This window comes from Methanoregula sp., from assembly GCF_035543475.1.
In the GTDB taxonomy this organism is placed as follows: domain Archaea; phylum Halobacteriota; class Methanomicrobia; order Methanomicrobiales; family Methanospirillaceae; genus Methanoregula.
Genome location: NZ_DATKKA010000019.1, coordinates 1 through 57,671 on the forward strand (window position 1 = coordinate 1; position 57,671 = coordinate 57,671).

Consider the following 57,671-nt stretch of genomic DNA (forward strand, 5'->3'; position numbering starts at 1 on the left):
GATGAAGATGTGGCCGAGGCAAAAGGACTGCCCACCCTCTTGCTCGGCGTAATTTTCATGCTTTTAGTCGCGGTAGCGACATCGATTTCCGTCCAGGTTGTCGGAGTCCTTCTTATTTTCGCATTAATGGTGACACCGGCAGCGATCGCTCAACGATTATCCAAACAACCCATCCACGGGATAATAATCTCTGTGTTCATTGCTCTCATGGCGACGTGGATCGGGCTTTTTGTCTCGTTTTATGAACCATACCCGGTGAGTTTCTTCATCACAAGTATAGTATTCGGCATTTACCTGCTCACCCTGGTTTTTCAGAGGATCAATACATCTCTCGTTTCTGAAAGGTTATTCCATCCTGAAAACAAGGAATAAAAAATGCTGAAGGGTCCTGATAATTTAATTCACCCCCCCATCCCCGTAATCACCCCCACGACCTGCTGAGCCGTCACCGGGTCCAGAACCCGGGCAAGCACGAGGCCGGTCATCGATGCGAACATCGACCAGAACACTTTTTTCGTGTGCTCGTTCTTCCCGAACGCTTCGATCGCTGCGTCCACATCCGCTTTCATCGCTTTCCGGACCAGCTTGGGCAGGAACACGAAGAGCGGCAGGAACACGACGCTTGCGCCGATGAACGCCAGGGTCGTCTCCGCCCGGCCCGCAAGAAAGATCCCAAGCGGGACTGCAAAGATCCCGGCAAGCACCGAGGCCATTGCAACTTCGCCAAACCAGAAGTAGTGCCGTTTCTCAGCATAGTTCGACCGCTCTGCATCCGTCAGCCCGGACAGGTCGAAGATGCCGAGCGTGGAAAGCATCCCGTACCAGACCGCGTGGGTCTCCTCCGGGTCGGCTACAAGGCCGAGGAAGAGCACTCCGACCGGCACAACCAGAAGGATGACCGGGAAATGTGCCAGAAGAAAGATGACACCGAGGAGGACCCCGGTGCCGCAGATGGTGCACCGGGTCACTTTCTCGTTCTCAAACATCGTCTTCACCGGCGATCAGGATCTCAAAGACCGGGCTCGTGGAGCCGCCATTTTCCGGCGAGAAATCCCGCGCCCGTCCTATCTGCGCAAACTTCCGGCAGGCGGTCCGGATCTGCACGGTGTGGATGCCCGGCGCACGCGGGTACACCCGGCGGCCGTCAATGTCGTGCATCTCGTCGTACGGCGGGATACAAAACCAGTCCGGCCAGAACCGGATACCCCGGGGAAGGTCGGTCCCGCGGTACAGGTCCGGCAGCCGCATTGGCGAGAGGTTGTCGTAGACGAGGTCGATGATCAGGTTCTCGTCCGCGTAGTCATGGTTCAGGTCGAGCTCGTAGAAGACCGGGTTCCGGCGCACCTGGTCCTGCGTAAGCGGGGTCTTTGTCGTGAGCGGTACAAGGCCGGCAAACGTGCCCCGGTACAGGCCGGTCACGGTGGCGACCGGCGGTTTTACTGTTCTGTCCTCTGTGTCAGTTATCGGTTCCATGGTATTTCTCCCGGAAATTCCGGTGCTCGTCCCGGAGTTTCTTGAACTCCTCGACGATCTCATCGTACCTGCCGATCTTCTGGTGGATGGCAAAGAGCAGGGGATAGAGCGGGAGGACGAGCCCGACAATAATTCCCAAAAATTCGTTATCCATCATGGCCCTTTCGCAAAAAAACGGCGGGGGAGAGGGTTGTCCGGGAACTTCGTATCCCGTGGCCTTCCCGCCGTTTTGCGGCGTTCCTTCAGGCCAGCTCCGGCACGGAATCGGCCCAGGCCTCGACCTTGGTGCGGATGGACTCATCCTCATAGGACGAGAGCGTCACCTTGTCGCGGGCAAGCAGGAGGTTGTAGATCTCGCCGTTTGCGTCGCTGCACTTGATGGTCGCTGAGAACGTGTCGCTGTCCATCTCGTGGGCGGGGATGCCGCCGTGCGCACTGTTCAGGGCCGTGTCCGCAAGGAGTGCGGCTGCACCGTTGGTATAGCCGGCAAGGCTTGCAAACTTGTGCGTTCCTGTCCCGGCCACGTTGGCCTCATTGTCCTGGTAGATGATCCGGACCGTGTAGGCCTCTTTGGTCTTTTCCATACCGGGATGGGACATCCCGGCGCTCATATACGGTACACACCCAAGAGGGTTGTTTGCGATCAGGGAAGCGACGATGGAATCAAACGTCGCAATGTCCTCGATCGGGGCCGTCAATGTCCTGACGGACCGTTTAATCTCGTTGGTCTGAACAAAGTCAGTCATGGTTTTTCCTTCACCCTCGGGCGCCGTTGGGTGAGGAATGGTTGGGAGCGGGGGTACTTAGCCGTGACTGAACCAACAGAAGGAGGGAAGGGGAAACGTGCTCTGGGGGAACTTTTCCCGGTATAGGAAAAAGTTTGGATCCATAAGACAGTGTTAAAAAGGATGACCAAACAGCAGACGGATAGTACTAACTCCTGTGCCTAATTTCAAAAAAAAAAAAAAATGCGAATGTCCAACGCTCACCCGGCGTCAAATAAGGTGCTTTGTGCTGTGCGAGATTCAATAACGTGCTTTTTGAAATCCCGAACTCTTTCTGTAACTTGGTTCGTTTCAATCAATTCTTTTGTATTTAAATAATCCGCAACGGTGGAGTTTTCTTTTAATACGGATCTGATTTTAATTAACTCCCCATATTGACGCCGTATATTCTCAGTATTCGCCACAGGTTGGGTTAGCGCGGGAATACGCATGTATCCATATGTTTCTGGATCAAAAACGCGAGGGCCACGATAAGGACCAGTTTTTATTTTTTTCCATGCTGTGGCATCAAGGCGAGGCCCAAGATGCATATTTCCTAAAATGTCTACACCCAAACCAAGCCCGACAAAATCTTTTGCCAATACTACATCGGCATTTTTAAGGAATTTTCCGCGTTCTGAATTAATGTCGTAAATAAATCCTTCATCGATAATATTCAGCTTGCGTAATGCCCGCTGGATACTCTGAATCCATGAGAGATTGCTATACAAGGAAGACCTGTCACTGTCAATAATAAAGGAAGTGATGTCCCGATCATGATAATAGTCCAGGAGTGTCGGAATCCACGTTCTCGGCATCTGATGCGGAATTAAACCTATAACGGTTTTTTTATTCAGCGTTTCAACGGTTTGTAAATACGAACCCACATACTCAATAAAAGTGTCCCAAAACGCACATCCCACGCTATCGTCATTTTTAAAAAGTCCCGGGCAGGAGGGGATAATAGCTGCGTCACTGTACACATATTGTAGATCAACCAATGTTTCCATGTCATCGGGTTTTGGGACGATTTCTCCCGTGTATCTTAAAAGAACAAAATTTATTGAATTACTGACAAGGCCCTTCTGAATTTTCTGATTAAATATCCGTTCTTCGGTGCTATTTCCCTTAATCTCTTCAAGATTTTTGGGAGTTACTTCATGAAATATTTCGTTCAAGCCGTCAAGCGACGTTGCTTTATTTATTGCCTTAATGGGACTTTTTAATGATTTTCCGGGAAACTGGATATCAAGAACTCGTGTCAGGATCTGTTCGTCCACTTCTTCGACTTTCACTCGGAGTTTCATTTCTTTCCACTTCTTAAATAGGATAAAAGATCTTCTGTTACATAAAATGTGCTTCTTTTTAGATCCGCTATAATTGCTTCAATATCTGAATCTGAAAGTTCTCCATTATCGGCAATGTGTCTCATTAAGCCAATAATTCCAGTTACGTTAATGTGAGGGGATTTATTGTATGTACCACCTTTTGATGCCATAAATGTGAGAAGATCGGGGATCCTTCTGCGAAGTGTCCAATCATCTGTCACGAGATAATGGGGTTTCCCATTCGTAGCATAATCCAGGTAGGCAACAAGGAAGGAGGAAATATCACCTTTATGAAGGTAGGGATATCTGTCTGATAAATCTGCTATGAGTTCCCCATACATTTCCTGAGGGTTTTTATCGATGACCTGAATTTTTGAAAAACACGAATCAATTGTTTTTTGATCGGATCCCGTTACTGCCTCAAAATACACTTCGATGCTGCTCACTAACGCATATTGTTTCGAGCAGATGACCAATACCTGTACTGAGGGTATATCGTTGATAAATGCGGATATAGCCGAATTATCAAGGATTTTGGTTACGCAAGCGCTCTCCACGGCATACCCCGATCTTTTAAGAGTTTGTCAAAATCGACAGCATTCATACCGGCGATTTCCGCTGCTTTTGAAAAACTGATTTTGCTTTTATTTAACAAAGAGAGGGCAATTGAAACCCGTTTTGGTTTTAATTCGTCCCATTTCACAGATTCACTGATGAATTGAGGATATGAAACATAAACAAAAACCAGTATCTCTTCATCAGTGAGGTCATTAAGGAAAGATTTGAAATCGTTAATAACAGCCAGAAGTTCCGGTTTTGGCCTTAATGAATTAACAAGGGTCTCTCCTTCATCAGTGAGACGATAGAAGCTTCCCTCTCGTTTTACCAGACCAAGCTTGATCAAAGATTCAAGAACATAATCGAGAGTTTCGCTATATGGCCCAAAAAGATGGGGTTCATAATCCAATAAATCCTGAAAACCTTTGAATACGTTCGACACGAGAAACAGGATTTTCTGAATTTTAATTTTACTTCGTATCGGGGCGTAATCTAAAGAGCCTATGGCAAAAAGGACCAATTTCTCCTCGTCATTAAGAGAGGATGATGCTTCTGGTATCTTATAAGCGTTATTTGGACTCTTCATTTTTCCCTATCCCCCCGTATTCTACGATACTTCTTCGTACCGCCTCTTTTACGAATTCCTGCATTGATACGAACCCAAGCCTTTTATCAGATTCTATTATCCTCTGAATTTCTTCTGACATTTCCTTCGGTAAACCGACGTAATTATATTTGCTATTTGATTTTCCCTCGAAAGTTTTCCCCATACTGTATCTATACCGTATGTATACAGAATTACTAAATGAGAAAGCTTTCGGTTAAGCATCCCGAAAAAGACATAATAAAAGTCAGACCGTGGGGAGGGTGAAAGTGATATTAAGAAGAGAGTGATCTCTCTTTCATAATCTGCATCGCACCTAATCTCCCTCAGTCTCACCTTTCCTCCTCTCCCTCCCATAACACCTCCCGCACAGCATCACCCCGCTCTCCTCCTCGATCCACTCCACCTTTGCGACCCCGCAGACCGGGCACTTCCCGGGATCCTTTGTCACCTGCATCATCTTCGAGAGATCGAACGTCCCCGGCAGGGACACGCACGCCTCCTGCTCCGCCTTCCCCTCCAGGACCCGGCGGGAATGCTCGAAGAATGTCTCGACCCGGACGCGGTACTGGTGGTGGAGCCTTCGTTCCACGAAGATCGAGAAGACCGAGGTGCCCTTTTTCTTGATCTGCTCCTGGATCACCTTGGGAATCAAAAAGAGCGGGACAGACGGGATCCTTTTCTGCACCCATGCTGCAGTCCAGGTAGGGCACCAGCATATTTTTAATCCACCCCGATATGGTTGATCATGCTTGCTAGGTAACCGGCCCCAAAGCCATTGTCGATATTTACCACGCTCACTCCGCTTGCGCAGGAGTTTAACATGGAAAAGAGAGCGGTAAGTCCTCCAAAGGAGGTGCCGTACCCGATACTTGTTGGTACGGCAATGACCGGGCAGTCCGCAAGGCCGCCAATCACGCTGGGCAGCGCCCCTTCCATCCCGGCAACGGCAATAATAACCCGTGCGCTCATGATATCGTCAACATGGGCAAGCAGGCGGTGCAGGCCGGCTACGCCAACGTCATAAACCCGGGTGATCTCGTTTCCCAGCGCAAGAGCGGTGAGCGCTGCTTCCTCGGCGACCGGGATATCGCAGGTCCCTGCCGTGGCTATAACAATCGTTCCTTTCCCGTCAGGTTCGGGCAGTTCGCCAGCAATGCCTATCCTGCCGGTCCTGTGGTATCTCAGGGGAACGCTCGTGCCGACAACTTCTGCTGCCTCCGGGTCCATCCGTGTGATCAGCACCGTTTTCTGACCGTGCGCAAGCATCGCTGACGAGATCTCTGCAATCTGCTGCGGGGTCTTCCCGTCACCGTAGATCACTTCTGCCGTACCCTTCCGCAGGCTCCGGTGGTGGTCTACTTTTGCAAATCCCAAGTCTTTGAAAGGTTCGATCCGGAACTGCAGTATTGCCTCGTCCACCGAGAGGGACCCCTCGGATACTTGGCAGAGTAATTTTTTGATCTTCGGTTTATCCATGGGGTTCCCCCCGGGAAAGGCCGAAAAAACCCCGCGGGAAACCAGGTCCGGAATGCCTTTGTACCATTTCTGCAGGGGCGGTAACCGGAGAGGCAGGCCTTTTTCGGCGGGAAAACCGGGCCGGCGTGCCCATGTTTTTCTCTCCTGCCCGGGCAGGCATCCTTTCGCACGGGGACGCCCTGTCGTACCTCATAGAGGAATAAAGAACCCTATGGAATCTAAAATATTCTTATAACTGAAATTTTTTCTGCGGTTATAGCAGGCTATTTCACCGATTCTGCCCGAATTTTAGCAATGGTGCTGGTGTACTGGCAGGCTTTGCGGCACAATTCATGTGTGCCTGTACGGCCCCGGGCAGTACCCCCTCAAAAGAAAGAGTGCGAGAATAAAAGAACTCCCCGGTAACAACAGGCCGCCTATGCCCGCCGTCAGCATAAAAGAACTGGTAAAAACCTACGGGACTCTCCCCGCTGTCGATAATGTCAGCCTTGAGATAGAAGAAGGAGAGGTCTTTGGGCTTCTTGGCCCCAATGGTGCGGGAAAGACCACGCTCCTGATGATGCTTGTTACGCTTGTCTGCCCCACTGCCGGTTCTGCACTCGTAAGCGGTTTTGATATTGTTGCCGAACCGGGCAGGGTCAGGAGATCGATCGGCATTGTCTTCCAGGACCCCAGTTCCGATGAGACGCTTACGGGTTACGAGAACCTCAAACTGCATGGCATGCTGTATGATATGACCGGCCCGCTCTGCGAGCAGAGGATCGCCCAGGTTCTCCGGCTGGTAGATCTCACGCACAGAAGAGATGATCTGGTAAAGCATTATTCCGGGGGAATGCGGAGGAGGCTTGAGCTCGCACGCGGCCTTATGCACCGGCCGCCGATCTTATTTCTCGATGAACCAACACTTGGGCTCGATCCCCAGGCCCGGGAGTATATCTGGAAGTACATCAAAAACCTGGCGGAAAAAGAAAAAGTCACCATTGTTCTTACGACCCATTACATGGAGGAGGCGGACTGGCTCTGCAACCGGCTTGCGATCATTGACCGGGGAAAGATCGTAGCGCTGGGCAGCCCGGCCCGGCTCAAGCAGGAGCTGGGAGGAGACAAGGTCATCCTGCGGGGGGCAAAAGGAACGGGAGAATCATTTCAGGGCCTTTCCAGTGTCAGGGAAACCGAACCGGTTCCTGGCGGCATCTGCCTTACTGTGCAGGATGCCGGCAGTCACCTGCAGGAGATCCTTGCCCGGTCGGGCCCGGTGGAATCTGTCGAGATCCTGCCGGTAACGCTCGCGGACGTATTTTTGCATTACACGGGCAGGGGGATGCGGGAGGGATCCGCAGAAGGCGGCTGGGCGGAGAAGATCATGGCCGCAGGGAGGATGCGATGAGCGTACTTTTTGGGATCTACGCACTGTGGTACCGGGAGATCCGGGTCTTTTTCCGTGAACCGTCGAGGATTGCCGCAGCCGTAATCAGCCCGGTCCTCTGGCTCCTGATCATCGGGGGCGGTTTTGGGTCCCTTGTCTCCTTTGGTAATGTCAGTTTCCTTGCTTTCCTCTACCCGGGGATCCTTGTCCAGCTCGCGCTCTCTACCGCGGTCTTTTTCGGGCTTTATATTGTCTGGGACAAGAAGATCGATTTTTTAAAAGAGGTCCTGGTCTCCCCTCTCCCTCGGGCCGCGGTGTTCTTTGGCAAAGTCATTGGAGGGTCCACGGATACCATGTTCCAGCTTGCCATCCTTCTTCTCCTTGGCTGCCTGCTTTCATCCCTGGGATTCATGGCGGTGCTTCCCCTTTCAGCGCCTGCAATTGCCCTCCTCTTTGCATTCCTTTTGGTGGCTACCGCTGGTTTTACCGGCATCGGGCTTGTGCTTGGCTCCCGGATGGACAGCCCCGAAGGGTTCCAGCTCATCGCGGGCTTCCTTGTTACCCCTCTCTTTTTTTTGTCCGGGGCACTCTTCCCCATCGATAACCTCCCAGGCTGGCTTATCCCGTTTGTGCTTGCGAACCCTGCCACCTACGCGGTGGACGGGCTGCGGGGGGTCCTCATCGGGATGCACCAATTCCCTGCAGGGCTTGATTTCTGTGTTATCTGCCTCTTCTCCACGGTCATGATCCTTGTCGGGACATACGCGTTTGAAAAGATGCGGCTGTAAACCGGAGAAAACCGGTTCTGATAAGTTGGCGGTTGATTGCGGTCTTTCTTTCTCGTAAATAATTCTTCATCAATTGTCAACTTATCAGAACCAACAGAAGGATTTATCATGGCTGTCCTGCCTCTACTCGCGTAATGAGCCGGAAGACGGACACGGCGATGGTGTGCGGCCTGATGCATGATTTTGCCCCGGATGCTCCGGAGCGGGTGCTTCTTTGCTGCAGTTCGCACAGGGGTAGGAAAACCCGGCCGGCAGGGGCCGGCCAAAACAGATTTTTTCCCGCACGGGCCCGGGTTTAAGAGTGAAAGAACATCTTCACTCATCGCAATCCCTTTTTATGCCGGGCCCGAAAATCCATGTCAGGTGAATATCCTATGAGATCGTTCTTCCGGAAAGTCCCGTGGATCGCAGTCGCATTCCTGGTCCTTCTCTCTTGTGTCTCCCCGGCCCTTGCCTTCGGACCGGCCACGGGCTCCGCGACCGGCACCGCCAGTCTCATCGCGAGCCTGCACCCGACCGTATTTTTGCCGGAGAAATCCTCCTGCACCCGGGAAGGCATGGACCACTGCGAGTACTCGTGTATGATGCCCGGCGGGATCCTTGACCTGAACTGCTACGAGGACTGCATCTATTTAATCTGCTGACCAGGGGCTGACCCGGGCCTGTATTCCCGTCCCAAAAACCGCCGGCCATACCGGCTGCAGGCTCCCGTACGTCACCGGGCCGTCCCCTGAAGGCCCCGGCCTTTTCTTTTCCCGGTGCAGCTTCCCCGGCCATAACACCTCCCGCACAGCATCACCCCGCTCTCCTCATCGATCCATTCTACCTTTGCCACCCCGCACACCGGGCACTTCCCGAGGTCCGTTGTCACCTGCTTCATCTTCGAAAGATCGAACGTCCCCGGCAGCGACACGCTCGCCTCCTGCTCCGCCTTCACCGCTGCCGCATAACAGGACCGGCACAGCCTCCTTGCATCCTGCTCATCCTTCTTTCTTGCCCGGCGATCCCTGGTGAGTTTCTCCACGAACCATGCACCCATCTTCCCGCAGACAAAGCACGGGGCTGCGGGCTCCGGGACATCGAGCTTCTTGTAGTCTTTTGCCCGGATGCTCCGGAGCGGGTGCTGTTTTCCTGCAGTTTGCTGCAGGGTTGCGGAATCTGCTTCCATTAAACCGGGCACGGAGCATTTCTTTTTTACTGAACCGGGGCTACCGGTTGTTTTTTGATTTTTGTTTCCAGCATTTCCAGCAAAATACAGGGATTGACCGTTTTCCGGATCTGCAACAATTCCACCACCATCATTCCGGTTTTGCAGCAAACAATCGTTTCTAAGAAGATCATTATCATCATTACAAGCCCGGTTGCAGGAACCGGGCGAAGGCTGGTCACCTTCATTGGTTCCTGCATTTGCTGGAAAACTGCAGGAAACCTGCTTCAATGCTGGAAACGAACCTCCCGTACCATCGTCATCGCTCTCGGGGCCGGGAAGGAGCCAGCAGGCACCGCCACTGTTCCATTGCCGGTACAGATCCCGGTCCCAGAGGTACACCTCGGCTCTCCTCCGGACGGTATTCCCGTCTTCGTTTGTCGAGGTTACTGTCCGGTCACAAAAGGAGATCGCCGGGCATTTCTCCAGAAGGCCCGAGTAGATCTTTCCCCGGCTGTCATACCCTTTGAGGATTTTGTACAGCCCCGAGTAGGACCGGCCGGTGAGCCGTTGCATGTCCTGGATGGAATATTCAAGCTGGTCGGCAATTTTTATCGCTTCGAGCAGACCGGCCTCACTCCGGGTGAGCTTTGTCTCCTGCCCGCCAGCCGTACTATTCAGGAGCGTGAATACCTCGTTTGCTGCGGCAAAATCCGCTTCCTCCGCATAGATGCACAGCATCCCGTCCCCGCTCTTCTTCTGCCGGCGCTGGAGGAAAAAGAGGGCCGCATGGCTCTTGATAAGGTCGTAGAGCATGTCGGGGTTGCGCCGGTTTGCGATCGCGTGGAACCGGATCCGCTGCGACCAGGGGATGATCACCCAGACCAGTTCGCGGTGCAGCACCTCCCAGATGGCCCGGGAGGTCCGGACCTCTTCGGACTCTTCGATTACCGCATCCGGGTCCAGCCGTTCCCGGGCCTGCTTTGCGGCGAGCACCCGTTCGTCCTGCTCGGGGGACTCGTCGATCCAGCAGGTGAGCATCCGGTTCTGTACCTGGTCGTCGCCGGTGCCTTCCTTTTTTGCAATCCACCAGACGCACCGCTCGGGGATCGTGCAGACCCGGGAGGCGAAGTCCTTTGTGACCGTCGTATGCGTGATGGGCTCGTGGAAGTTGCTCGTGGCGGACTTGAGGATCTCCTGGATGCCGTCCGAGAGCTCGGTATCGTCGCTCATCAGGACGGTGCGGGCCACGAGGTCCTTCATGTAATAGAGCGCCTTGTTGCTCACCGTGCCCTTGACCTTGTAGGCGTCCGGCACCTGGCGCATCATCTTGCGGAAGGCGTGGGTCTTTCCCTTGCCGGACTCGCCGGTGACCGAGACGTGGAGGCCGTCGGAGTTCCTGACGGCCTGCGATGCCATCGAGAGGATGAGGCAGCGGGCAAGGATCTCATCGCCAACATGCTCCTGTGCGAACGCGGCAAGCATGTATGCCACCGGGTCGCCGTGCGCAAGGATGTCGAGGGCACGGTTGCGGTAATCCGGGTCCTCCGGCGGTTCCGGTCCGGGGGGCGGCACCGGGGGTTCCGGGGAGGGTGACGGCGGAGGCTGATCTGTTGAACCGTCGCGTTCTGCTTTTGCCTGTGCCCGTTCCCTGCTCCACGTTTTCTGCTTCTGTGCATAGGATTCCCGGCGGGCAGCCCGGTCCGGTTCGAACCGTTCCCGGAGCTCCTGCCACCGCTGGGTCCCTCCTCCGCAGGAGGTGTGCTTGCAGCCGGCAAAGACCGCACCGCTTGCAAACCGGATCGCAAATGCACCGTCCTTGTGGGCCGAAGAGAACGGGCACTGTTTCAGCACGTACAATCTCCCGTTTTTAAAGGGCTTTTCCGATTTTACTGCGATACCATGTTCGTTGAGCCAATCCGGCAAATTCGCAATACTTTTATACCCCTTTGTTTCCACTGGAACGGCCGCCTGTGCATGGACCTCATCCGGCAGCCGTTCTGCAAGTGCCCGGAGCAGGTCCGGGTCTACAATCTCCGGCTCTTTTGGGGCCGAGAGTACCCGGCTCCTCCGGTGGGGCCGGTCCGGGGTATCGTCGCCTTTTTTTGAGACCGTGCCGTAGAGTTTCCAGATCCGGCCGGCATTGAAGTTTGCCGTGTCCACGGCCACGCGGTCGTCCGAGAAGAGGGCATCGAGGGTGGCAAGGCAGCCTTTCACGAGGGCTGTCGCCGCCTCGTCGTTTGCGAGATCGATCCGGTAGAGCAGGTGGGCGCCGTTCCCGGAGTCCCCCTGTACCGGCTCGGGAAACCCAAGGCCGGAGAGCCACCCGGCGATCTCTTCTGCTTTTGCACGGGCGAGGGTATGTTCCTCATCGGTGCTTGAGACCCCGCTCGGGCGTTTTGGGTCGATATCGACCGGGAGCCAGCGCCGGCGTATGATGTCTGCGTCGGCCGTGGTCGCATCATGCCGGGACAACCGCAGCTTGATCCGGTTTGCCCGCCGGGAAAGGAGCGCCGGGTTCACCGGGTTGAGCGTGATGTAGATCCCCATGACCGAGCGGTCGGCATCGAGCGGCCCGGTGGCCCGGACAAGGGCAGCGGGATCGGAAAAGTACCCGGAATGGGTGTGCTGGTCGGAAAGGGCCCGGACCTCGGCTACCTGCCCGGGAGCGACCAGCAGGGAGACCGCGTCAGCAAGCAGGCCGTCCACACGCCATCACCCAAAAGAGGACAAGCGGTTCATCGCAGTGTTCAGACATCCAGCACGTCCTGCACGGTGGGTTCCGGCTTTTCTGCCTTCCCCTCCCGGACCCGGCGGGAATGCTCGAAGAACGTCTCTACCCGGACGCGGTACTGGTGGTGGAGCCTTCGTTCCACGAAGATCGAGAAGACCGAGGTGCCCTTTTTCTTGATCTGCTCCTGGATCACCTTGGGGATCAAAAAGAGCGGGACAGACGGGATCCGTTTCTGCACCCGTGGCTGTTCAGGGCGGGCAGGCATGCCTTACCTCCCGGACATTGTCGCCATCGATCTCAAAGAACTGCCACCGGCCTCCGGAGACCGCGATCCAGAGTTCGAGGTGCACGGGTTTGTGGACGCAGTACGATTTCATGAGGGAGATGTCCGGCCCGAAGAGTTTTCCGGCCTGCACGGGAGTCAGGGCTGGCCGGTACACCCGCCGGAGCTTGACGCCGATCATCATCCCGCCGTTGAGCATCCCGACAATATCGCAAAAGGACCGCGGGAGGTTCATCACCCGCCCGGGGAGCACATGGGTGGCAAAGGACTTGAGGACCAGGAGCGCCTGGAATTCGAGCAGGCCGGCGCTTGTCCCGATCATCCGGCACCCCCCGGGGAATTGCCTGCCCTGCCGGCCCGGGTCCTCCCGCCTCCCGGCCATTGAATATTATCGTTCTCCTGCCAATTCCGGAAAAGCCGGGCACTCCCGGCAGCAAACCACCTGTCAGTACGGGTGACGATGAAAGGTTTTCTCATGAGGGATTCCTCGTTGCGAACTTTATTGGATCATTCAAAGGACGTGCAGGACCGGGCGAAAATGCCGGACGCGGAAAGGTACCGGCATTTTCGCCCGGAAAAGAAGAGACCGGAGGCCGGACCTGGCGGCAGCATGCCGGGGAAACCGTACCACGAACGGCACTCATCCGTGACCGTGGGGGGATGGTTTCCGAAAGGGCAGCCTGCCGGTGCATTACGTTGTGAGAGGTGTCCGGGACCCGGCAGCGTCAGCGTATTTCTGAAAAGAACGGCGAGAGTTCGAAGCGGGGCGGGATAACCTGCCCGGCATAGCCGAGCACACCCTCGTTATCGTAGTAATAGTCGTGGATGGCCGGCTGGGGTTCTTTCTGGATGCACCAGTTTGCCATAAGGGTGGAGAGCAGGTATTCGAAGAGCTGGCACCGGAACCTGATCATCGCAATGGTGTGCCGGAATGGTTCGTACGCCTTGATACTTGCTTCGATCTCTGCCTGCTCCATAATTCAACTATTTTTTGAAGATCGGAATAAGATTTAAAGATTTCTGAACGATCCGGGGATTGTCGATAAAAATTTACAAATTGTTGGAGATTATTGTCAGAAAATGTGTCCGGGTCTTCCGGAAAGTTCCTCGCGATCATTTTATCGTCTCAATTTTCCGATTCCAAAAATCTACGAAAAAAATATATGACGCATGTTTGCACGCATATTCTACTCCACCCAGGCATTGATCAGATACTGCCTCCGGGCCGATAAAGATAGGAGACTTACTTCTTTCCTTCCCCAGATCATCAGCAATCTCGTAAAACTCACATGAACTTTTTTGAAAAGCGCACGATGGGAAAAGAGGTATTTCCCTTTCTTTCGAACTCCATATTTTCATTGCATCAGTAAGAACGGATAATGCAAAATTCCGGTCGTTATGAAAAATCGGGAGATATAAATCCTGAATACCGCTATTTATGAATAAAAGGCCCATATCCATAGATACTCAATTTAAGTTATTTTTCACGAGGACTAATAGTCTTCTGAATACTTCTTCAAAGTATGACGCTTTCCCACCGATGTCATCGAGACTTGGATCCATTCTGGGCGAAGGAAGAACAAATTAATTTAAAAAATTATACAATTAAGGAGCGATCTCATGACGAAAATCATATCATGGAACGTAAACGGACTCAAACATGTAATGGATAATGGATTTTTAAAATTTATCAACGAAGAAAACCCTGATATCATCTGCCTGCAGGAAACAAAATTGAAGGAACCTGCTGTAGCAAAAATCTTCGAGCCATTGACCCGCAGTTACTCTCTCAACTGCACATCATCTGTCAGGGAAGACAAATTTCCCTATAGTGGCGTTGCAACCCTCTCCAAAAAGAAACCGTCCTGGATAAGCAAGACGTTTGGGAGCAACCAGTTCGATATGGAGGGCCGGATCCTTATCAGTGAATATCCGGATTTTGTCCTTTACAACTGTTATTTCCCGACAGGGGCATCAAAGCCGAAATACCAGGATATGAAACGGGCATTTTATTCTGAGTGTTATTCGGCTCTCAATAAATCAATTGACGAAGGCAAATCAGTCATTATCTGTGGGGATTTCAATACGGCTCGCGATGTATTGGATGTTGCAAACGCCTCGCAGAAAAAGAAAACAAGCGGATTTTTGCCCGAAGACCGGGACGACCTCGAAAAACTCTTCTCTCTGGGATTGGTTGATGCGTTCAGGAAAATAAATGCGGATCGCGTGGAGTATACCTGGTGGCATAATTATCCGGGAGTAAAGGAAAAAAATCTGGGATGGAGGATCGATTATTTCCTTGTATCTCCGGATCTTGAAAACTCTATCAAGGACTGCTCTCATAAAAAAGAGACATTTGGCTCCGACCACTGCCCTATCCTACTTGAGATATCATAACCCCCTCCCATAGACAGCCATGAATGACCTGCACTAATCCGGGCTCAATCTGGCCTCCGATGACCCCTTTTTGTACCTCAAAGAAGCCCGTATCGGGCTCCGATTCAAAACAAGCCCAAATCGGCCGTATTTTGGCAATCGGACGAAATAAACGGATCTCATATCGGCGTTTTGAGGGCGGTTTCGGGGTCCTGACTGGTTTTTGGTTATGGATGAGAAAAAAGGCTGTTTCTGGTGCCTCTATGGGGCTCTAATGGGTATTATATGGAGCTCAATTTGGGCGTATTTTAACGAATGGGGGATTATATGAGCCCTGATTTTTGAGGAGGGCAATCGGACGGTTTTACGGGGAGATTTTGGGGGAGGAGGGACGCTCAAACGCCGCGTGGGCTTGGGCCCTATTGTTATCTGACATCCTTCAGTGAAGTCTCTTGATCCTCCTTTTGTATAGATTTTTTAAGAGATTTATTTTGAAGTCATTTCTTTTGTTGCAATTTTTTTAGCTCCATTAAGCTTTGTTCGAATATTTTCCGGGAGATCTACAAGACATATTTCAATATTCTGAGGCATTCGTCCCTTCGTTTTCTCGTTTTGGCACACATTAACCATATCTGGTTCAGTGAAAACCAATAATTTTCTTTTGACTGTTTCTGGTAGAAGGAGAAGAAAATATATGTCTGCCCGTATTTTTTGAAGTTTACCCGAACCTAAATTCCCGCCAGATGTTTTTGCACTGCTTGTTGATATATTAATAACGATAGAATCATCTTTGTTCACGGCATCAAATTCAAATCTTCCACCGGATACCAATGTGAGTTTTTTCTGTTCGAAATCCTGATTGAATTTTAACGTCAACCAATATTTACGAATCCAGTTTTCAACTTCGCGTTGTGTGGATGTATCCGCCATAGCTAACTTACTCTCCGTGAATAAATAATTATTAAATATTCTTTATTTTGTCAATCTCGTCGAAAAAATTATGTTTTTTCAGGAATTCTTTCACTCCCTCAATTCCTCTTTCCAGATAAATCACTGCAATAAGCATCTCAAATCGATCTGCTAAAATTTCTGTTGTCGGTTGATTCCAGATCTGGTTCGTCCTTTGATCTGACCCCCAGAGGATAAAATTTTGTAGATGAATACAATTTTTTGAAAATCTCTGGAGAGTTTGATTGTTGCTATAAAATTCCCGCAAATCATTAATTTCCTTGGGAGTTGAGTGTTCTTTTTTGGGAAAATTTTCGATAATTGCAAAATCCAGAACGAAATCACCAATTGTCTCTAGACTTTCATCCATTGGAATTTTTTTGAGTTGTTTTTCAAAATCGACCGGTTCATTCGTGAAAGCGTTACTTATTATCGCACTAATGAGGCGTTCTTTATCTCGGACGGGATATCCGAGGAGATACTTTTCAACAGGATAACATATTTGATCCCGATACGTGATCCATTCGGCATCGTCTTCCATACATGAACCTGTTATGATTACTGTATGAAGTTCAGATGTATCGCGCCCTAGACATAATGTTTATCCCTCCACCCAGGCTTACTATTGATTATACACGAGATGCCCACCGAATGAATACGACAAATCCCTGCGGCTGGTTCGGATCTATTCACACGTTTCTCTCGCTCTCGAAATCCGATTGGCTCTCGTCATTGCAGGCGCATCATCAACGATGCATGAATTCTCCGGCAGATCAGAGTCAAATTCTTGCGTGGGATCATTCGTTCGACATTCTTCAACGTGAGTTAAAACAGCTCGTGCAGATCAAACCCGCAATTCAAGATTATACGATCATCTTCGAATACGAATTGCCCCGCGAACGAGGAAGACGGCCGGATGTTATTATTCTAGGACCTTGTGTTTTTGTTCTCGAGTTCAAAGATTATGCCACACTCCTTCAAGCCCATAGTGATCAGGTTGCTGCATATGCCCGCGATTTGAAAAATTATCATGCGGGTTCCCAGCCATATTCCGTTCTCCCGATTCTCGTTCTCGCACGAGCCAAGGATTTGATCAGAAGGAATGAGGACGTGATTGTTCTCTCGCCAGATCATATCGCCGATGTTTTCACCCTTGAGTCTGAATTGGAAGCGGGACCGCTGATTGATCCTCAAGCCTGGATCTCTTCGGAATACTCCCCGCTGCCCTCGTTAATCGAAGCAGCCCGGACGATCTGGAACAAGCAACCTTTACCGCAGATCAAACGAGCGTTGAGCGCCGGCATTCCCCAGACAATCGCAGAGTTACTTTCCATCGCACAATCTGCGAAGGCAAACAATGAGCTGCATCTGGCGCTTGTGACCGGTGTGCCCGGAGCGGGAAAGACACTGGTGGGAATTCAACTAGTCTATGAGAATCACCTCGAAGACTCCAACATCCAGAATACCGCAGTGTTTCTCTCCGGGAATGGTCCTTTAGTGAAAGTGCTTCAACATGCCTTGAAATATAAAATTTTTGTTCAAGATGTTCATGGATTCTTGAAAGAGTATGGTGGGGAGACGGCAAAGATCCCCCATGAACACATCTGGGTCTATGATGAAGCGCAACGGGCTTGGGATGCCGAGCGAGTGAATGAGAAGCGAGGACATGCCACAAGCGAACCAGAAGATTTCCTCCGATTAGCGGAACGGATGAACTCATGGGGCTTGATGGTGGCTCTCATTGGCGAAGGGCAGGAGATCCATCTTGGCGAAGAATCGGGATTACCGCAATGGAATGATGCACTCAACAAAATGCAGAAGCCGTGGGTCGTTCATTGCCCCAAGAAGATTGCCGGAACTTTTTCCACAGCAAAAAAGTTGGCAACAACCAATGTTCTCGATCTCTCCGTCTCTCTTCGGTCTCATCTGGCCGAGGATGTTGCCCAATGGATCTCTGCCATACTCGAAGGCGATCTCCTTCATGCGAAAACCTTGTCAGAACGCGTCACAAGCCAAGGCTTTGATGTCTACCTTACGCAGGACATCAATGTCGCAACAAATTATGTGAAGGAGCGGTACAAGGGCCAAGAGGACAAACGCTATGGCCTCCTTGCCTCCTCAAAGGCAAAGAATCTCCCGAAGTGGGGCATCCACAATGAATACAATTACACCAAGAATATGCGAGAAGGCCCGTGGTACAACGATCCCCCAAGCTCGTTTAACTCCTGTTGTGCGCTTCGTGATGTTGCAACGGAGTTCTCGTGTCAAGGGCTCGAATTGGATTTCCCCATTATCTGTTGGGGAGATGATTTTGTATGGGATAGCCTCTGGAAGAGTCCACCGGCTAAACGTTCGAAGGCGAAGGATCCGCACCGGTTGCGCGTGAATAGCTATCGGGTACTGCTGACCCGGGGTCGGGATGGATTCATTATTTTTATCCCGCCAGAGATTGGGATGCAGAGTACGTATGAGGCGCTGAAGGGGGCGGGAGTGAGGGAGATTGGAGAAATAAGTTATTCGAATGAGACAAGAGGAATTTCCGAATCATCTTGAAAAAATAATGGATATTTATTGTTGAGATTCTGTGTATCTTTTTAAAATCTCTGCTGACGGATATGTAGATAATGAAGCCACACTATGTGCAAGTTCTATTGGTAATAGCCCCCCGTCATGTCGATAAGTAAAGAGTAGAGGAATTGTTTTAAAGATCCGCTCAATACCGATAACATCTCCTAATTTTGGATCAGGATTTACATTAGTTGGAGGATTTATCGGAATATTTAAGACTATTTTTTGATATTCGTTAAATTTCGCAAATATTTTTGTACCATAATTAGTGAATTTTCCATATATTGCTACGGTATCAGGGCGTCTTTGAATCTGTTTTTTTATATAATCATTACCAGGAATAAAGAATGTCTTTGATGGAACCTCTTTACTAATAAATTGAAAATGATCATAAAATCCACCGCTTTTTTCTTGACCCAAAATATGGATTGGATAACCTTTACTTTGTGCAAAAATGAGAAAGCGACGTATAGGATCAACTATCTTGGAGTATTGAGCACGGACAGCTAATGGACCGTCTTTGATGAAAAGACACTCAGATATTTTATCTCTATTATTTTCCCAATAATCACGAATTATAGTCATTAAAAGAAGAGTTTCATGAACGGACATATACGAAGAAGCAATTTGTTCTGGTGCGCTATCATCTGTCATTTCAAGATGAAAACCTAACCAATCCGAAAGAAAAATTTCCTCATTACATCTATCCTCATTACATCTTCCTTTTTCTGCATCGAATGGTAATGTGGTAAGTTTTCCACAATGTGGGCATTCAAATTCAGTTAAATCTCGCTCATCATCTCCCCATTTCTGATAAGCAAGCCATTTTAATGTCTCCATCACTTGCCCTTTCATTTGAGGAGAGGGGTCCTTTAAAGAATCATAAATGATGTGACGAATTGCATGATAATTATTCATATAATTCATGTCAGGGAAAGAGATATTTTGAAGAGGGAAGACAGTCGCATGATATATCGCCGACTTTCGCATTAAATCACGTAACTCGAATGGATGTGGGGTATCTTGGTTAATCTTATCGAGTGCGTGTTGATCAAGTTGAACAAGGGCCGTTTTTACAAATGTAATCTTCGAAAATGGAGATTCTTCAGATGAAACGGTTTGATAAGAGCCGTCAATTCCAATGTAATAACGTAATGGAGTCCCAGAATCGGGAATATTTTCCCAGCCGATATTTTTACATGCAACTGGGATTACTGGTTTTTTAAAATTTTGACAAAGTTGTTGGACCAACGAGCTTTGTAATACATCAAGGTGTCCCAATTTACTTGCAGTTTCTGCGGGGAGGCCTCCCCCGGCACGATACGGCATTGGTTATTTGCCCCCGCTTTTTGTAGGTTCAGGAATTGAAAATTTTTCCGCTTGTACTGGAATGACAAATCGATTGGATCGGGTTAAAATACGAAGATAACCCGGGGTTTTTGCCCGCAATATATCTTCTTGTATATTTTCATATGCCACGTTAAGATTAGCAAGTGCTTTTACTTCATTTCTAGCGGATATGTGCGCTATGAAGAAATTTTCTGTTTGAGCGAGAAGATCTTTATTTATTGTACTCGGTGATTGGGTAGAGTATACCATCCCAATATGAAATTTTGCCCCTTCTTTTGCTAAACGTGAATATATTGTTGTTACATCGTCTTTCTGGGGAAATAAATTATGAGCTTCTTCGAAATATACTTGGATAAATTGGTCCTCTTTCAAAGTATTTTCAGTAAATTTTCCCATCTGATGTTTAAAAATTTCATTAGATAATTCATCAGAATAATAGACCCGCATCATTGGATTCGCGTTGCCTAAATCGAGGATTACAGTTTTCCCCTCGTCAATAAAGGATAAAATTTGTGTGAAGATATTTTTTGCATCGGTATCATGATAATCATGATACGGATAGATCATCCTTGGCCCAGCTGCCGAACCTGGGTTTAAAAATTTTAATAATGCCTTATCGCCCTCATCAAAAATCGGTTCTGGATCGTTGCCGGGTTGTGGTGGCGTTGCGGAGTTTAAAAATGGACTTCCAGGACTACGTCGAATAAAATCCTGTACTTTTTTAAATTCTGTTTTTAAGGAATTTAAGGAATTAATTTCGGGTGGTTGGTTTGGAGCATATAGGGCTTGTCTTAACTCATTGCGAAGACAAGGGTCAAAGGTACTATTTGCATTCCGATTGATTTTGTGTAACTTTCGTTTAAGGGACTCCTCATTCGCCGCAAAACCCGCTTCTGCTAAAATTGCCCAGTAAATAAGAATTCGTCGTTGTGCGCGAACTTTGTCTCCATAATCCGTTATGGTCCCTAACGATTCTATTGATGGAATATCTGTAGATGTAAATCCCTTAATATACACAGAATTTCTTTGATCTATATTCAGTAAATCTATCAAGATACTATGTGACCTTTCTGTGTGTTCATAAAAATTTATTTTTAAAACGTGTGCTCCTATATTGGGTCGGGGACGAAAGGAAAACACCTCGCAACGATCCTTATAGGCACTTTTCAATGAAAAATTGTTGTCCTGAATATTATCATTCGCATACTCTCCATTTATATCAAATATTATTTGTCCCACATTTTTTGTTGTTTCAGTTGTTTCAATAATGGATTGAGCAATAATCTTTATTGTATTGCTCTTACCTAATCGGGTTTTCCCAAACATCGCTGTACGAGTCCCCAAAAAATCCCGTGGAGAAACCATAACTTTAACATTTGGTAATTTGGCCTCTTCAAGAGGAAATTGGCATTCGGTTAATCGTAATTTGCCAATTGGAAATTGATTATCTTTAGGAACAAGTGAATTTACAATAGTATCAAGAATTATGTTATCTGGAGAATAGACGCGATAATTTATTGCACTGACGTAGTTATTGATGTCACCTGAGAATTCAATTGCCTGTACATTTTTAGGATCGGGATAAAACATCCCGAGGACTTCAGTTTCTAACCCCCCCCATTGAAGCTCACTTAATGTAAAAACATCAAGGTCGGGCATGGATCTTTTTTGAAGCTCAAAATATGTTTCTTGGACCTCTTTGGATAATGGCGTTGGGGCAGAATCTAAAACTCGGAGTAAGGTAAAATGAAGAGGAATTTTTTCTGCAAATTCTGATGGTACCATTATAAGAAGGGAATTTCTTGGTATTCCCCCCACAGATTTCTTAAATGCATCACAGGTAACGATTGTTGTTTTATCATAACTTATATCAAGAACATACCCAACAAACCTCCAAGTTTTGTATTCGCCGGCATTTTCTTTCTCTTGTTCTTTTTTGAGAAATTCTTCAAGTAAGGCAAGTGAATTTTTCTGAATGTTTTTTCCCTCAATTTTCATACGGCTGCCTCTCTCAAATTGTGAATTACAACTTCTCCACAATTTCTAGTAATTTTTCCAGGGATCTCACCTGTTCCTTTTTCAAGAGGATAATGGAAGAAGACGTGATAAAGATTCAGAATATCCTCGTGATTGGAATTCGTCATTACCCATTTCACTCCTTTTCGTGAAGCTCGAATCAGGGCCTTTGCAAGACGTTGCTGTTCTTTGAATTCAAATTGTCCATAGCCATAATGATCGTTGAACTCCTCTCGTTCATGAGGCCGATATGGAGGATCAAGGAAGAGGAGATCTCCGTTTGAACATTTTTTTATGATATTTTCAAAATCGTCGCATCGGATCTCGGCGTGTTTTAACCGTTCGGATACTTCTTTGAGATTCTCTTCGCAAATAGCCCATCTGCGATCCTGTCCCCCATATCCAACGTTGAACTCACCATTTGCATTGTGGCGCCACATACCCTTGAAACAAGTGCGGTTTAGGTATAACGTTCTTGCAGCTTTTGTTGGTACATCAAGATCTTCCGGATTCCATGACCGTATAGAGTAATAACCTCGTTTTGTATTCGGAAATTTTTGGTATTTTTCCCAAACATCATCAGGAAAATCCCGAATTCCATTATATAAGTCGATAAGTTCATGATTTTTATCTGATAAGAGCGCCTTTTCAGGCTCAACAAAGAAAAAGACAGATCCTCCGCCGAGGAATGGTTCAACATACCGTCTCTCGGAATTCTCCGAGTGCTGAAGAAAATGGACAAAATAGGAAAGGTGACGTTGTTTACCCCCGGGATATCGTAAAAATGTAATCTTCTCGTCGGTTTTCATTGACGTAGGCACCTGAAATCTGACTAATGGATGTCAATGGGATTGTCGGATCGATAAAGTATTCGTTTTAATATTACGCTGTCAGATATTCATGCCTTTAATATTTAAATTGGAAGACATGCAATGTTCACCTATGGGCGCGGAACAATCTCTTCTCAATAGAATCCTCATGGAACCTAAACCGCTGTCTGAAAGTCAGAAAAATGCGGTTCTATCCAAGAAAAGATATATCCGGGTCATTGCCGGGGCCGGGGCCGGGAAAACCGAAACACTGACACGAAAAATTGTATCACTTCTTCTTGTCGATAATGTTCCGCCGTCATGCATCGTTGCTTTCACGTTTACGGAGAAAGCCGCCCAGAGTATGAAGAGCAGGGTCTATGAGCGGGTGAAACAACTTGGCGGGGAAGAACAGTGTGCTCATCTCGGCGAGATGTTCATCGGAACCATCCATGCATACTGCCTGCGGATTCTGCAGGACCACTTTGGGTATGGGGGCTTTGGCAGTCTCGATGAAAATCAGGAGATGGCATTTCTTCTTCGTTTCGGGTGGGACCTGCACCTGACCGGCGGGAGAAATTATTCGGAGAACTGCGAGTTATTCAAGCAGACACTAAATGTTTTGTATTCCGAGATAATCCCGGATTCTGTACTCGAAAAGCGAGCCAAGGATTTTTTCCGGTCCTATAAAAAATACGAAGAGCATCTTACTCACCACAAACGGCTGACTTTCAACCGCATGATTACCCTCGCCGTAAGTCACCTCAAAGAAAAGCCCGCAGTTCTCTCGACGGTGAAATACCTGATTGTTGATGAATACCAGGATATCAACCGTGCCCAGGAGCAACTGATTAACTTGATCGGCCAGTCGGGGAGTACGTTCATTGTGGGAGATCCCCGGCAGACCATTTACCAGTTCAGGGGATCGGATGCGGGATGTTTTGATGAATTTATTACGGCGCACACAGACGCTGAGACCATCTCGATCACAGAGAACCGGCGCAGTACTATATCAATCGTTGATTCGGCAAACAAATTCTCCGATTGTTTTACGCTGGTGCATTATGATCATCTGGTGGCAACACGAGCGGATGCCGGCGGGGTATATCTTGGAGAATTTGAATCAGATGTCTCGGAGGTAGAATGGATAGCGGATCAGATCGATCATTACGTGAAATCCGAGCGATGCACCTACGCTGATATCGGTATTCTCTTGCGAAGTGTGAATACATCCGGTCCTGTATTCATTGATGTTTTCCGCCAGCGTCATATTCCATTCATCGTAGGTGGCAAGGTAGGGCTGTTCCGGCGCTCGGATGTACAGGCAGCAGGGAAGCTGATTGCATGGTTGTCCACTGATGGTTTTTTCCAGAAGTCGAAGTGGTCCAGTAAAGATACGATACGGGGAGATGATCTCCGGGATGCAGCCTTGCATGATTGGCACGATGCGGTCCCGGAGATTGTGATACCTGCAGGCATTGCCGCGGAGCTTGACACGTGGAAAGCATCGACCCTCCGAGGGACCTACAAGCATTTCACCGAGATGTATTACGAACTGCTTACGATACTCGGATACCAGAATCTGGATCCGGAGAACCCGGAGCATGCAGTCGTGATGGCAAATCTTGGCCGGTTTGGTTCGATGCTCACGGATTTCGAGACCGCAAACCGGCTGGGAGGACGGCGGCTTCACTGGGAGGCCGATCTGAAAAGTCTCTGCTGGTTCATGAACACTTACGCGTCCTCGTCGTACGAAGAGCAAATGGGCGATGATCTCCGTGGTGTTGATGCCATCCAGCTGATGACCGTGCACCAGGCAAAAGGGCTTGAATGGTCTCTGGTGTTTATTCCTTCTGTGGTGAACGGACGGTTCCCGTCGAGGATGGTAGGAGCAGAGAAGCACTGGCTGATTCCCCGTGACCTCTTCGACGTACAACGCTACGAGGGTGACATGGAGGTCGAGCGGAAGCTCATGTATGTGGCCCTGACCCGGGCAAAAGATGTTCTTGTCGTGAGTTACTTCACAAGGATGAACGGCCGCAGGAAGGGAGTCAGTGAGTTTGTAGATGATTGCCTCCCGGTGGACCGGATGACGCCAGTTTCTGATCGGGATCACCTGCCGCTGCATGACCTTTCCCCTCACGGGAATGCAGAAGATATCCAGTCTTATTCTGCAGGAGAGTTGATTGTATACGGGAAGTGCCCTCACATGTACCGGCTGAATACCGTGTGGGGATATCAGCCAGGTCTCTCCGAATATCTCGGATACGGTACATCCCTGCATTTCTGTATGAGGATTGCCGCCGAGCAGATGAAAAACGGAGCGTCTCCGATCAGTGCGGTGGTTAATGCCGTGGACCGTCATTTCTATCTTCCGTTTGCTGATGAAAGCCGCCAAACAAAGGTCCGGGATACAGCGAAGAAGAGGCTGATCAAGTTCGCGAAAGATCACAAGGACGATATGCTCCGCATCCGTGAAGTGGAGACCCGGGTCGAATACCCACTGCATCGGGCAACCGTGGTCGGGAAGATCGATGTGATTCTCCATGATGGCGAGGGTGTGGAGATCCGCGACTACAAGACATCGGACAGCGTGACAACGCAGGACGAGGCATCAATGCAGGTCAGGATTTATGCACAGGGGCTGACAATGCTTGGCGATACGGTGACGAAGGGATCGATTGCATATCTGGAAGATGCGTCTCTGGCCGAAGTGACAATGAATGAAAACGATCTCAAATCAGCGGAGGCAAAAGCCGGCGAACATATCGATGGGATTAAGCGACGGAAATTTCAACCATGCCCGGGAGATTCCTGCGGGCAGTGCAGTTATGGAAATATCTGCCGGTGGAGGAAGTGATCAGAATGATTTCGAAGTATTACCTTGCAATTTTTAATGTAACTTCGTGGAGGGAATTCCTCAATAACGGTGCTAGGATATATGGAACAACAGGCAATCAAGCCAACCGCGCAAAAAACCTTCAGAAAGGTGATTTTTTAATTTGTTATATTACTGGATATTCGGAATTTGTAGGAATTTTAGAGATACTATCTGATGCTTATGTTGATAAATCGAGACTTTGGGAAGAAAGTACATTTCCTATTCGATTTGACGTTAAACTTGTAGAGAAATTATCTGAACATTCGGGTATTTCCGGTAGAGATCTAGTTGGTAAACTTTCGGTTCTAAAAAATCTTAAGAACCCAAAAAAATGGTGGGCCTTCTTTATCAACTCGTTGAATGAATTTCCTTCAGATGATGGCGAATATTTAGTGAATGCAATAAGGATGAAAGCCGCCTCAAAACGTGATTTTTCGTCAAAACAAACATGGAAGCGATGAATAATGGCCGATGATTATTTAAAAAAACTACAAGTTCTCTTGCGAAGACTATTCCAGTTCGAATCCACCGATCTTGATTTCGGTATTTACCGGATCATAAACCGGAAGCGGGATGTGATTGAAAAATTCATCGAGAAGGACCTTATCGCCTCGGTTGATATAGAGTTTGGAAAAATATCAGAATCAACGAAAGTCGCTGCAAAGAAAGAACTGGATGATCTGAAAACCACGATAGAAAAGACACTGGGGTCTTCCGCAATTCTCCCCTCGGGGACTTTCAACCCTCAGTTTGCCAACACACCGATAGGTGCTGATCTGGCAAAGCAATACAATGAGAAAACGACAGCATTCACTGCTGCATCTGTGTCTGATGAGCACAAAGCAGAGGTTTTCAACCATATCTATCAGTTCTTCTCCAGGTACTATGACAATGGGGATTTCATGAGCATGCGCCGGTACTCAGCAAAGCAAAAATTTGCAGTACCCTATAACGGAGAAGAAGTGCTGCTTCACTGGGCAAACAAGGAACAATACTACATCAAGACCGGGGAATATTTCTTCAACTACGCTTTCCGTGTCGGGGAATATACAGTCCGGTTCCATGTTGTGCAGGCCGAGACTGCAATGAACAATACAAAGACTGAGAACCGGTTTTTTATCCTTCACACTGGGGAAGGGAATGTCTCCTATAGTGACAAAACGAAAGAGCTCGTCATTCTTTTCGAATACCGGGCAATGACCGATTCTGAAAAGGCTACGATAGGAACCCGGAATGTCCAGGATACCCTGAATGAACAGGAAAAGACAGCGATTCTTGCTGCTATACCGGATATTGGATTAAGAACCGGGTTGAAGCGGGAAATCGATGGAAAAAATCTGGTGACTAAGCATTTAGCAACTTATGCAAAGCGCAACACAACGGATTATTTCATCCACAAGGATCTGGAGGGTTTCCTCACTCAGGAACTGGACTTTTACATTAAAAATGAGATGATTGATCTCGATGATCTCGGGACCAACAAGGAAATCCCTGTTGAGCATTACCTGAACCGGGTCCGGGTGATGAAAGAGGTATCCACGAATATTATCTCATTCCTTGCACAGATTGAGAATTTCCAGAAAAAACTTTTCGAGAAGAAAAAGTTCGTGTTGATTGCGAATTATTGCATGACACTTGATAGGGTGCCTGAGTCATTCTATGGGGAGATCGCAAAAAACACAAACCAGATTGTAGAGTGGAAAAATCTTTACAATATTGGAGAACCTGGGGGACAGGCAACTCTTACCGGTAAGAAGAGCGATGTCATCGATGTGGAGTTTCTGAAGTCACATCTGTATCTCGTTTTGGACACGAAATTTTTCCCTCAAGAATTCAAAGATCGATTGCTTGCCTCATTTGACGATATTGACGAAGCAACAGGGGGTCTTTTAATTAAATCCGAGAATTGGCAGGCACTAAATATATTGCAGGGACGGTATCGGGAGCAGGTGAACTGCATCTACATTGATCCGCCGTATAATACAGGGAATGATGGTTTTCTGTATAAAGATAATTATCAGCATAGCAGCTGGCTGGCAATGATGGGAGATAGAATTTATCTCTCCAAATCGTTCATGCCATCCAATGGAATCTTTTTTACGAGCATCGGAGAAGATGAGATAGACCGATTAAATACAATTTTTACTCAGATTTTTAGCGATGCCGCATTTATATCTCGATTCATTTGGAAAAGCAGGCAAAATAAGGATAATAGAAATGTGACGGGTGTATCTGTAGATCATGAGTATGTTCTCTGTTATGGAACAAAATTAAGAGGAAGTCTACGAGACGAGAGTCAATACACAAATCCTGATAATGATCCACGTGGGCCGTGGACGAGTGGGAACATGGTAGGTTTACTTCCTCAGGATGAGAGACCAAACCTTCACTTTGATCTGATTAATCCTGATACTGGAATTAATTATGGAAAGCCCCCTATGGGCTGGAGATATGACAAAAATACTATGGCCAAATTAATTCAGGAGAAAAGAATTATTTGGCCGCCATCTCCAGATGGCAGACCTCGGAGAAAATCATTTTTATCCGAATTAAAAGCCCAATATACAGGATATTCGTCGATAATCGCCCCGAATGTTTTCACAACCACGGGAACAAACCAAATGATTGATCTTTTTGGAAATCGCGAACTTGCATTTCCAAAACCAACATTATTATTAGAAGAATTGTTCACTCAAGGAAGCAAAGAAACGGGAGTTATTCTCGATTTCTTTGCCGGATCGGGAACAACCGCACAATCAGTATTGAATTTAAATCGCAGAGATAAGGGAAATCGCAGATATATACTCATTGAAATGGGGGATTATTTCCAAACGATAATTGTTCCCCGCATAAAAAAGAGTGTCTTTTCATCTGAATGGAAAGATGGCAAGCCCCAGAACACTGACGGTATCAGCCACATGTTCAAGTACCTCTCACTGGAGCAATACGAGGATACACTCAACAACATCGATTTCATGGAAGGCGGCACGGTCCAGAAGACGCTCATGGACATGGACGGATATGTGCTCCGGTACATGCTCGACTTCGAGACCCGGGAGAGCCCCTGCCGCATGAATGTCACAAAACTCGAACGTCCGTTCGAATATACCCTCCGGATTACAAAAGACTCAGAGTTGCATGATGAGACCGTGGATCTTGTCGAGACTTTCAACTACCTGCTCGGCCTCAAGGTAAAACGGATCCGGACCTTCGCGGAGAACGGGACAACATACCGGATTGTTCACGGGGAGACGTTGAGTGGGCAGGCGACCACGATTATCTGGCGAACAACACCCGGGCTCGATCTCAAATCAGATAAATTATTCATCGAGGAAAAGATCCTCACCGATCCCAAATTCAAAGCCGAGCGGGTCTTCATCAACGGGGATTTCCATGTTGAAGGGGCTCTCCCCATCGAACCCGAATTCCAGCGGCTCATGGGTGCCTGACAGGGGAGCATCGCATGGCAGCAGCGAAGACCAAGGTCGTGAACGCAAAGGGGAAGGCAAAGCCATCCACCCGGCTTGCCGACCATCTCATCCTCGCAAGTTACATGCACGGACTCTTTGGCAAAAAGAACTTCGATGAGATGCAGGCCCTCCTCAAGGACGTTCAGGAAGGATATGATGAAGAGGGCAAGAGCTATCTCTTCCATGCCCTAATCTCGTGGAAGGACCTCGATCCCCGGGTCCGGGCAAACCTCGAAACCTACGATACTCACATCCGAAGTTACGTGGAGCGGATCAACCGCCACCGGGATATTCCCATTACGTTTACGTACTTCCAGCACCTTGCCGTACTCTATACCGAGATCTTCCTTGACCGGTATTTCCAGAGCCCGCAGAGATTTCTCGATGAACTCAACGAGTACGCGTATGAGTTCATTGAGAAGCAGCACGTGACCACGAACTTTCTCTACAATGAGGACGACCTTCGCAAACTCGCCTTCTGGATGGCTACTGGCAGCGGCAAGACGCTCATCCTCCACATCAATTATCTCCAGTTCGCGCATTACAATGCCGGGTCCAACCGCATCAGCCTCGACAATATCCTGCTCATCACTCCAAACGAGTCCATGACGGGTCAGCACCTGGTCGAACTTGCAAGAAGCGGAATTCCTGCCGAACCTTTCCAGCCCCGGGGCGGCCTCTTCGCATCTGCTGTTGCTCCGTCCGTGGTCCAGGTCATTGACATCAACAAGCTCACGGAAGAGAAGAAAGGACAGGGCGTCTCCGTTGACATCGCCAGCTTCGACACTAAAAATCTTGTTTTCGTGGATGAAGGCCACAAAGGCAGTGGCGGAACATCGTGGATGGACCTGCGGAAGAAGATCGCCACGGACGGCTTCACTTTCGAGTACAGTGCCACGTTCGGACAGGCAGTCGCCGCAGTCGGGAAGAAAACGGATGAGAACGATCTCCTCACAGGGTATGGGAAATCTACGCTCTTCGACTACTCGTACCGTTATTTCTATCGCGATGGGTACGGAAAGGATTACCGGCTGCTCAATGTCAAGGACGCAAAGTTCGACCAGAAGACCAAGCACATCGTCATGCTGGCAAACCTCCTTACTTTCTACCAGCAGAAACGGGTCTTCGACGAAAATCCCGAACTTGCAAAGGAGTACAACATCGAAGCTCCGCTCTGGATCTTTGTCGGCAGCAGGGTCCAGGGAAGGACCGGTGAATCGGATGTTCTCGAAGTAATCCGGTTCCTCTCTGCCGCCCTTAAAAATGACCACGGCTGGACAGTGAGTACCATTCGGTCAATCTACGAAGGAAAATCCGGGCTCATTGACAAAAATTCCGGCAGGGACCTCTTCTCCCCTAGTTATCCTGAACAGAAACTCGCGTACCTCAAGGCAAAGAACCTGACTCCCGAAGAGACTTACGCCGATATTCTCACAAGAATCTTTCATGCTCAGGCTCCAGCTCCGCTCCATCTCGTGAATCTGAAAACAGCACAGGGCGAGATCGCGCTCCGGTGTGGAAACGATAACCCGTATTTCGGGGTCATCAACATCGGCGAAGACACAGAATTCATCAGGCTCGTAGAAAAGCATGAGACCATCATTCGGTCGGATAAGGATGAACTCACCGCATCGCTCTTTGCCAGCATCAAAGAGAAAGCGTCCCCGGTCAATATCCTCATCGGAGCCCGGAAGTTCATAGAAGGCTGGGATACCTGGCGGGTCTCAACCATGGGCCTTCTCAACATCGGTAAGAGCGAGGGCACCCAGATCATTCAGTTATTTGGCAGAGGGGTCCGGCTCAAGGGCAAGGACCATAAACTCAAACGCAGCAGCGCCGTGGAAGACTCCGCCCCTCAATTCATACCGCTCCTTGAAACCCTCAATATCTTCGGTATCGAGGCCAATTATCTCGAACAGTTCCGTGAGTACCTCATCGAGGAGGGCATTGAAGTCGATACCTACATCGATATTCCCCTTTCAATCCGTATCAATGATGATTATCTCAGGGAGGGGCTGCTCATTCCCCATATCGATAAACGGCTCTTCAAAAGGGAAGATCTCTTCACTCTCGTCATTGATGATAGCATCAAAGCCGATGTGGATCTTCTGGCAAAGGTCGATGTCGAAGATAGCCTGAAAAAGGGATATGGCATTGACGCTGAATCTGAATTTCCGGACCGGTTCATCAATCCTGCTCACATCGATGCGCTTAACTGGAGCCGGATTTATTTCGCACTCCTGGAAACACGGATCCAGAAGAACTGGTACAACTTTGTTTTCGGGGAACAGGAACTCAGGGAGATTATCCGGAAAAAACTCTATCGCCTCAAATGTCAGGAAGATTTCCTAATCCCGAAACAATGCAAAGATCTGGCGCTTATCGAGGATATCGCAATCGCCATCCTTCGGAAATATCTCCAGAAGTATTACGATAAAAAGCGGAACCTCTGGGTCAAGAATCATCTTGACATTAAGACTCTTGACGAAAATCACGGGAATTTTGACTTCACGTACCACATCCGCGTTAGTGAAAAGGAGCAGGCCCTCATTGAAGCTGTTGAAAAACTCATCAAAAATGATATCGAAAAATTATACAAAGGAGAGAAAAATCTCAACCTTGTCAATATCTTTTTCGACCGGCATCTTTACCAACCGCTTCTCGCCCGGTATGGTGATGCACTGAAGGTTGAAATTCATCCTGAGGGCCTTAACATCGGTGAACGAAAATTCGTCCTTGACCTCAAAAACCACATCGAGAACAACCCGGATAGATTCTCAGGAAAGAAGGTCTTTGTCCTGCGTAATTTCCCCAAACGGGGTGTCGGGTTCTTCGAGAATGTCAATTTCTACCCGGACTTCATTATCTGGATTGTGTACGGGAACATACAGCACCTCCTTTTCGTGGATCCCAAAGGTCTGGTAAACATAAAATCCGGATTTAAGGATGAGAAGATCCAGTTGTGCAATTCCATTAAAGAGCTCGAACAAAAGCTCAACGAGAAGAAGAAAGGGACCAGTATTACGCTCGATTCTTTCATCGTCTCTGTCACGAAAAAGGGATCCGTTGGCGGGGTTTTCGATTATCCTGCGGACTCAATTTATGATATGAACCATGTTCTGTTTCAAGAGGATGAGAGGTATATCCGGAAGATGCTGGATCTTGTTTTTAAATAATTTTTATCAAATTCTACCGACAGTGTTATTTACCTACTAGGTTAATGATATTATGTAAATGGACATCGTAGACTTTGCCTCTCCCGAAATAAAGGAGATATGTGAAATCGAGCGAGTGGCGAAACGCAAACTCGGTGCTCCATGTGCCAAAAAATTAAAAACACGTCTGGCGGAAATTGTAGCCGCTCCGTTTGTAACTAATTTGCCTGCTGGTAAGCCTCATGCCCTTGATAGGGAAAGAACAGGCCAATATGCAGTCTCCCTCGAAGGACTTATTCGTTTATGCTTTGAACCGGCGAATTCACCAATTCCAAGAACCCCTGATGGCAGAGTTGAATGGTCTAAGGTGAACAAAGTCAAAATTGTCGATATAGTGGATTATCATGACTATTAGTATGAAGAGTTTCGCACCGGATTGGATCTCACCCCCTGGGGACACAATTATGGATCTCCTTGAAGAGCGAGGCTGGTCACAAGTTGACTTCGCAACTCGGATGGGGATGTCATTAAAACACATCAATGAGATCATCAAAGGAAAGAAAGGTATCTCCAATGACACCGCTGTTAAACTCGAACGTGTGTTGGGTAGCACTGCAGAGTTCTGGTTGAATCGTGAATTACAATATCAACAGAGTTTAGCCAGAATATCTGAAGCAAAACGGCTTGGTTCATGGGATTCTTGGGCGCGACAATTCCCAATTCGTGAGTTAATGAAGGCAGGATATCTTACCAAACAAAATATCACTCATAATAACCTCGTTGCTATTGTCGATGAGTTATTACGATTATTCAGTATTGCCTCACCCGAAGAATGGGATTCAACATATGCAAAGATGTCAGGATCATTCCGGTGTACACGTCCTGACCAAAGCGATACTATCGCTATTTCTTCTTGGATTCGTCTTGGGGAGATTGTAGTAGAAAATGTGAACAGCCCCAAATACAATCAGAGTTCTTTTGTGTCATCATTAGAAGAAATCCGGTCATTGGCACTTTCTCCTTTTCAAGATATTGAAAACAATCTCAAAGAAATCTGCTTAAAATCTGGTGTTGTTTTAGTTATTGTTCCATCGATTCCCCGTGCTCGTGTTAGTGGTGTTACTCGTTGGGTAAAATCCCAACCGGTTATCCAATTATCGCTTTATGGCAAGTCAAATGATCGGATATGGTTCACCTTTTTCCATGAGGTCGCACACCTCTTGAAACATGACCGAAAAGAAATCTTTCTCGATGAATTCGATGGGAAAGGTCTAGACATTCCTGAAGAGCATGAGGCTGATAATTGGGCTGCGGACTTCCTTATCCCTTCGAAGTACTTCAAAGAATTGCATAAATTAAAAACTGAAAAAGCAATTATTGAATTTGCAAAGAAGGTTAATACTCACCCGGGAATTGTTGTTGGAAGATTACAACATGAAGAGTTTATCAAACAATCCCAGATGAATCATTTGAAGGTGAGTTATCAGACCGAATCCCACATTTCTTCAAACTAGCCTCTTTTCCAGGAGTGAAATAATAGATATCAAGCAATCTACCAAAGGGAACTGGACCTTTTTTTCTGTATTTTTTAACCGAACAATTTGTGAGATAGTACTTAAACTCTTCATTTTCATTTAAAAGTTTATTACATAAATATAAGGAGTAAAACCATTCGTTCAATGACCACCGATATTTGTTCAATTTTCGAATATCTTGATCCCTTGTAAAATTATTACGAACTTTTGTATCAAAAGCTAGAGTTTGACCCCAAATAAGCATGAGGGGTTTGCAAATAGAAATTACTAAAGGCTGTTGTGAAGATGCCTCGTCTGCCAAAGTTTTCATATTGCCCAATTCTTGCCAAATAATATGAAATGATTCGTACGGAAATTTTTCGATCTCTAATAATGTAAGATTTCGAATAATCGCATATTCATCCGATATATTGCTGAGCGCAACTTTTAGATTCTTATGTGGTTTTTCTTTGGATTTTGGACCACGAAAATATTGCCACTTTTTTAGTATGGATAATAATTTTTGACACGTTCTATCGAGATTCTGGCTATCCAAAATATGATCTTTTTCAGATTCAATTTTATTTTTCCAATTCCAAAAGCAATCAAAATCACTGTGATAACTTCGAGGAAAGTTTTGATAAGCCATTTTAAAATTATTAATTGAAGGCTTTACTATCATGAGATTACCGTTTAAATAGGCATTTTCACATCGAGCGAAATTATTCTTCTAACGGATTTTCCAGATGTCGTATCTAAAAATGGGATTTGAAGAACTGCTATTATCTCTTTTTTCCTCTTAATTTTTTCAATGATTTTTCTTCCGGCAAATTCTGGAATACTAAACTCTATGGGTTCCTTTTGGAGGGTGATATGAAAAATATGAACTAATGGTGTTCTATTCTCATTAGAATTATTCAGAAAATCTGGGACATCTTGTCGATAATCCTTCCTACTATCAAGCTTATCACTATATGTGGGGGGTATTATCCGATTAATCCACCCCTTTTTTCCAACAAGAATAACAGGATAAACATTATCCAATATTCCCACAACTAAAGATGGGACCTCAATATTTGTTGAATCTAAACGTATTTTTTTATAAACATCGATAATCCGTTTCTGCTTATGTTTTTCCTCACTATTTAGAATAGCCACAATCCCGGGATATTGTACACATAAGTTAATTTTTTGAATTAATTGATCCATCATTTGGATTTGATTAAAGGAAACCAAAAAAATGTTATGGGCCCATGCATATTCTTGTGCGGTTTGTTTAAATGGCGTTGCACTGAAAATGCATCCTGCTTCTGTATATCTTAATTGTAAATTCCTTTGGTGAAATCTGTTTACAATGTAATTTTCCTGGATATCTTTTAACACTCCTACAAAATTTCTAACTACTTCAAGTCCTATCGTCTCATCATAGAATTTTACTTCGGATAAGAGTCGAATTGGATATATGAATGCTGTAGGAAATAAAAACACACCGTACGCATCTATTTGATGATTGGCTCCTCTGCCTCTTACGATCCCTTTCTTTACTTTAATGTACCCGGCATCACCTAATAATCGCAATATCTCATATTCCAACAGGTAGCCTTTCGCTTGAGCTGGTTCCATAATTTAATACTCGATCTGATCAATTTAAATATTGTTTTTTTTATTAAAGTTGCGTCCTCCCCTTCAATACCCCCTCTTCCCCGGCACAACCCCCCGGATCCCACCTCTCGCATCCGGTACATCCCCGGCATATCGGGGGATCACATGGCAATGGCAGTGCATCACGGTCTGTCCGGCCGCTTCGCCCACGTTGAATCCGATATTGTAGCCGGCCGGCTGAAAATTTTCCCCGATGATCTCTTTGCCCGCATCAATCAGGGCAAGCATCGCCTGCTTCTCCTCAACGGTCAGGGAGAAGAAATCCGGTGTGTGCCGGAACGGGATGATCAGCAGGTGACCCCGGCTGACCGGGAACCGGTCCCAGAGTGCATAACAGAGATCGTTTCGTGCGACAATATCCTCGGCCAGCGGATTGCAGAACGGGCATTTTACAGGCGCCATGAAGTGTACCCCCGTACATAGATGAAATAACGGCACTTTTCTTTCAGTTTCCGGATGCCGGTCTCCTGCCAGTCTGAGGTAAAATCGACAGGCCCGGTGAGGGAGATCGCCAGCTCGCGCTCGAACTGCTGCGGATATTCCTCATGGAGGAGATCCCAGTACAGTTTGATCGCCGGTCTTCGCTCTTCAATAAATTCCGGCAGGGGGATTTTGTCCAGTTTGTCCCTGTTGACCTGTTTTGTCGCCGGGAGCAGGTTCCAGAGATCGTTGTTCCTCAAGACCGAGAACGGGAGGAGATGATCGATCTCCGGCGAATCCTTGTCTTTGATCGCTTTCCCGGACCAGGCACAGTGGATGAATCCCTGCTCCCGCTGAAGACCCCGGTAAAAGGATCCGGCCGGCTCCTTGTCCCGGTCTGTTACCGGGAATGTCCGGAGATGTTCAAGAGATGCTGCAAGACTGACATTCCCATTGCTCGCCGACCGGATAAATTCCGCCCACTGGAACAGGACCGCATCTTCTCCGGAAATGAACGCCCCGAGGATCTCAAAGATCGTATCATATGCTTTTGGCACGGAGTAGGTCCCCATTTTCCGGATCAGGTACTCACGGTCCGCCGGGAATTTTCCTGAGGGCATCTCAAATTCCCGGTCATAATCGAACACAGAATAGTGTTTTCCTTCTGCCGAATAGCCCAGATGTTTCATGGGATACCGGGTGATGGTGGTGCGGATTTCCCGGACAAGCGAGCGAAATGCGGGAACAATGTCGGGGGAGAGCGATCCCTTCGTGTAATCCCGATAGAATCCGGAAAATTTCCCGTTTCCCTCGTAATATTCCGTGACCTTCCGGAATGTCCTGCGAAAGGAGATCTGTTTTGCCCCCTCCTTTTCTTCCCCGGGTTTCTGGGGGATGTTGTTCTCGACGAACGGGTAATAATACAGCAGCCATTTCTCGATGAGTAATCCCAGCGGGAACTCAACGCGATCGCCGTGTACCCGTTTCAGGTGCTGGTATTCCTGGGAGATCTCCACGGCACCACGGAGAAGGGCGTATTTGTACGTGGTGTCCTTGCTGTCCCGCTCGATAATCGTGTTGATCGTTTTGAAATTGGAAAGATCAAACGACTCCATAGTAGACAGATATCGGTCAAGGCTCATCGTCTTTTCGCTGCACGAAACCTCCGGGGCTAGCCCACGCGGCGAGGGGCGACAGCCCCGATGAGCGTCCTCCAAAATCCCCCAAAGAGTACGCATCCCTCCCGCCCGGCTGTCCCGGGACGCAATTTCGGTATTAATATATATACTCCCCCTCTTACAATCCTGTAATATCTTCCAGTGCAGGATCCGATTATTCAGGCCAGTTTTACCGGGTGTGAAATACAAAGATGAATCTCCGTGCGTTTTTTGTTGCAGCTTTGATCGTGGTTGTGCTCCTGTCCGCAGTGGCCGGGCCGGTATCGGGAACGGTGTACCCGGTCGACAATTCTTACACTCTTTCCGCGTTCCAGAATTTCCTGAATACAACTTCTGACGGCGATACGATCACGTTTGCAAAGGGGACGTACTACTACACTGATGTCCTGGTCCTCGCAAACAACCTCACCTTCCAGTCAAACCAGTCGATCGGGGCCACGACCCAGAATACAATTATCGACGGCATAAATAATGCCGGAAATCCCTCAGAGGGTATATTCTATAACACTTCGTCTACTGGTGCGCAGATCACCAATATTACCATCAAAGACCTGACGTTCCGGAACGGGTATTCAGGAAACGCGGATGGCGGCGGCGCGATCCACACCTATGCCAACACCACCGTCATCTCGTCGGATTTCATCAACGACACGGCACCGGGCAAGAATGGCGGCGGTGCGATCTCCATCCATACGTATGGCCTGCTTATGACGGTCACCGGGTCGAATTTCACCTGGTGCTCTGCACTTGATGGTGGCGCCCTGTACATGAGCAGCGCCGGTACCATCATGGTCAACTCGTCCTCCTTTGTCAACTGTTACGGGACCGGGAACGGGGGCGCTGTCTCTGCAAACACCCAGATCAATGCCACCTTCTGCCGGTTTGGAAATACCTCTTCCGGTGCGGGTGACATCCTCCATACCGTTGCCGGGGATATCTATGCCCCGGACAACTGGTGGGGGACAAACGCCCCGACCGCATCGATGGCAACCGCAGGAGGACACTTATACCAGGACCCGTATCTCGTCCTCGGTGTCACCGCCGCGCCGGTCGGGATCACCACGGCCCAGACCAGTGCCATCCAGGCAAACCTGAGCTACGACAGTACCGGCACGATCGCGGCAAACAACATCCTCCCGGACGGGATACCGGTGATCTTTACCATCGTGTCCGGGCCGGCGGGATCGGTGTTATCAGCAGGACAGGTCCTGACCACGGGTCACGCGGCTACGTCAACGTTCTCATCGCCGGCGGCCGGGACCGCACAGGTCAACGCCTCCGTTGACGGCTTCAATGTCTCGGTCAATGTTTCGGTCACTGCAGCGTCATCCGGCGGTGGGGGCGGGGGCAGCCGTACCGATTACTGGGTAAAGAGCGGTACAAACGATGTCGGGTACGAGGGGACCCAGCCCACACCGCTGGGATTTGGCCCGAGCCCCACAAAGACCATCCCGCCAACCCCGGTTACCCCGGCAATGACTCCTGTCGTGATCCCCCCGCACCCGGTGCCGGTCCCGGCCCCGTCAATCGCTGACCAGATCATCGCGGCGATCCAGGCGTACTTCGCCTGGCTGGTCCTGATCGTCATCCTCATCGTCATCGCTGTGCTCCTGCGAAGATGGTGGATCCGGCGCCAGAACCCGGGGCTGTTCGGGAAATAATCCTGGTGGGGATGAGCAGGACCCCGGCAGGGTGCAGTGCACCCGGGACCGGGGAAAAGAGGAATATTTTTTTTAACGCACTGTTGACGGGAAAAAATCAGGGAGTGTTCCGGAGAAACCCGCTTCCGGTGAACATGTTCGGGTCCCCGGAGATGGAGAACGCCGCCGTGCTTTCCCCGTTCGTGGTCATTATCCATCCCTGCGGGTACCGGAGATACACGCTGGTTGGACACACCCCTGCCGTCCCCGGATCCATGACGAGCAGGCTGCTGAGCAGTTTTCCTGACGACTGGGGAGTAAGGCCGGACACTGCAAAACAGCCCCCCGGTCCGCACGAGTTCGTACTGGCTCCGAAGGTTACCGTAAACGTATCCGGCACGTCAGACTTCCATAATTCCATCCATTTTTCCTGCGGACAGGGCAGCCCGGCAAGGATATCGTCGGTGCCACAGGTACCTCCGTTGATCTTTTTAAACTGATCATAATTCTCCGTAAGCACCACCGGTACGGCATATCCCTGACCGGGACCCACCGGGGGTATAATGGCAGTCGCTTTCTCGTACAGGCCCAGGGAATCCGAAACTTCGGCCGTCATCCTGTCTGTTGCCTGGTCGTTCGGGTTTGTGATGTAAAGCATCACGGTCCCGGGATGGACTGCATTGAATATCGGGTCCGGTATCTTGTAATTGCAGAAGGACAGGTTCTGGGGCAGGTTTTGGTCGTATTTATAATCAGGGTTCGGATAGTCTTTGCAGTACGCCTGCTCTGAAGCGTTGTCCATCCCTTCCTGCTGGGCATTCACCAGTGCCTGCGAGACCGTTGAAGGGTTGCCTTTCAGCTGGTCTTTCACATCGTCCGGCAGTTCCTTGTACGCATCATAGACCCCGCCTGCCCCGAGCTGGTCTGCCCCGAGCTGGACCAGATAATCCGTGGAGAGCGACTCGAGCTCAGGTCCCGTCGGGAGTTCCGGGGGAACGCCGTACGCGGCCATCACGGACTGCAGGGTGGCCTTGAGCGGCCCGGTACATTCAGGATGGTCTTCGCAATGGTACGCACCAAACGTGAGGGTATAGCTGAGCACTTTCGCGGCGAAACCTACGTACAGGTCCTCGAGCGCGTTAAACGCCTCCGACCATCCGGTCATCACATCGCTGAAGTAATTGATGATACTGCCAAAGAAATCCTCGACCTTCTGCCACCATGCCTTGTCCTCGGAAACAGGAGGTTCGTAGGTATGCAGGCCTTTGGGATGGAACTCACCGTTCTGCACGTAATACCAGTGGTACGAAGCATCAGTACCCGGGCTGTTATAGAAGTTTGGCTGCATGTACCAGAGCACCTGTGCCGAAGGGGGTTTTACAATGACATCCTGGCTGACGGTGGGGCACGGGTGGGGGCGGCTGACGGTCACTTCAACCGGGATCGCCGGAATGCCTGCATCACCGTTGTGAATCGGAACGACCCGGACATAGTATTTCGTGTCCATATCGCCCAGTGCAGATTCAATCGCTCCCGGCTCACGGGTTTTCAGGCATTCCGAACAGATCAGGGTCTGGCCGTCATTCAGGTTGCCAAGCTCTGCCTGTGTGTATTCCCCGGGAGGGATGGTGGTGTATCCTGCAGGTACCGGGATCGAAATGATCCCGAGGTTAACGTTTTTTGTCAGGATAACACCGGACGTCAGCGGGATGGTTGTCTCGTGCTCTGCATACCCGACACCCTGCTTGTCCATGTCGATGCTTATTGTCCCGTCATAATACGGAGGGTCTCCTGCATTGTGACTTGCGATCCGGGCAAAATTGATCACGAAATACTGGTACCCGTCCGTATCGTTGTGGTACACGTTAACCGGGCCGGACGCAACCAGACCCGGGATATATTTGTTCTGCCAGTGGTCCGGATCGTCAGGGAACGGGTACCGTGAAACCTGCCAGTCTACTGCGGTCACTCCTTTTTCTTCGGTGAAATACCGGAAGTTCACGTCAAATTCACTCAGGGATTTATCGATAATTACCGTTTTTTGGTCAACCCAGACCGGTGGCGCGTAGAGTGCCTGGTTTGATCCAAAATAGAGTTTTGCTGTATTGTACTGGTCAACGTCAAGAGAAGTCAGCGGTATGGTACTCCAGTTGTTGACGGACATTTCGGGGAAATAGGGAGAATCGCTCCCTACAATTACGGTCTTTTTTGAAACCCCCGTCCCGATAACCAGCGGATGGAGCCGGGCATTGAATGCGGTGACACCGGGTAACAGGGTAGCAGTGGCAACGGGTGGTGTCTGCTCTGTGGAGAATGGCAGGAAGGCAGGTGTGGGCGCTGGAGTTGCCGGGGTCGTACTGGTAAGGAACGTGATGAGTGAGGCAGCCGTTGTTACCGGTGCTGCAGTGGTTGTTGTGGCCGCAATTGCCGAAATCCCTGGTGCGGTTGTGGCTGATGTGGTCACCGGTACCAGTGTGTACGTCTGCTGGTTCAGGGTACCGGAGGTGATGGTAAAGGTTGTGGAATAATCCTGGTACCCGCCCAGCTGCAACAGGAGGGAGTGGGATCCCGGTGCCAGTGTCCGGAGAGTGAACGGGGTGGATCCTGCTACGGATCCGTCGATGATCACGGTAGCCCCCGAAGGGATGCTTGCGATAGAAACTGCTCCCAGGGGATTTGTCGTTGTGGGGATAACGCGGACCTCTTGCACAGGAGTGGGTGTCGGGGTGGAAGTTATGGTAATAACATCCCGGACGGAATTGTCCGCTGAGGCTCCCTGGATAAAGATTGCCAGAACAATGATGAGGATTACACAAAGGGTACGGGCATGCATACAGGCTCACACGATAGTGCTAAATGTATTATCGGTGTTTATAAAATTTGTTAAATACGACGTTATAATGAAAAAACTCATTTTTTCCGGGATTGACGGCCGGATTCTGGCATATGTGTGACTTTGAACCTGAACACGGGTTCTGCACCTGCAGTGTGATTAAAATGAGACGTTGGGGGCGTTTCTGCGCCCTTTGTATGGGATGAGAATGGATGTTAACCAGAGTTGGAGATTGGCACAATCCTGGATCGGGTATCATCCACAAAAATTATGCTCCAATAACAGAAGGTACTCCATATGCCCGGTATGGCTGCTGATCTGTGCGGTGTGATAACCGTTATCCTTCTTGCAGGGGTTTTGCTGTTTGTAGGTCTGGGGCTTATGCCAACAAATTCCCAGCTCGGAGCAATTTGTCTGCTCCTCGGGGTTGCGATAATAACACTCTGCCTGAAAAGCGTTATCTGAAATTATCATTTTATTCTGTTGCCACCCGCAGCATTCCGGATCAGGGTTATCCCCTTGGGCTCTGTTACCTTCCCCGGGGATTATCAACGATTCAACGCCAGATAAAATATCCGATCCATCGCCGGTTAACAAAAACCCATCGCAGCAACGCACGGCTGACGAGTGAGTATAACCGAGCGTCTACGTATTCCCGATCTATCGTTCTTTCATCACAGTTGCTTTCTCCGGGCAGACCGACACACATAACCCGCAACCGAGGCAGGCCTTGGCATCGAACTCTATTCTCTCATCACAAAGTGCTCTTGCCCCGAACACACACCGCTCAATGCATCTCCCGCAGCCTGTGCAGCGTTCCTGGTCCGTGACCGCGATATAATCAGACCTCACCACGAGGTCCCGACGGTTATAATCCCGGATCAACTGGAGATCATGACAACAACAGGCACAGCAACTGCAGAGTGCATAGATCTTCCGGCTTGGCATGTGCAGCGTCATATGTACGAGGCCATGCTCATCGGCTTTTTTCAATACTTCTGCCGCTTCGTCAAAAGTGATGCGGCGGGCCTTATTATGTCCTACAGCCTTGTCGCTCAGTTCATCGATGAGAAAGCAGACATCTCGCGGCTTATCGCACCGGGCATAATGTGTCCTGCAGATACAATCAGCGAGCGCAAACGACCGGGCGTTTTTGAGAATTTCGAATACCTGTTCACCGGGAAGAACCCACTGCCGGGTAACAAGCGACTCCTTCACAGGAATAACTTTTGAAGAGAACCCGAAGTCTCCCTCCTCACGCCATTTGTCGTATTTATCTGAAAAGGATTTCAGGAATTCGTCCATTGCTTTGATTTTCTGTTTTATTTGGTCTGGATATCTTTTTTTCTCTGGTGGGTTCTGTTGCATTGCCTGGATTTAAAAAAATGATATTGTCGTGAACATATCATTGTCGACTATTTACAGATCCCGACGAGAGGCTCTGTCACCTTCCCCGGGGATTATCAACGATTCAACGCCAGGTAAAATATCCGATCCATCGCCGGTTAACAAAAACCCCCGACACAGGAGAACCAAATTGCCGGAGATTCCAGGTACGTACCTAAGTTTCATGGTCTTTAATCCCGTACCGGCAATATATGTAGTGACCGGTGAACACCACCATGACGGAACATACCCTGCAACAGTTCGGCGACGAACTAAAAAGCTTCTTTGTTCTTGTGCTATTGAACATGGCATTCGGTGCCCTTGCCTTGGCATTCGGGATGCAAATTATCCTTGCAACGTTCCTGCCGTCAGCCGCGGGAGAGCCCCTGTCACCTGTCCTTTCCACAGCCCGTATCATCATAGGGATAACGGGAATTTGCATCGGTTTCTTCTGGATACTGGCAAGCATGAAGATCCTCCGGGGGATAAAAGGGATCCATAAGGAATATCGGAACAGTATAAAAACAGGCCCTGTTCCGGCAGAGACCCTTACGAGCTGGATTGTCGCAATGCTTGCCCATTACCGGGAGAACAAGAGCGTTATCTGGCGGATGACCCTTATCAGCATCGCCGGTGGGATCTTCTTTCTTGCTCTCGGCATTGCTAATGTCATCCAGGGGGTGCTTGCGTTACCCGCGCTGGAACCCGCCATCCTGGCTTTTTTTGGCGCTGCGCCGATTAATTCCGGCATCGGAATTGTTACACTTTACGCCGCGCTGAAATTCCGTCGATATGCCGCCAGATGGGATAACCGCCAGAAACTGGCTGACGAGGGAGAGAACTCCCTCAAAAATGCACTGGAGAGCAGATGACCATGGCCGAACGCAGGACATCCTATGAGATCTACTGGGAGATCCTCGTCTACTGCAGGACCCCGCGGTCTTTCACTACTATCATCGGCCGTTGTGACCTCAACTCAAAAACAGGGCAGGAATATCTCGGGTTTCTTGTAACCCGTGGTTTCCTTGCCCTGGAAAAGAACGGTGAAAAATCCACCTACGTCACCACAGAAAAAGCAACCGAATATATCGCCCTCTTTACCCGGTTGTACCAGGGGCTTTTCGACAAGGGGCCGGAGTTCCGGGTATAACCGTTACTGGTATACCCGGCCTCTTTTGGGGTCTTAGATGAGAATCATCCTGGCCTCAGAATCATCAGGAAATTGCAGGATAACCTCTATAACAGAACCTCGGAAAAGGTTCTGCCAGATCTTCGGCAGGGTGTCATTTTTCTTCGGAGTGCTACATCTCAAAACTGCCGGTAACCTGGCAGGACCCGGATCTCTTTCATTCAGGGTAGCACTCAATTCATCAGGTGTTGCCGATATATTATATATTTAAAAGCATTATCTGCAACAAGGACAGATCTGGGTTGATGGGAGCGGATGTTGGATGACAACAAACGATAACAAATCCTGTATTGAAGCCGGTATCCTTGACAATGCACTTGTCATGATAGCAGTTCTTGAAGAAAAAGGCCGGGTCATCTCATGGAACCATGCTGCAGAAACCATAACCGGCTATTCACGTGACGAAGTGATCGGCAGCGATACGATCTGGAAGTATCTCTACCCTGACAAAGAGTACCGCAAGAGCGTAACGCAGAAAATTGCGGACATCCTCAGGAAAGAAAATTATTTTGAAAATCTCGAAACAACCATTCGTACACGTTCCGGCAACTCCCGCATTATCCTCTGGAATACGAAAAAGATTATTGATGGAGGCAAGCCGCGAAGCATTGCGGTCGGCATAGATGTCACCACTGAACGGGATGCAAAGGCATTCCGTGACAGTATCATCGACAATGCCTTTGTGCTCATCGCAGTCCTCGATCCCAATGGCAGGATCCAGGTCTGGAACAAAGCAGCAGAGATGATCACCGGGTACTCCGCCAATGATGTGATCGGGCGGCAGGATATCTGGAAAAAACTCTATCCTGATGCGGAATACCGCCGCGGCATAACACAGAAGGTATCGCAAATCATTTCCGAACACAATTATTTTGAAAACTTTGAGACGACAATACACGCCAGAAACGGGGAGCAAAGACTCCTCTCATGGAACACCCGGCAGATCGGTTCCGGAGGGAGATTTCACGAGATTGCAATCGCGAAGGATATCACCGAACAGCGCAAGGCTGAGGAGGCGCTGGTTGCTTATATGACGGAGATGACCATGCGTCTCAAGCAACCAGTCGGGATTATCAGTAATACCCTTCTCGAATCAGCGCAGCTCATGAAGACAGGGATGCTCAGCCACGATGAAATTATCATGGTGTTTAAGGGTCAGGCACAAAATGCCGCCCAGATCGAAGCTAATATCGGGGAGTTCCAGAAAGCGATTGTTGAGAAAAACCGTGCGATTCCTGAAGCGTACCGGAAATTCCTGGAAGGATGAGGAAATGCCGGATATTATTGACCCAAAGGAACTTGAACTAAAAAAGATTTTTTTAATTCTCTCGTCCCCCGGAATGATCCGCCAGCGCAACAGCGAAATTATCCGGGAAATTTCGTCACTGGGTTATCATACTGTAGTGATTACGACAAATTTTCCCTATAGTGTGCTTACGAAGATGTATTCCCAGAGTGGTATCCCGCCTGAGAACGTTTCATTCATCGATGCAGCAACGCGCGGCTCCATTGGAAACGTTAAGAACATTCCCGGAATTGTACGGTATGTCAACAGCCCGGCAAACCTCACGGATATGGGGATTGCGGTTACCGAGGTGCTCAAGGAGCATGCCGGCCAGAAAGTCTGCATCATGTTTGATTCCGTCAGTACAATGCTGATCTATCTCTCATCGGAGAACATCTCGAAATTCATCCATTTCGTGACCAACAAACTCCGGTTGACGGACGTGTCCGGTATCTTCCTTGCGGTTGAAAAAGGTCTTGATCCCATGCTGATGACGCAACTGACGACATTTGTTGACACGGTTGTTGATACCGGGTGATTTTATCAGAGCGGGGATAATAATCAGAACTTTTCCGGGAATGTGATCATAAAGGTAGTCCCGTTTTGGGAAGTGATGGTAATTTCCCCGCCAAGCTGGCGCACCAGTACCTGCACGAGCTGTATCCCGAGCGTTGCAGTACTCTTGAGATCAAAATGTGCCGGAAGGCCCACTCCGTCATCACTAACCGTAAGTGTAAACCGGTGATCAGGAGTGAGATGCAGGGATATCCCGAGTGTTCCCGATGATCTCCCCCTGAATGCATGCTTAAGGGAGTTAGTCAGTAGTTCGTTAATGATCAGCCCGCAAGGAATTGCCAGGTCAAGATTAATATTGACATTCTCGACATCCAGTACGAACCTGATATCTGTCTGGATAATATAGGACTCCGATAACTCAGCAGCGAGATCCCTGATATACTCGGCGGCATTAATGAAACCGAGGTGACGCGACTGGTAGAGTTTCTCATGAACCAGTGCCATCGACCGGACACGCCGCTGGCATTCGTTCAGCATTTCGGCCGATTCGGGATCTTTGATATAATTGGACTGGAGCTGGAGGAAACCGGAAATTACCTGCATGTTGTTCTTGACCCGGTGGTGGACTTCTTTTATGATTACCTCCTTCTCCCGGAGGGAGGTCTCGAGCCGGTTCTCGTACTGACGCCGGTCCGTGATATCCAGGTGAATGCCTACAAAGGATTTGGTCTTTCCTGTGCTGTCACGGATCGGAGAACCGCGGCTTAAAATAAAATGTTCCTGGTGATTCCTGTCGAAGATACGGTACTCATAATCCCAGAACCCCCCGTTCCGGACCGTCTGGATCCAGTCATTTTTCGTTCGTTCAGCCTCTTCGGGAGACAGCCGTTTCATCCAGGCGTAGTCTTTACACTCCTCCAGCTTCATATCAATGAGCTCAAGGAAGGATTCCGAACAATAGGTAAACTGACCTGTTGCATCACTCATCCAGACCCCATAAGGAATAAGTTCTCCGGTCATACGGAAACGTTGCTCACGTTCCCGGATCGAAGCTTCAGCCCGTTTCCGCTCCGATATATCACGAATAATGCAAATCACGGCAGGATGGCCATGATATTCAATACGCCTGCTGCTTATCTCCGCGGAGGTCTGATTCCCGGATCGGTCCCGGTGGATCGTCTCGTAAATCAGGGATCCTTTCATTTCCAGTTCTTTTAAGTGTGAACGCGTTTTTTCTGCACAGGGAGAAATGTCAAGATCCATGATGCGCATTTTTTTGAGTTCTTCCAGGGAATATCCGGAACTCTGGGAGGCAATCCGGTTTGCATCGAGGATAACTCCATCCATGTCATGGATGATGATACTATCTCCCGCCTGGTCAAAGAGGGCCTGATACTGGATCTCGGATTCACGGAGCTTATCACTGACCATTTTGCGTTCGCTGATATCGGCTACTGAACAGACAACAAGATTTTCTACCGTGAGTGACGCCGTCATCTGGACGTAAACCCGGGATCCATCCTTTTTAACAAAACAGGTTTCCGCGTCATTTACCGCACGCTCTGACCTGATATGGGCGATAAGGGTATTCATTTCGTCAGGCTCAGCCCAGAGTGTTGCTATGTCCATACTATCCAGTTCTCTGCGTTCATACCCGAGGATGTGGTCAAGCCGTCCATTATGCTGCTGGATTTTCCGGGACTCAAGGTCAAACGTGAAGATCCCGGACTGGGAGTTCAGGAAAATATCCTGGTATTTCCGTTGCCGGACAATCTCATTCGTGTACGCGGAGATCAGGACGCCCAATGAGACAAAGACGTAGAACCAGATGCTGCTGGATGCAAGCAGATGCAGATCGAGCGCACCGTAGAAGTAGACAAGGCCAAGGTACAGCCACCCAAGGAGGATAGTAAAATAAACGCCGGCCCGCGGAGACGCATATGCTACGAGGATAACCGGCACGATATAGAGGTACGGGTAGACATCAACAATGCCGTTTTTCAGGCTGAAGATCGTTATCAGAAGAGTGCTCAATGTCAGAAGTGCAGCCACGATGATGATAATAAACCGGGATCTGCTGATATCAGCCATTCCTGTCAATCCTTTCCGGGTGCTGTTTTATTTTGTCCATGGTATCCATAATTTATTTGTTCTCCCATCAGTGCCGCGGTATTATATAGTTTTATATAAAACAGAAGCGAGGGTTATTCTAGGGTACAACAGGGCCCGTGGAACGGGAAATAAGTCGTATGAGAGCACCTGCTTCCTGATATTCCGTATCTGAAAAACCCGAAAAACCATACCAGGAGTTCGAAGGAATATGCAGCAAAAGAAAATACTTATTGTTGAGGACGAGGGGGTTGTGGCCCTGTCGCTCCAGTCCATCCTGACAAAAATGGGGTACACCATTATCGGGACTGCGATCACCGGGGATGAAGCGATTACGCTTGCCCGGGAACGGCACCCTGATGTCATTCTTATGGATATTCATATCAAGGGGTCCCTGGATGGTATCCAGACAACGGAGAAAATTAACGAGTTTTCCGATGTGCCGGTGATCTACCTGACCGCATATGCCGATGACGAGACCGTCAGCCGCGCACTCAAAACGCGGTCCCATAGCTACCTGGTCAAACCGGTCAACCAGCGGGAACTCTACTCAAACATCGAATTTGCGATCTACAAGCGCAGGCTCAAGGACAGGGTAGGGACTTCACAGGAGAATCTCGAACTTCTTCTTACCAACTTCAGGGAAGCTGGTTTTATCATGGACCTGAAGAACCGGATCGTTTTTTCCAATTCGGCTGCAGAGGTCCTCACCGGATACACTGCTGAAAACATGAAAGGGATGAATTTCTTCGACCTTATGAACCTGGCCCCGTCACAACGGGGAGATGCAGGAGACGATGCGATCCAGAAAATTCTCGCACTTGAGGCTATTGATTACCTGCCACCTGTTGCAACATTTTCCACAAAGAGCGGAAAGCGTAATACGATACTCATCCGGACCGGCATGATACGGGAGGATAAGGATGAGGGAAAGAACCTCTTTATCCTGGTTAAAGAGATGGATCCTGCGAATTTTTCACCAAAATAACCTGCTGCAACCAGATGCCCGGGGCCAAGAGGGGCCCTTCACCCTTCAATATTGTAATGTTTCCGCAGGAACATCCTGATTTTTTCCGATTCCAGGTACCCTGCGTCCATTCGCTCAAGAATGGATTGGATCTCCTGTGATCGTTCGATAATTTTCCGGGAATGATCATCGTCCTTAATACCGGCCAGCATCATGATGACGGTGAGAGGATTACGGATATGATCGTTGAGCGTCGCAAACTGCTGGAGATTCTGTTCAATCTGGCGGTATAACCTGCGTTGTTGCTCCTCGATCTCCTTTTTTAACGTGATATCCCGTCCCACGGACTGGAACTCGGTTACATTGCCGTTTGCATCGAAGAATGCCCGGTTGCTCCACTGTTGCCAGACAACAGTACCGTCGCTCCTGACACACCGGTACTCGATAAGGCCCACCGGGTGGTCGGGCACAAGAGAGGCAAAATGGGAGTCAACGGCCCCTTTATCATCCGGATGTACGGGCAGCCGGAAGATATACCCGACCGTCCCATTCTCATCGAGCGCAAAATACTCAAGAAATGCCTTGTTTGCAAACAGGATCCGGCGGTCCACACCAAACCGGTAGATCAACTCCGACTGGTCCTGTACAACAGCCCGGAACCTTTTCTCGCTTTCCAGGAGTGCCTCTTCAGCCCGGACCCGTTCGCTGATATCCATCATAACACCGATTATCCCGATAGTCTTCCCGGTGCTGTCACTGAACGTTGCTTTCTTGACAATCAAATCCCGTATCGATTTGTCCTGATGGGGGAATTTGATCTGGTAGACCTGAATACCCTGGTGGCCAAGGAGATACGTATCTTTCATCAGGGTAAGCGCGGCCAGGTCTCCCGGGAGAATATCCTCCGGGGTTTTCCCGATGATGGCCTCTCGCGAAAGGCCAAGGTAACCCTCGAATGTCCTGTTGCAACCCAGGTACCGGAAATCACGGTCCTTGTAATAGACCGGGCTGGGGATCGTATCGATCAGCTGCTGGAGGAAATGTACCTGGTGGTTAAGCGATGCAGTCCGTTCGCGGACCCGCATTTCCAGTTCCTCGTTCACCTGATGCAGTTTTTCCTGGGCCGTTACCCGGTCATGAATATCTGTGAACATGGAAAACGAACCCGAGAACGCTCCCTTCTCGTCGTAGACCGGAGTGGCCGATATATGCATCCAGCGCACAGTCCCGTCCCGGTGAAGCATCCGCAGGTCATAACTCCCCGGTTTTCCCGAGCGCTGCTCCTCAAGTTCACGGGAAAAGATCGGGAGATCCCCGGGAAAGATAAATTCAATGATCCGGTGCCCGGTAATCTCATCCGGGGAATGGCCGATCAGCGTGGCCATCTGCCGGTTGACCAAAGTTGTCTTTCCTTCTGCATCTATGCCCCAGATCCCTTCGTTGGCCGTTTCAACAATACAACGGTATTTCTCTTCGCTCTCCCTGAGCTGGCGGTCAATCTGGTATTTGTAGAGGGAGATCTCAATAACGGTATTTAACTCCCGTTCCTGGTATGGTTTGAGAATGTACCCATAGGGCTGGGTAACCCTCGCCTTCTCCATGATCGCGGTGTCCGCAAACGCTGTCAGGTAAACTACCGGCACCGGTGAAAATTTCCGTATCTCTTCTGTAGCAGTGATCCCATTGATTTTCCCGGCGAGATAGATATCCATGAGGATCAGATCAGGACTTGCCTCCCGGGCAAGCCTGACCGCCTCCTCTCCCGTTCCAGTACTTCCTGCAATCTCATAACCGAGCTGGATGAGGGTCAGTCTCAGATCTTCAGCGACAATCCGCTCATCCTCTACGATCAGGATCCGTGCAGCCGTCATGATTCTGTAGTTCTTTTAATATTTTTTCTCGCATAATAATTCTCTCATTACCTCTCCTTTCCCCGGGCAACATCCCGGATACAATTTTCCGGAGGAAACCCACATGTCCACTGCCAGGTCCGCTTCTCCCTTCAACCGATATGGTGGATCTCTTCCTTTCCTTCACTGAGCGCAATGGTGATGGTAAAACATGTCCCGGAGGTGCAATCAAGACTGATTGTCCCCTTTAGTTGCTCTACAAGAATAGAGACAAGCTTAAGCCCGAGAGTAGGGGTATTTTTCCAGTCAAAATTCGCGGGCATGCCAATACCATTATCACAAATTGTCAGGAGAAGGGACTGGCCGTTACGGTGTACTGAAATCGTGCACCTGCCCTTCCTTCCGCCAGGAAATGCATATTTGAGCATATTTGAGATCAGTTCATTGAAGATAAGGCCGAGAGGGACAGCGGTGTCGATATCGAGCACGATGTTTTCTGCATCGAAAGTAATACTGAGATCAACAGGATCTTTCTGGTAGATTGCAAACAGGTTCGTGCTGAGGTAATGCAGGTATTTCCCGAAATCGATCCGTGCCAGGTCCTTTGACATATGCATACGTTCATGCACAAGAGAGATGGCACGTACGCGGTTCTGGGTGTCCCTCAGTGATCCAGCCACGGTGGGATCCCCGATGTTTTTTAACTGGAGATTAATGAGGCTGATAATGATCTGAAGATTGTTCTTCACCCGGTGGTGGATTTCGCGAAGGAGGATCTCCTTTTCCCTGAGCTGGGCATTGATTATCTCTTCATCATGCAGGATCTGCGTGATATCGTGAAGTGCGACAATAACCCCGTTGATCGAACCCTCACTGTTCCGGTAGAGACCTGAACTGGAAATCACCGGGGTAACATGCCCGTCCCGGTGAAGAATGGTATACCGCCTGTTTGTCAGTTTTCCCTCTTTGAGGACCTCATCAAAGCCCGATTTTGCCTGTTCCTTGTTTTCGACATGATCCAAAAAGAAGGTTCCCAGCAATGCATCGCGGCCCAGTCCCGTAATTTCTTCACAGGCATGGTTAACGTCATTTAATTTGCCGTCAGTCCCGATAAGGAGAAGCGGATCAAGATCCGCTTCGATGAGGCTGCGGGCATAATTTCTTGCATCTTCGAGCGCACAGGTCCTGTCCTGGACGCGCTGTTCGAGGTTGAGGTTGAGGTCTTTAAGCTCATTTTCGATTTTTTTAATTTTAGTGATGTCCCGGATGGATTCAATAGCTCCTGTTATTTCCCCTGCCTGATTGAAGAGGGGGGTAGCGATAATCCAAAGATCAGCTGGTTTTCCCATGAGGGATGGTACGTGGAACTTGCCGGAGAGGATTTTACCTTCCTGTTGTGTATTCTTGTAATGCTTCAGGAGTTCTTCTTCATCCTTGTGAATGACCAGATCGATCAGGAGCGGCCTTCGTTCCCCGAACAACAGGTTCGCGTATTCGTAGTTACCCTTTCCAAGAATTGATTCCGGTGGCAATCCGGTTAAATCCTGGATCGCGAGATTCCATGCAATGACCTTACCGTCTTTATCGATCACAAATGTCGGGTCAGGGAGGAAGTTGATAATATCAAGGAGCCGTTGCTCGGAATCCTTGATCAGTGCAATTGCTTTTTTTCGCTCCGTAATATCCCGGATGATTGCGACCACGACTTTCTTTCCGCTTATGGAGCTGACATGGGCATTGATTTCGACCGGAACAAGGGTGCCATCCTTCCTCCGATGCTCGGTCTCGAAGATCGAATAGCCGATGGTGGACAAATCTTTCGTGATCTCTGGCAAAGGCTGGCTGTGGTTGCCGTTTACAAAATCAAGGGGTCCGAATTTGAGGAGTTCTTCGCGAGTGTACTGTAACATCCTGCAGGCAACTTCGTTTACCTCAATAAATTTTCCTGGCTTCCCGTCCGGTTTAATCTCGTGGATGTGAATTCCGTCGTTTATCGTATCAAAGATGCCCCGGAACTTCTCCTCGCTTTCCCGGAGTGCATTCTCCATTTCCTTGCGTTCGGTTATATCCTGGTTTGCACCGTATGTCCGGATAACGGTTCCGTCAGGGCCCAGGACCGGTGCATATCGTGCAATAATCGTCCGGACACTCCCGTCCCGGGTTATAATGCGATGTTCCATCTGGCCGGTATAGGCCGGATCCTTTGTTCCAAGTAGTTTCTGGATTTCTGAAAGTACATTCTGCCGGTCCTCCGGATGCACAAATTCCCGCAGATAGGTTTCAGCCGGCATCAGGTTTCCTCCCTCGCGATCGGCATTTGACCCATAGAGTGCATAAAACCTGTCATCGAATGTGAACATCCCTGATGCGACATCAAACTCCCAGTTCGCGATATGGGCAAGGTCCATTGCATTTGCGAGAAGGATCTGGTTCTCCCGAAGGTTCTCCTCACTTTTTATGAGTGCATCTTCTGACTGCCGGCTTTCGGTGATATCGCTGAAGACCGCGACAAAAAAATCCTGTTCTGCGGAATACACGGAGATATGCAGCCATTTTTTCACGGGAGTGAAATTGAGATCAAATGCTTCGGGTTTCCCGGTCTTCGCGACCCGTCCGTAAATTTCAAATAATTGCGGGAATGTGCGATGGATGTCCGGGAACACTTCCGTAGCCTGTTTCCCGATCACGGTACCTGCACCGGTAATCCTGTCGAACGCAGGGTTTACTTTCAGGTAAATAAAATCTGCCGGCTGACCCTGTTCGTCATAGATCATACGGCAGTAGGCAAACCCCTCCTGCATGTTCTCAAACAGGGAACGGTACCGCTGCTCGCTTTCTCCAAGATTATCGATTACCTGCTGTTTTTCCGCCGTTTTTTTCTGAAGAGTATCAGAGAGGAGAGCCACGGTAATTCCTACGATGATAAACATCCCTGCACGAAGACCCGCGGATTCAATCTCAACTACTGATGGGTAAACGAAAAAAAGGGCAAGGGCAAAATAGAACCCTGCGAGGCTCAGGATCAGCGGAATGCCTTTCTTCCGGTAGTAATACCCGATAAGGACAAGCGGGAAGTAATAGAGGTGCATGAAAACGGTGTCGATGTGATTCGCAAGGCATACGACCGTAATCGCAAGGATTGCACCAATACTTCCCCAGATGACTAAAGGGAAAACCCACGACAAACGGATTTTCCGGAAACCGGGTTGTGCTGACAACATCCTCTATCTGTCTCACCGTTGTGTAGATATCAGAACTATTTAATAGTAAAGGTACGAAGGAATTGAAATCCCTGGAAGAATCCATCAACGCCGGATTGCGGGTCTGCTCAATACCCGGCATGTACCCCGAATTTTCTGCACACGGAAGGAGGCTATTTTATATAAAAAAACAACCTTAAGAGAGATCTATTCCAGAACATAGTGCCGGTACAGGTTATTTCATTCGCAATATATGGCCCGGCAAATCCAATCCTCAAAGGATACCATGGAAAATCTATCGCAGGAAGAAAACGAAAAGCCGTTCCGGCCGACGTTACGGTACCTGCTCATTATCTCCGGCGCCGCAGCTCTCGTAATTGGATTGGCCGGGATTCTCGGATTATATTTCGGGATTACCGTTATTACCAGTATCTGGCCGGGAGACAAGCCAATCGCACTCTCCGCAGCACTGACCTGGGGGTTCTTTGGGCTGGTACTGCTTATCCATGCACGACGCCCGCTTTCAGGTATCTGGCAAATACTCGCTGGAGCTGTACTCGCTTTTATCGCGGTATCATCCGCCCTTGAATTTCCCCTCAACCTGATGGGTCGCCATTTTCTGATCGAAAACATGATCAACAACGCTGCAGCATCCTTCACAACCGGGACGCTGACATCCGTTTCTCCGGTAGCCACATTCCTTTTCATTCTTGCCGCTGTCGGTCTGTTCCAGCTGACCTTCACCCCGGGAAATTTTCCCGGGAAACGGCGCGAACGAGATGTCATCGGTTTAAGCGGGCTTTTTTGCGCTACATTCGGGTTCATATTTGTGATGAGTTACGTGTACGGAGTGCCGTTTCTCTACGGCTCTGCGATCATCCCAATCGCTTTCACATCGGCACTGGCCAGTATATTCGTGGGCGTCGGCCTTGTAGTGGCCGCAGGGCCTGCGGCATTTCCCCTGATTTATTTTTCCGGCCCCTCCACCCGGGCACAACTCCTCCGGTTCTTCATCCCTCTTACAATCGGGATTGTTATTCTCCAGAACCTGATCTCTGTTGTCCTGCTCTCAACCCTTCAGGTCCATCAGGCTGTCGAACTTGCCGTAAGTCTCATCCTGTTCTGTATTATCACCAGCTGGGTAGTCAAAGTCGTGGCAGGAGGCGTTGGACAGCTCATTGATCTGGAAACAGAGAAGAGAAAGCTGGCAGAAGAAGACCTCGTAAAAAAGCACGCAGAATTGAGTGCTACTTACGATCAGTTGACGGCTGTGGAAGAGGAGCTGCGATCGAACTACGATGAGCTCAGTGCCAACCAGAAGGTAATCCAGGAGAACGAAAAGCGCCTGAATACCATCTATAATACGGTAGGGGACGTTATCTTTCAAGTGGCCGTCGAACCGGATGAGCAGTACCGTTTTACTTCTGTCAACGCGGCATTCAGTAAAATTACCGGATTGCCTACAGATCAGGTGATCGGCAGGAAAGTAAACGATATTATTCCAAAATCTTCGCTGAACATGGTTCTGGAAAAATACAGGCAGGCCATCGAAGAAAATGTCATGGTCCGTTGGGAAGAAACCTCCAGTTATCCCGCCGGGCAGCTGATCGGTGAAGTGAGTGTTGCCCCTCTTTTTGACCATGCAGGTAAATGTACGCACCTGATTGGATCGGTGCATGATATCACCGACAGGAAAAATGCCGAGGAAGCACTGCGGAAAAATCATGCTGAACTCAAGATCGCGTATGAGCGGCTGACAATCGTGGAAGAAGAACTCAGGCAAAATTATGAAGAACTGGAAACCGGCCAGCAGAATCTTCTGGAGAGCGAGCAGCGGTACCGTTCCCTGTTTGAGAACATGCAGGAAGGATTAGCCTATTGCCGCATGCTCTATGACGATCAGGGTCAGCCGGTGGATTTCATGTACCTGGCGGTCAACAATTCGTTCGACCAGATTATCGGTGCTGGCACCGTTGTAGGAAAACCGGTTACGGAAGTGTTCCCGGACATCCGTCGCACATTCCCGCAAGTATTTGAAATTTACGGACGGGTCGCGAAGACCGGGAAACCCGAATCATTTGATCTCAATTTCACTCCCGTGAAAAAATGGCTGCATATCTCCGCGTATTCCCCGGCCCCGGAGCAGTTTGTGGCTATCTTTACTGATATCACCGGGGCCAGGCAGGCACAAGAGCAACGTGAATCCCTCATTTATGAACTTGAGCGAAAGAATGCCGAGCTCGAACGCTTCACCTATACCGTCTCCCATGACCTGAAAAGCCCCCTCATCACCATCCGCGGGTTTGCCGGCCTTGTCGAAGAAGACATCCGGAGAAATGATACAGAAGGCGTGGCACGCGATCTCAAACGTATCGATGCCGCCGCGCAGAAGATGGAGACTCTCCTGCAGGATCTCCTGAACCTTTCAAGGATCGGCAGGATTGTCAATCCTCCCGAAAAGGTTCCGTTTACCGAAATTGCACATGAAGCCGTTGAACTCCTGAATGCACCGATCAAGAAACGGGAAGTAAACGTCACTATTGATCCGGATATGCCAGTGATCAGTGTCGACAGAGGGCGGATCCGCGAGGTAGTGACAAATCTCGTCGAAAACGCAATCAAATTCATGGATGACCAGCAGCACCCGGAGATCCATATCGGCGTCCAGTATGACGGAGGCAGTCCGGTTTTTTTCGTCAAAGACAATGGTATTGGTATCGACCCGAGATACCATAAGCGGATCTTTAACCTGTTCGAAAAACTGGATCCAAAAAAGGAGGGTTCGGGAGCCGGCCTTGCCATCGTAAAGCGGATTGTCGAACTTCATGGCGGAAAGATCTGGGTGGAATCGGAGGGAGAGGGCAGCGGCAGCACGTTCCGGTTTACTCTCTCTCACCCGGTACCCGGTGTAACAGATACGCATAATAAAACGAAAGAAGAAGACTGATTCGTATGATTGAGCTGAAGGGAGAGCCCTTGGTTATTCTGCTGGTCGAGGACAACGACGCACATGCCGAGCTTGTTATGCGGAGCATGCGGGACCAGCGTGTAGCTAATATTATCTACCATGTTAGTGATGGTCAGCAGGCGCTCGACTTTCTTTTCCATACGGGAGAATTTAGGGACAAGGCAACCAGCCCGCACCCGAACCTTATCCTTCTTGACCTGAGGCTTCCCAAGGTGGATGGGCTCGAAGTGCTCAAAGAGATCAAGACAACATCCCACCTTCAGCGCATTCCTGTTGTTATCCTCACGAGTTCTGATGCCGAGACCGATATCGCCCAGTCGTATGATTACCATGCGAACAGTTATGTGGTCAAACCCCTTGAGTTCAGAAAATTTACCCAGTTGATGGGAGACCTCGGGTTCTACTGGCTGGGCTGGAATGCTCCGCCCCATATCGAAGAGTAGTTCATGAAGGATAGTCGCCCCAAAAAAACGCGGAAAAGACGTTCGAACCCCCTTCACCAACATAAACCTCTGCATTTTCTCATTGTTGAGAATGACCCATCCCATGCCGAACTGATCCGGCGCGGGCTTCTCTCGTATGATAAACCGTACCGGCTGACCGTTGCGACAACGTTGGCCGGGGCCCTGGACCTGATTTCCACCGATCCCCCGGATCTCATGATTCTTAACTGGATCCTCCCTGACGGGAAAGGGGAGGATCTCCTGCCGGAAAACCCGGAAGATCTCCGGTTCCCGGTCATTGTTATGACCGGTTATGGGGATGACGCAACCAGTGCTAACCTCATGCAGAGGGGAGCAGTCGATTATATAACAAAATCCAAGGCTGTCTTCGATGACCTGCCCCATATAACTGAA

Annotated in this window: 49 protein-coding genes (1 of these 49 running past the window's edge); 22 read left to right on the top strand and 27 right to left on the bottom strand. The window is 49.0% G+C overall.

Going from position 1 to position 57,671, the window contains the following annotated elements; all coding sequences use genetic code 11:
* Positions 1 to 372, top strand: a 372-nt coding sequence (locus VMS83_RS06250) for a metal ABC transporter permease (protein WP_325410940.1), incomplete at its 5' end; no start/stop codon positions are given.
* A 29-nt stretch (positions 373 to 401) separates the two neighbouring features.
* On the opposite strand, the gene VMS83_RS06255 is transcribed toward VMS83_RS06250, so the two are convergent.
* The 9 genes from VMS83_RS06255 to larB all read right to left on the bottom strand — a co-directional run bounded on the left by VMS83_RS06255 (position 402) and on the right by larB (position 6,206).
* Positions 402 to 986: a hypothetical protein gene (locus VMS83_RS06255; RefSeq protein WP_325410942.1), complete on the bottom strand. Its 585-nt coding sequence runs from the start codon at positions 984 to 986 to the stop codon at positions 402 to 404.
* On the bottom strand, positions 979 to 1,473 hold the full coding sequence (locus VMS83_RS06260) for a hypothetical protein (protein WP_325410944.1): 495 nt from the start codon (positions 1,471 to 1,473) through the stop codon (positions 979 to 981). The genes VMS83_RS06255 and VMS83_RS06260 overlap by 8 nt, the downstream gene beginning before the upstream one ends.
* Positions 1,457 to 1,630, bottom strand: a complete 174-nt coding sequence (locus VMS83_RS06265; RefSeq protein ID WP_325410946.1) for a hypothetical protein — start codon at positions 1,628 to 1,630, stop codon at positions 1,457 to 1,459. The genes VMS83_RS06260 and VMS83_RS06265 overlap by 17 nt, the downstream gene beginning before the upstream one ends.
* A gap of 85 nt (positions 1,631 to 1,715) precedes the next feature.
* On the bottom strand, positions 1,716 to 2,219 hold the full coding sequence (locus VMS83_RS06270; protein ID WP_325410948.1) for a hypothetical protein: 504 nt from the start codon (positions 2,217 to 2,219) through the stop codon (positions 1,716 to 1,718).
* A 239-nt stretch (positions 2,220 to 2,458) separates the two neighbouring features.
* Positions 2,459 to 3,532 carry a hypothetical protein gene (locus VMS83_RS06275; RefSeq protein ID WP_325410949.1) on the bottom strand — a complete coding sequence of 358 codons (1,074 nt, stop codon included), beginning with the start codon at positions 3,530 to 3,532 and terminating at the stop codon, positions 2,459 to 2,461.
* Between the two features lie 8 nt (positions 3,533 to 3,540).
* The gene (locus VMS83_RS06280; protein WP_325410951.1) at positions 3,541 to 4,011 is read right to left on the bottom strand and encodes a hypothetical protein; all 471 of its coding nucleotides are present in this window, start codon (positions 4,009 to 4,011) and stop codon (positions 3,541 to 3,543) included.
* Between the two features lie 92 nt (positions 4,012 to 4,103).
* Complete coding sequence (locus tag VMS83_RS06285) at positions 4,104 to 4,709, bottom strand: UPF0175 family protein (RefSeq protein WP_325410953.1); 606 nt, start codon at positions 4,707 to 4,709, stop codon at positions 4,104 to 4,106.
* Between the two features lie 334 nt (positions 4,710 to 5,043).
* The gene (locus VMS83_RS06290; protein ID WP_325410954.1) at positions 5,044 to 5,415 is read right to left on the bottom strand and encodes a hypothetical protein; all 372 of its coding nucleotides are present in this window, start codon (positions 5,413 to 5,415) and stop codon (positions 5,044 to 5,046) included.
* A 35-nt stretch (positions 5,416 to 5,450) separates the two neighbouring features.
* Positions 5,451 to 6,206, bottom strand: coding sequence for a nickel pincer cofactor biosynthesis protein LarB (gene larB / locus VMS83_RS06295; protein ID WP_325410956.1), 756 nt, complete (start codon positions 6,204 to 6,206; stop codon positions 5,451 to 5,453).
* Between the two features lie 418 nt (positions 6,207 to 6,624).
* On the opposite strand from larB, the gene VMS83_RS06300 reads away from it, so the two are divergent.
* From VMS83_RS06300 to VMS83_RS06310, 3 genes are all read left to right on the top strand, one after another.
* Positions 6,625 to 7,593: an ATP-binding cassette domain-containing protein gene (locus tag VMS83_RS06300; protein WP_325410958.1), complete on the top strand. Its 969-nt coding sequence runs from the start codon at positions 6,625 to 6,627 to the stop codon at positions 7,591 to 7,593.
* Positions 7,590 to 8,360 (top strand): ABC transporter permease, encoded by a 771-nt coding sequence (locus tag VMS83_RS06305; RefSeq protein WP_325410960.1) that lies wholly within the window; start codon positions 7,590 to 7,592, stop codon positions 8,358 to 8,360. The genes VMS83_RS06300 and VMS83_RS06305 overlap by 4 nt, the downstream gene beginning before the upstream one ends.
* Positions 8,361 to 8,734: 374 nt before the next feature.
* Positions 8,735 to 9,004 carry a hypothetical protein gene (locus VMS83_RS06310; protein WP_325410962.1) on the top strand — a complete coding sequence of 90 codons (270 nt, stop codon included), beginning with the start codon at positions 8,735 to 8,737 and terminating at the stop codon, positions 9,002 to 9,004.
* 71 nt (positions 9,005 to 9,075) lie between these two features.
* Here the strand turns inward: VMS83_RS06310 and VMS83_RS06315 are convergent, their stop codons facing one another.
* From VMS83_RS06315 to VMS83_RS06330, 4 genes are all read right to left on the bottom strand, one after another.
* Positions 9,076 to 12,216, bottom strand: coding sequence for a hypothetical protein (locus tag VMS83_RS06315; RefSeq protein ID WP_325410964.1), 3,141 nt, complete (start codon positions 12,214 to 12,216; stop codon positions 9,076 to 9,078).
* 41 nt (positions 12,217 to 12,257) lie between these two features.
* Positions 12,258 to 12,506: a hypothetical protein gene (locus tag VMS83_RS06320; protein ID WP_325410966.1), complete on the bottom strand. Its 249-nt coding sequence runs from the start codon at positions 12,504 to 12,506 to the stop codon at positions 12,258 to 12,260.
* Complete coding sequence (locus VMS83_RS06325) at positions 12,490 to 12,906, bottom strand: hypothetical protein (protein ID WP_325410968.1); 417 nt, start codon at positions 12,904 to 12,906, stop codon at positions 12,490 to 12,492. Before VMS83_RS06325 ends, VMS83_RS06320 begins: the two co-directional genes overlap by 17 nt.
* 343 nt (positions 12,907 to 13,249) lie before the next feature.
* Positions 13,250 to 13,501 carry a hypothetical protein gene (locus VMS83_RS06330; RefSeq protein WP_325410970.1) on the bottom strand — a complete coding sequence of 84 codons (252 nt, stop codon included), beginning with the start codon at positions 13,499 to 13,501 and terminating at the stop codon, positions 13,250 to 13,252.
* Positions 13,502 to 14,144: 643 nt separating this feature from the next.
* Here VMS83_RS06330 and VMS83_RS06335 point away from each other — a divergent pair.
* Positions 14,145 to 14,921, top strand: a complete 777-nt coding sequence (locus tag VMS83_RS06335; protein ID WP_325410972.1) for an exodeoxyribonuclease III — start codon at positions 14,145 to 14,147, stop codon at positions 14,919 to 14,921.
* Positions 14,922 to 15,386: 465 nt separating this feature from the next.
* On the opposite strand, the gene VMS83_RS06340 is transcribed toward VMS83_RS06335, so the two are convergent.
* Together VMS83_RS06340 and VMS83_RS06345 are read right to left on the bottom strand one after the other, a co-directional pair.
* A complete protein-coding gene (locus VMS83_RS06340; protein ID WP_325410974.1) occupies positions 15,387 to 15,830 on the bottom strand; it encodes a hypothetical protein in 444 nt (147 codons plus the stop codon).
* 31 nt (positions 15,831 to 15,861) lie between these two features.
* Positions 15,862 to 16,389, bottom strand: coding sequence for a ribonuclease III domain-containing protein (locus VMS83_RS06345; protein ID WP_325410975.1), 528 nt, complete (start codon positions 16,387 to 16,389; stop codon positions 15,862 to 15,864).
* A 110-nt stretch (positions 16,390 to 16,499) separates the two neighbouring features.
* Between VMS83_RS06345 and VMS83_RS06350 the strand changes: the two genes are divergently transcribed.
* Complete coding sequence (locus VMS83_RS06350) at positions 16,500 to 18,401, top strand: DUF2075 domain-containing protein (RefSeq protein ID WP_325410978.1); 1,902 nt, start codon at positions 16,500 to 16,502, stop codon at positions 18,399 to 18,401.
* Positions 18,402 to 18,416: 15 nt separating this feature from the next.
* Here VMS83_RS06350 and VMS83_RS06355 read toward each other — a convergent pair whose 3' ends face one another.
* The 3 genes from VMS83_RS06355 to VMS83_RS06365 are packed head-to-tail and all read right to left on the bottom strand — an operon-like array spanning position 18,417 to position 22,591.
* Positions 18,417 to 19,745 carry a hypothetical protein gene (locus tag VMS83_RS06355; protein WP_325410980.1) on the bottom strand — a complete coding sequence of 443 codons (1,329 nt, stop codon included), beginning with the start codon at positions 19,743 to 19,745 and terminating at the stop codon, positions 18,417 to 18,419.
* A gap of 3 nt (positions 19,746 to 19,748) precedes the next feature.
* Entirely contained in the window at positions 19,749 to 21,764 is a 2,016-nt protein-coding gene (locus VMS83_RS06360) for an ATP-binding protein (RefSeq protein WP_325410982.1), read from the bottom strand.
* Positions 21,761 to 22,591, bottom strand: coding sequence for a Dam family site-specific DNA-(adenine-N6)-methyltransferase (locus VMS83_RS06365; protein WP_325410984.1), 831 nt, complete (start codon positions 22,589 to 22,591; stop codon positions 21,761 to 21,763). Before VMS83_RS06365 ends, VMS83_RS06360 begins: the two co-directional genes overlap by 4 nt.
* Positions 22,592 to 22,724: 133 nt before the next feature.
* On the opposite strand from VMS83_RS06365, the gene VMS83_RS06370 reads away from it, so the two are divergent.
* Genes VMS83_RS06370 through VMS83_RS06395 form a run of 6 tightly spaced genes read left to right on the top strand, consistent with a single transcriptional unit; the run spans position 22,725 to position 33,611 of the window.
* The gene (locus VMS83_RS06370) at positions 22,725 to 25,451 is read left to right on the top strand and encodes an ATP-dependent DNA helicase (RefSeq protein ID WP_325410986.1); all 2,727 of its coding nucleotides are present in this window, start codon (positions 22,725 to 22,727) and stop codon (positions 25,449 to 25,451) included.
* A gap of 5 nt (positions 25,452 to 25,456) precedes the next feature.
* A complete protein-coding gene (locus tag VMS83_RS06375) occupies positions 25,457 to 25,933 on the top strand; it encodes an EVE domain-containing protein (RefSeq protein WP_325410988.1) in 477 nt (158 codons plus the stop codon).
* Between the two features lie 3 nt (positions 25,934 to 25,936).
* A complete protein-coding gene (locus VMS83_RS06380; RefSeq protein ID WP_325410990.1) occupies positions 25,937 to 28,921 on the top strand; it encodes a site-specific DNA-methyltransferase in 2,985 nt (994 codons plus the stop codon).
* 14 nt (positions 28,922 to 28,935) lie between these two features.
* Complete coding sequence (locus VMS83_RS06385) at positions 28,936 to 32,118, top strand: DEAD/DEAH box helicase family protein (protein WP_325410992.1); 3,183 nt, start codon at positions 28,936 to 28,938, stop codon at positions 32,116 to 32,118.
* 58 nt (positions 32,119 to 32,176) lie between these two features.
* Complete coding sequence (locus tag VMS83_RS06390) at positions 32,177 to 32,512, top strand: hypothetical protein (RefSeq protein ID WP_325410994.1); 336 nt, start codon at positions 32,177 to 32,179, stop codon at positions 32,510 to 32,512.
* A 1-nt stretch (position 32,513) separates the two neighbouring features.
* Entirely contained in the window at positions 32,514 to 33,611 is a 1,098-nt protein-coding gene (locus tag VMS83_RS06395) for a HigA family addiction module antitoxin (RefSeq protein ID WP_325410996.1), read from the top strand.
* On the opposite strand, the gene VMS83_RS06400 is transcribed toward VMS83_RS06395, so the two are convergent.
* The 4 genes from VMS83_RS06400 to VMS83_RS06415 all read right to left on the bottom strand — a co-directional run bounded on the left by VMS83_RS06400 (position 33,544) and on the right by VMS83_RS06415 (position 36,808).
* Positions 33,544 to 34,293: a hypothetical protein gene (locus VMS83_RS06400; protein ID WP_325410998.1), complete on the bottom strand. Its 750-nt coding sequence runs from the start codon at positions 34,291 to 34,293 to the stop codon at positions 33,544 to 33,546. The genes VMS83_RS06395 and VMS83_RS06400 overlap by 68 nt on opposite strands.
* 11 nt (positions 34,294 to 34,304) lie before the next feature.
* Positions 34,305 to 35,234 (bottom strand): hypothetical protein, encoded by a 930-nt coding sequence (locus VMS83_RS06405; RefSeq protein ID WP_325411000.1) that lies wholly within the window; start codon positions 35,232 to 35,234, stop codon positions 34,305 to 34,307.
* A gap of 63 nt (positions 35,235 to 35,297) precedes the next feature.
* Positions 35,298 to 35,675, bottom strand: a complete 378-nt coding sequence (locus VMS83_RS06410; RefSeq protein WP_325411002.1) for an HIT family protein — start codon at positions 35,673 to 35,675, stop codon at positions 35,298 to 35,300.
* The gene (locus VMS83_RS06415) at positions 35,663 to 36,808 is read right to left on the bottom strand and encodes an HNH endonuclease domain-containing protein (RefSeq protein WP_325411004.1); all 1,146 of its coding nucleotides are present in this window, start codon (positions 36,806 to 36,808) and stop codon (positions 35,663 to 35,665) included. The genes VMS83_RS06410 and VMS83_RS06415 overlap by 13 nt, the downstream gene beginning before the upstream one ends.
* A 254-nt stretch (positions 36,809 to 37,062) precedes the next feature.
* On the opposite strand from VMS83_RS06415, the gene VMS83_RS06420 reads away from it, so the two are divergent.
* Positions 37,063 to 38,532 (top strand): hypothetical protein, encoded by a 1,470-nt coding sequence (locus tag VMS83_RS06420; RefSeq protein ID WP_325411006.1) that lies wholly within the window; start codon positions 37,063 to 37,065, stop codon positions 38,530 to 38,532.
* A gap of 97 nt (positions 38,533 to 38,629) precedes the next feature.
* On the opposite strand, the gene VMS83_RS06425 is transcribed toward VMS83_RS06420, so the two are convergent.
* The gene (locus VMS83_RS06425; protein ID WP_325411008.1) at positions 38,630 to 41,344 is read right to left on the bottom strand and encodes a PEGA domain-containing protein; all 2,715 of its coding nucleotides are present in this window, start codon (positions 41,342 to 41,344) and stop codon (positions 38,630 to 38,632) included.
* A gap of 306 nt (positions 41,345 to 41,650) precedes the next feature.
* On the opposite strand from VMS83_RS06425, the gene VMS83_RS06430 reads away from it, so the two are divergent.
* Positions 41,651 to 41,809, top strand: a complete 159-nt coding sequence (locus tag VMS83_RS06430; RefSeq protein WP_325411010.1) for a hypothetical protein — start codon at positions 41,651 to 41,653, stop codon at positions 41,807 to 41,809.
* A gap of 195 nt (positions 41,810 to 42,004) precedes the next feature.
* Here the strand turns inward: VMS83_RS06430 and VMS83_RS06435 are convergent, their stop codons facing one another.
* Positions 42,005 to 42,649 carry a 4Fe-4S dicluster domain-containing protein gene (locus tag VMS83_RS06435; protein ID WP_325411012.1) on the bottom strand — a complete coding sequence of 215 codons (645 nt, stop codon included), beginning with the start codon at positions 42,647 to 42,649 and terminating at the stop codon, positions 42,005 to 42,007.
* 317 nt (positions 42,650 to 42,966) lie between these two features.
* On the opposite strand from VMS83_RS06435, the gene VMS83_RS06440 reads away from it, so the two are divergent.
* The 4 genes from VMS83_RS06440 (at position 42,967) to VMS83_RS06455 (ending at position 45,742) form a co-directional block, all read left to right on the top strand.
* Positions 42,967 to 43,602, top strand: coding sequence for a hypothetical protein (locus VMS83_RS06440; RefSeq protein WP_325411014.1), 636 nt, complete (start codon positions 42,967 to 42,969; stop codon positions 43,600 to 43,602).
* Positions 43,599 to 43,880 (top strand): winged helix-turn-helix domain-containing protein, encoded by a 282-nt coding sequence (locus VMS83_RS06445; RefSeq protein ID WP_325411016.1) that lies wholly within the window; start codon positions 43,599 to 43,601, stop codon positions 43,878 to 43,880. Before VMS83_RS06440 ends, VMS83_RS06445 begins: the two co-directional genes overlap by 4 nt.
* A gap of 301 nt (positions 43,881 to 44,181) precedes the next feature.
* A complete protein-coding gene (locus tag VMS83_RS06450; RefSeq protein WP_325411018.1) occupies positions 44,182 to 45,186 on the top strand; it encodes a PAS domain-containing protein in 1,005 nt (334 codons plus the stop codon).
* Positions 45,187 to 45,190: 4 nt separating this feature from the next.
* Positions 45,191 to 45,742 (top strand): DUF7504 family protein, encoded by a 552-nt coding sequence (locus VMS83_RS06455; RefSeq protein ID WP_325411020.1) that lies wholly within the window; start codon positions 45,191 to 45,193, stop codon positions 45,740 to 45,742.
* A gap of 23 nt (positions 45,743 to 45,765) precedes the next feature.
* On the opposite strand, the gene VMS83_RS06460 is transcribed toward VMS83_RS06455, so the two are convergent.
* Entirely contained in the window at positions 45,766 to 47,811 is a 2,046-nt protein-coding gene (locus VMS83_RS06460) for a PAS domain S-box protein (RefSeq protein WP_325411021.1), read from the bottom strand.
* A gap of 229 nt (positions 47,812 to 48,040) precedes the next feature.
* Between VMS83_RS06460 and VMS83_RS06465 the strand changes: the two genes are divergently transcribed.
* Positions 48,041 to 48,817 (top strand): response regulator, encoded by a 777-nt coding sequence (locus VMS83_RS06465; protein ID WP_325411023.1) that lies wholly within the window; start codon positions 48,041 to 48,043, stop codon positions 48,815 to 48,817.
* Positions 48,818 to 48,855: 38 nt separating this feature from the next.
* On the opposite strand, the gene VMS83_RS06470 is transcribed toward VMS83_RS06465, so the two are convergent.
* Both VMS83_RS06470 and VMS83_RS06475 read right to left on the bottom strand, forming a co-directional pair.
* Complete coding sequence (locus VMS83_RS06470; RefSeq protein ID WP_325411025.1) at positions 48,856 to 50,667, bottom strand: PAS domain S-box protein; 1,812 nt, start codon at positions 50,665 to 50,667, stop codon at positions 48,856 to 48,858.
* 131 nt (positions 50,668 to 50,798) lie between these two features.
* Positions 50,799 to 53,831: a PAS domain S-box protein gene (locus VMS83_RS06475; protein WP_325411026.1), complete on the bottom strand. Its 3,033-nt coding sequence runs from the start codon at positions 53,829 to 53,831 to the stop codon at positions 50,799 to 50,801.
* Between the two features lie 301 nt (positions 53,832 to 54,132).
* Here VMS83_RS06475 and VMS83_RS06480 point away from each other — a divergent pair, with 301 nt between their 5' ends.
* The 3 genes in view from VMS83_RS06480 to VMS83_RS06490 are tightly spaced (at most 5 nt apart) and all read left to right on the top strand, a layout consistent with a single transcriptional unit that may run on beyond the window.
* Complete coding sequence (locus VMS83_RS06480) at positions 54,133 to 56,793, top strand: ATP-binding protein (protein ID WP_325411028.1); 2,661 nt, start codon at positions 54,133 to 54,135, stop codon at positions 56,791 to 56,793.
* A 5-nt stretch (positions 56,794 to 56,798) separates the two neighbouring features.
* The gene (locus VMS83_RS06485) at positions 56,799 to 57,257 is read left to right on the top strand and encodes a response regulator (protein ID WP_325411031.1); all 459 of its coding nucleotides are present in this window, start codon (positions 56,799 to 56,801) and stop codon (positions 57,255 to 57,257) included.
* 3 nt (positions 57,258 to 57,260) lie between these two features.
* Positions 57,261 to 57,671: the 5' portion of a PAS domain S-box protein gene (locus VMS83_RS06490; RefSeq protein WP_325411033.1), read on the top strand. 3,843 nt of this gene lie beyond the right edge of the window; the window shows 411 of its 4,254 coding nt (coding positions 1-411); it begins with the start codon at positions 57,261 to 57,263; its stop codon lies off the right edge, out of view.

What these genes read in the sequence shown, in the direction of transcription:
- VMS83_RS06255 (WP_325410942.1), bottom strand. Translation starts at nt 986, where the DNA reads ATGTTTGAGAACGAGAAAGTGACCCGGTGCACCATCTGCGGCACCGGG.
- VMS83_RS06260 (WP_325410944.1), bottom strand. Translation starts at nt 1,473, where the DNA reads ATGGAACCGATAACTGACACAGAGGACAGAACAGTAAAACCGCCGGTC.
- VMS83_RS06265 (WP_325410946.1), bottom strand. Translation starts at nt 1,630, where the DNA reads ATGATGGATAACGAATTTTTGGGAATTATTGTCGGGCTCGTCCTCCCG.
- VMS83_RS06270 (WP_325410948.1), bottom strand. Translation starts at nt 2,219, where the DNA reads ATGACTGACTTTGTTCAGACCAACGAGATTAAACGGTCCGTCAGGACA.
- VMS83_RS06285 (WP_325410953.1), bottom strand. Translation starts at nt 4,709, where the DNA reads ATGAAGAGTCCAAATAACGCTTATAAGATACCAGAAGCATCATCCTCT.
- larB (WP_325410956.1), bottom strand. Translation starts at nt 6,206, where the DNA reads ATGGATAAACCGAAGATCAAAAAATTACTCTGCCAAGTATCCGAGGGG.
- VMS83_RS06300 (WP_325410958.1), top strand. Translation starts at nt 6,625, where the DNA reads ATGCCCGCCGTCAGCATAAAAGAACTGGTAAAAACCTACGGGACTCTC.
- VMS83_RS06305 (WP_325410960.1), top strand. Translation starts at nt 7,590, where the DNA reads ATGAGCGTACTTTTTGGGATCTACGCACTGTGGTACCGGGAGATCCGG.
- VMS83_RS06310 (WP_325410962.1), top strand. Translation starts at nt 8,735, where the DNA reads ATGAGATCGTTCTTCCGGAAAGTCCCGTGGATCGCAGTCGCATTCCTG.
- VMS83_RS06320 (WP_325410966.1), bottom strand. Translation starts at nt 12,506, where the DNA reads ATGCCTGCCCGCCCTGAACAGCCACGGGTGCAGAAACGGATCCCGTCT.
- VMS83_RS06325 (WP_325410968.1), bottom strand. Translation starts at nt 12,906, where the DNA reads ATGGCCGGGAGGCGGGAGGACCCGGGCCGGCAGGGCAGGCAATTCCCC.
- VMS83_RS06330 (WP_325410970.1), bottom strand. Translation starts at nt 13,501, where the DNA reads ATGGAGCAGGCAGAGATCGAAGCAAGTATCAAGGCGTACGAACCATTC.
- VMS83_RS06335 (WP_325410972.1), top strand. Translation starts at nt 14,145, where the DNA reads ATGACGAAAATCATATCATGGAACGTAAACGGACTCAAACATGTAATG.
- VMS83_RS06340 (WP_325410974.1), bottom strand. Translation starts at nt 15,830, where the DNA reads ATGGCGGATACATCCACACAACGCGAAGTTGAAAACTGGATTCGTAAA.
- VMS83_RS06345 (WP_325410975.1), bottom strand. Translation starts at nt 16,389, where the DNA reads ATGGAAGACGATGCCGAATGGATCACGTATCGGGATCAAATATGTTAT.
- VMS83_RS06350 (WP_325410978.1), top strand. Translation starts at nt 16,500, where the DNA reads ATGAATACGACAAATCCCTGCGGCTGGTTCGGATCTATTCACACGTTT.
- VMS83_RS06355 (WP_325410980.1), bottom strand. Translation starts at nt 19,745, where the DNA reads ATGCCGTATCGTGCCGGGGGAGGCCTCCCCGCAGAAACTGCAAGTAAA.
- VMS83_RS06360 (WP_325410982.1), bottom strand. Translation starts at nt 21,764, where the DNA reads ATGAAAATTGAGGGAAAAAACATTCAGAAAAATTCACTTGCCTTACTT.
- VMS83_RS06365 (WP_325410984.1), bottom strand. Translation starts at nt 22,591, where the DNA reads ATGAAAACCGACGAGAAGATTACATTTTTACGATATCCCGGGGGTAAA.
- VMS83_RS06370 (WP_325410986.1), top strand. Translation starts at nt 22,725, where the DNA reads ATGGGCGCGGAACAATCTCTTCTCAATAGAATCCTCATGGAACCTAAA.
- VMS83_RS06375 (WP_325410988.1), top strand. Translation starts at nt 25,457, where the DNA reads ATGATTTCGAAGTATTACCTTGCAATTTTTAATGTAACTTCGTGGAGG.
- VMS83_RS06380 (WP_325410990.1), top strand. Translation starts at nt 25,937, where the DNA reads ATGGCCGATGATTATTTAAAAAAACTACAAGTTCTCTTGCGAAGACTA.
- VMS83_RS06385 (WP_325410992.1), top strand. Translation starts at nt 28,936, where the DNA reads ATGGCAGCAGCGAAGACCAAGGTCGTGAACGCAAAGGGGAAGGCAAAG.
- VMS83_RS06390 (WP_325410994.1), top strand. Translation starts at nt 32,177, where the DNA reads ATGGACATCGTAGACTTTGCCTCTCCCGAAATAAAGGAGATATGTGAA.
- VMS83_RS06395 (WP_325410996.1), top strand. Translation starts at nt 32,514, where the DNA reads ATGAAGAGTTTCGCACCGGATTGGATCTCACCCCCTGGGGACACAATT.
- VMS83_RS06400 (WP_325410998.1), bottom strand. Translation starts at nt 34,293, where the DNA reads ATGATAGTAAAGCCTTCAATTAATAATTTTAAAATGGCTTATCAAAAC.
- VMS83_RS06405 (WP_325411000.1), bottom strand. Translation starts at nt 35,234, where the DNA reads ATGGAACCAGCTCAAGCGAAAGGCTACCTGTTGGAATATGAGATATTG.
- VMS83_RS06410 (WP_325411002.1), bottom strand. Translation starts at nt 35,675, where the DNA reads ATGGCGCCTGTAAAATGCCCGTTCTGCAATCCGCTGGCCGAGGATATT.
- VMS83_RS06415 (WP_325411004.1), bottom strand. Translation starts at nt 36,808, where the DNA reads ATGGAGTCGTTTGATCTTTCCAATTTCAAAACGATCAACACGATTATC.
- VMS83_RS06420 (WP_325411006.1), top strand. Translation starts at nt 37,063, where the DNA reads ATGAATCTCCGTGCGTTTTTTGTTGCAGCTTTGATCGTGGTTGTGCTC.
- VMS83_RS06425 (WP_325411008.1), bottom strand. Translation starts at nt 41,344, where the DNA reads ATGCATGCCCGTACCCTTTGTGTAATCCTCATCATTGTTCTGGCAATC.
- VMS83_RS06430 (WP_325411010.1), top strand. Translation starts at nt 41,651, where the DNA reads ATGGCTGCTGATCTGTGCGGTGTGATAACCGTTATCCTTCTTGCAGGG.
- VMS83_RS06435 (WP_325411012.1), bottom strand. Translation starts at nt 42,649, where the DNA reads ATGGACGAATTCCTGAAATCCTTTTCAGATAAATACGACAAATGGCGT.
- VMS83_RS06440 (WP_325411014.1), top strand. Translation starts at nt 42,967, where the DNA reads ATGACGGAACATACCCTGCAACAGTTCGGCGACGAACTAAAAAGCTTC.
- VMS83_RS06445 (WP_325411016.1), top strand. Translation starts at nt 43,599, where the DNA reads ATGACCATGGCCGAACGCAGGACATCCTATGAGATCTACTGGGAGATC.
- VMS83_RS06450 (WP_325411018.1), top strand. Translation starts at nt 44,182, where the DNA reads ATGACAACAAACGATAACAAATCCTGTATTGAAGCCGGTATCCTTGAC.
- VMS83_RS06455 (WP_325411020.1), top strand. Translation starts at nt 45,191, where the DNA reads ATGCCGGATATTATTGACCCAAAGGAACTTGAACTAAAAAAGATTTTT.
- VMS83_RS06460 (WP_325411021.1), bottom strand. Translation starts at nt 47,811, where the DNA reads ATGGCTGATATCAGCAGATCCCGGTTTATTATCATCATCGTGGCTGCA.
- VMS83_RS06465 (WP_325411023.1), top strand. Translation starts at nt 48,041, where the DNA reads ATGCAGCAAAAGAAAATACTTATTGTTGAGGACGAGGGGGTTGTGGCC.
- VMS83_RS06470 (WP_325411025.1), bottom strand. Translation starts at nt 50,667, where the DNA reads ATGACGGCTGCACGGATCCTGATCGTAGAGGATGAGCGGATTGTCGCT.
- VMS83_RS06480 (WP_325411028.1), top strand. Translation starts at nt 54,133, where the DNA reads ATGGAAAATCTATCGCAGGAAGAAAACGAAAAGCCGTTCCGGCCGACG.
- VMS83_RS06485 (WP_325411031.1), top strand. Translation starts at nt 56,799, where the DNA reads ATGATTGAGCTGAAGGGAGAGCCCTTGGTTATTCTGCTGGTCGAGGAC.